The organism is Butyrivibrio sp. XPD2002 (assembly GCF_000423945.1).
GTDB lineage: Bacteria > Bacillota > Clostridia > Lachnospirales > Lachnospiraceae > Butyrivibrio.
Genome location: NZ_AUIY01000021.1, coordinates 1 through 57,671 on the forward strand (window position 1 = coordinate 1; position 57,671 = coordinate 57,671).

55 protein-coding genes are annotated in these 57,671 nt (G+C 43.9%); 38 read left to right on the forward strand and 17 right to left on the reverse strand.

Translation table 11 applies throughout. The features are described 5' to 3' along the window. Nucleotides 1-315: 315 nt before the first annotated feature. From G587_RS24505 to G587_RS22580, 9 genes are read right to left on the reverse strand one after another with little or no spacing between them, the layout of a single operon-like run. The gene (locus G587_RS24505) at nucleotides 316-1,800 is read right to left on the reverse strand and encodes a diguanylate cyclase (RefSeq protein ID WP_026492420.1); all 1,485 of its coding nucleotides are present in this window, start codon (nucleotides 1,798-1,800) and stop codon (nucleotides 316-318) included. Between the two features lie 49 nt (nucleotides 1,801-1,849). Next, on the reverse strand, nucleotides 1,850-2,266 hold the full coding sequence (locus G587_RS24510; protein WP_026492421.1) for a hypothetical protein: 417 nt from the start codon (nucleotides 2,264-2,266) through the stop codon (nucleotides 1,850-1,852). After that, on the reverse strand, nucleotides 2,256-2,843 hold the full coding sequence (locus G587_RS22570) for a hypothetical protein (protein WP_035786547.1): 588 nt from the start codon (nucleotides 2,841-2,843) through the stop codon (nucleotides 2,256-2,258). The genes G587_RS24510 and G587_RS22570 overlap by 11 nt, the downstream gene beginning before the upstream one ends. Before the next feature lie 9 nt (nucleotides 2,844-2,852). Then, entirely contained in the window at nucleotides 2,853-3,341 is a 489-nt protein-coding gene (locus G587_RS0111875) for a DUF4860 domain-containing protein (protein ID WP_026492422.1), read from the reverse strand. Then, on the reverse strand, nucleotides 3,338-3,697 hold the full coding sequence (locus G587_RS0111880) for a hypothetical protein (RefSeq protein WP_051200995.1): 360 nt from the start codon (nucleotides 3,695-3,697) through the stop codon (nucleotides 3,338-3,340). The genes G587_RS0111875 and G587_RS0111880 overlap by 4 nt, the downstream gene beginning before the upstream one ends. A gap of 7 nt (nucleotides 3,698-3,704) precedes the next feature. Continuing rightward, a complete protein-coding gene (locus G587_RS0111885) occupies nucleotides 3,705-4,757 on the reverse strand; it encodes a type II secretion system F family protein (RefSeq protein WP_026492424.1) in 1,053 nt (350 codons plus the stop codon). A gap of 16 nt (nucleotides 4,758-4,773) precedes the next feature. Next, nucleotides 4,774-5,928: a transglutaminase domain-containing protein gene (locus G587_RS22575; protein ID WP_051200996.1), complete on the reverse strand. Its 1,155-nt coding sequence runs from the start codon at nucleotides 5,926-5,928 to the stop codon at nucleotides 4,774-4,776. Next, the gene (locus G587_RS0111895; RefSeq protein ID WP_026492425.1) at nucleotides 5,925-6,413 is read right to left on the reverse strand and encodes an RNA polymerase sigma factor; all 489 of its coding nucleotides are present in this window, start codon (nucleotides 6,411-6,413) and stop codon (nucleotides 5,925-5,927) included. The genes G587_RS22575 and G587_RS0111895 overlap by 4 nt, the downstream gene beginning before the upstream one ends. 11 nt (nucleotides 6,414-6,424) lie before the next feature. Next, nucleotides 6,425-7,147 carry a GGDEF domain-containing protein gene (locus G587_RS22580; protein ID WP_035786548.1) on the reverse strand — a complete coding sequence of 241 codons (723 nt, stop codon included), beginning with the start codon at nucleotides 7,145-7,147 and terminating at the stop codon, nucleotides 6,425-6,427. A gap of 185 nt (nucleotides 7,148-7,332) precedes the next feature. Between G587_RS22580 and G587_RS0111905 the strand changes: the two genes are divergently transcribed. Next, complete coding sequence (locus G587_RS0111905; protein ID WP_026492426.1) at nucleotides 7,333-7,575, forward strand: hypothetical protein; 243 nt, start codon at nucleotides 7,333-7,335, stop codon at nucleotides 7,573-7,575. Nucleotides 7,576-7,578: 3 nt separating this feature from the next. Here G587_RS0111905 and G587_RS0111910 read toward each other — a convergent pair whose 3' ends face one another. From G587_RS0111910 to G587_RS0111920, 3 genes are all read right to left on the reverse strand, one after another. After that, nucleotides 7,579-8,409, reverse strand: a complete 831-nt coding sequence (locus G587_RS0111910; protein WP_026492427.1) for a histidinol-phosphatase HisJ family protein — start codon at nucleotides 8,407-8,409, stop codon at nucleotides 7,579-7,581. 143 nt (nucleotides 8,410-8,552) lie between these two features. Then, complete coding sequence (locus G587_RS0111915) at nucleotides 8,553-10,559, reverse strand: methyl-accepting chemotaxis protein (RefSeq protein ID WP_026492428.1); 2,007 nt, start codon at nucleotides 10,557-10,559, stop codon at nucleotides 8,553-8,555. A gap of 41 nt (nucleotides 10,560-10,600) precedes the next feature. Further along, a complete protein-coding gene (locus tag G587_RS0111920; RefSeq protein WP_026492429.1) occupies nucleotides 10,601-12,658 on the reverse strand; it encodes a methyl-accepting chemotaxis protein in 2,058 nt (685 codons plus the stop codon). A 362-nt stretch (nucleotides 12,659-13,020) separates the two neighbouring features. Between G587_RS0111920 and gap the strand changes: the two genes are divergently transcribed. The 5 genes from gap to tpiA (G587_RS0111945) all read left to right on the forward strand — a co-directional run bounded on the left by gap (nucleotide 13,021) and on the right by tpiA (G587_RS0111945) (nucleotide 17,692). Beyond that, complete coding sequence (gene gap / locus G587_RS0111925; RefSeq protein ID WP_026492430.1) at nucleotides 13,021-14,046, forward strand: type I glyceraldehyde-3-phosphate dehydrogenase; 1,026 nt, start codon at nucleotides 13,021-13,023, stop codon at nucleotides 14,044-14,046. A gap of 155 nt (nucleotides 14,047-14,201) precedes the next feature. Then, nucleotides 14,202-15,437 carry a phosphoglycerate kinase gene (locus tag G587_RS0111930; protein ID WP_026492431.1) on the forward strand — a complete coding sequence of 412 codons (1,236 nt, stop codon included), beginning with the start codon at nucleotides 14,202-14,204 and terminating at the stop codon, nucleotides 15,435-15,437. A 157-nt stretch (nucleotides 15,438-15,594) separates the two neighbouring features. After that, nucleotides 15,595-16,341 (forward strand): triose-phosphate isomerase, encoded by a 747-nt coding sequence (tpiA, locus tag G587_RS0111935; RefSeq protein WP_026492432.1) that lies wholly within the window; start codon nucleotides 15,595-15,597, stop codon nucleotides 16,339-16,341. A gap of 84 nt (nucleotides 16,342-16,425) precedes the next feature. Continuing rightward, nucleotides 16,426-16,941, forward strand: a complete 516-nt coding sequence (locus tag G587_RS0111940; RefSeq protein WP_026492433.1) for a shikimate kinase — start codon at nucleotides 16,426-16,428, stop codon at nucleotides 16,939-16,941. A gap of 1 nt (nucleotide 16,942) precedes the next feature. Continuing rightward, the gene (gene tpiA, locus G587_RS0111945; protein WP_026492434.1) at nucleotides 16,943-17,692 is read left to right on the forward strand and encodes a triose-phosphate isomerase; all 750 of its coding nucleotides are present in this window, start codon (nucleotides 16,943-16,945) and stop codon (nucleotides 17,690-17,692) included. A 94-nt stretch (nucleotides 17,693-17,786) separates the two neighbouring features. On the opposite strand, the gene G587_RS0111950 is transcribed toward tpiA (G587_RS0111945), so the two are convergent. After that, nucleotides 17,787-19,061: a sensor domain-containing diguanylate cyclase gene (locus tag G587_RS0111950; protein WP_026492435.1), complete on the reverse strand. Its 1,275-nt coding sequence runs from the start codon at nucleotides 19,059-19,061 to the stop codon at nucleotides 17,787-17,789. Between the two features lie 141 nt (nucleotides 19,062-19,202). Then, nucleotides 19,203-20,084 carry a LysR family transcriptional regulator gene (locus G587_RS0111955; RefSeq protein WP_026492436.1) on the reverse strand — a complete coding sequence of 294 codons (882 nt, stop codon included), beginning with the start codon at nucleotides 20,082-20,084 and terminating at the stop codon, nucleotides 19,203-19,205. Nucleotides 20,085-20,409: 325 nt separating this feature from the next. Here G587_RS0111955 and prdC point away from each other — a divergent pair, with 325 nt between their 5' ends. From prdC to G587_RS0112045, 18 genes are all read left to right on the forward strand, one after another. Continuing rightward, the gene (gene prdC, locus G587_RS0111960; RefSeq protein WP_026492437.1) at nucleotides 20,410-21,723 is read left to right on the forward strand and encodes a proline reductase-associated electron transfer protein PrdC; all 1,314 of its coding nucleotides are present in this window, start codon (nucleotides 20,410-20,412) and stop codon (nucleotides 21,721-21,723) included. 17 nt (nucleotides 21,724-21,740) lie between these two features. Further along, complete coding sequence (gene prdA / locus G587_RS0111965) at nucleotides 21,741-23,543, forward strand: D-proline reductase (dithiol) proprotein PrdA (protein ID WP_026492438.1); 1,803 nt, start codon at nucleotides 21,741-21,743, stop codon at nucleotides 23,541-23,543. Nucleotides 23,544-23,556: 13 nt separating this feature from the next. Continuing rightward, entirely contained in the window at nucleotides 23,557-24,003 is a 447-nt protein-coding gene (locus tag G587_RS26260; RefSeq protein WP_026492439.1) for a CBO2463/CBO2479 domain-containing protein, read from the forward strand. An 87-nt stretch (nucleotides 24,004-24,090) separates the two neighbouring features. Then, nucleotides 24,091-24,816, forward strand: coding sequence for a D-proline reductase (dithiol) protein PrdB (prdB, locus tag G587_RS0111975; RefSeq protein WP_026492440.1), 726 nt, complete (start codon nucleotides 24,091-24,093; stop codon nucleotides 24,814-24,816). 214 nt (nucleotides 24,817-25,030) lie between these two features. Continuing rightward, nucleotides 25,031-25,972: an ABC transporter substrate-binding protein gene (locus G587_RS0111980; RefSeq protein WP_026492441.1), complete on the forward strand. Its 942-nt coding sequence runs from the start codon at nucleotides 25,031-25,033 to the stop codon at nucleotides 25,970-25,972. A 30-nt stretch (nucleotides 25,973-26,002) separates the two neighbouring features. Beyond that, a complete protein-coding gene (locus tag G587_RS0111985) occupies nucleotides 26,003-26,668 on the forward strand; it encodes an amino acid ABC transporter permease (RefSeq protein WP_026492442.1) in 666 nt (221 codons plus the stop codon). 13 nt (nucleotides 26,669-26,681) lie between these two features. Then, a complete protein-coding gene (locus G587_RS22585) occupies nucleotides 26,682-27,506 on the forward strand; it encodes an amino acid ABC transporter ATP-binding protein (protein ID WP_051200998.1) in 825 nt (274 codons plus the stop codon). Then, nucleotides 27,475-28,068, forward strand: a complete 594-nt coding sequence (locus G587_RS0111995; protein WP_026492443.1) for a cytidylate kinase-like family protein — start codon at nucleotides 27,475-27,477, stop codon at nucleotides 28,066-28,068. Before G587_RS22585 ends, G587_RS0111995 begins: the two co-directional genes overlap by 32 nt. A gap of 4 nt (nucleotides 28,069-28,072) precedes the next feature. Beyond that, nucleotides 28,073-29,164, forward strand: a complete 1,092-nt coding sequence (locus G587_RS0112000) for a proline racemase family protein (protein WP_026492444.1) — start codon at nucleotides 28,073-28,075, stop codon at nucleotides 29,162-29,164. 19 nt (nucleotides 29,165-29,183) lie between these two features. Continuing rightward, nucleotides 29,184-30,335 (forward strand): iron-containing alcohol dehydrogenase, encoded by a 1,152-nt coding sequence (locus G587_RS0112005; protein WP_026492445.1) that lies wholly within the window; start codon nucleotides 29,184-29,186, stop codon nucleotides 30,333-30,335. Between the two features lie 98 nt (nucleotides 30,336-30,433). Beyond that, nucleotides 30,434-31,099, forward strand: coding sequence for an L-serine ammonia-lyase, iron-sulfur-dependent subunit beta (sdaAB, locus tag G587_RS0112010; RefSeq protein WP_026492446.1), 666 nt, complete (start codon nucleotides 30,434-30,436; stop codon nucleotides 31,097-31,099). 3 nt (nucleotides 31,100-31,102) lie between these two features. Next, nucleotides 31,103-31,981 (forward strand): L-serine ammonia-lyase, iron-sulfur-dependent, subunit alpha, encoded by an 879-nt coding sequence (gene sdaAA, locus G587_RS0112015; protein WP_026492447.1) that lies wholly within the window; start codon nucleotides 31,103-31,105, stop codon nucleotides 31,979-31,981. Between the two features lie 95 nt (nucleotides 31,982-32,076). Next, a complete protein-coding gene (locus G587_RS0112020) occupies nucleotides 32,077-33,273 on the forward strand; it encodes a PucR family transcriptional regulator (RefSeq protein WP_035786551.1) in 1,197 nt (398 codons plus the stop codon). A 241-nt stretch (nucleotides 33,274-33,514) separates the two neighbouring features. Beyond that, nucleotides 33,515-34,435: a transporter substrate-binding domain-containing protein gene (locus tag G587_RS0112025; protein WP_026492449.1), complete on the forward strand. Its 921-nt coding sequence runs from the start codon at nucleotides 33,515-33,517 to the stop codon at nucleotides 34,433-34,435. A gap of 25 nt (nucleotides 34,436-34,460) precedes the next feature. Then, on the forward strand, nucleotides 34,461-35,228 hold the full coding sequence (locus tag G587_RS0112030) for an amino acid ABC transporter permease (protein WP_242830079.1): 768 nt from the start codon (nucleotides 34,461-34,463) through the stop codon (nucleotides 35,226-35,228). An 11-nt stretch (nucleotides 35,229-35,239) separates the two neighbouring features. Beyond that, on the forward strand, nucleotides 35,240-35,980 hold the full coding sequence (locus tag G587_RS0112035) for an amino acid ABC transporter ATP-binding protein (protein WP_026492451.1): 741 nt from the start codon (nucleotides 35,240-35,242) through the stop codon (nucleotides 35,978-35,980). Nucleotides 35,981-35,999: 19 nt separating this feature from the next. Beyond that, complete coding sequence (locus G587_RS22590) at nucleotides 36,000-36,686, forward strand: cytidylate kinase-like family protein (RefSeq protein WP_051201000.1); 687 nt, start codon at nucleotides 36,000-36,002, stop codon at nucleotides 36,684-36,686. A 37-nt stretch (nucleotides 36,687-36,723) separates the two neighbouring features. Next, the gene (locus G587_RS0112045) at nucleotides 36,724-37,950 is read left to right on the forward strand and encodes an aspartate aminotransferase family protein (RefSeq protein ID WP_026492452.1); all 1,227 of its coding nucleotides are present in this window, start codon (nucleotides 36,724-36,726) and stop codon (nucleotides 37,948-37,950) included. A 95-nt stretch (nucleotides 37,951-38,045) separates the two neighbouring features. On the opposite strand, the gene G587_RS0112050 is transcribed toward G587_RS0112045, so the two are convergent. Then, a complete protein-coding gene (locus G587_RS0112050; RefSeq protein ID WP_026492453.1) occupies nucleotides 38,046-40,055 on the reverse strand; it encodes a methyl-accepting chemotaxis protein in 2,010 nt (669 codons plus the stop codon). Between the two features lie 329 nt (nucleotides 40,056-40,384). Here G587_RS0112050 and G587_RS0112055 point away from each other — a divergent pair, with 329 nt between their 5' ends. After that, complete coding sequence (locus G587_RS0112055; protein ID WP_330364469.1) at nucleotides 40,385-41,740, forward strand: NCS2 family permease; 1,356 nt, start codon at nucleotides 40,385-40,387, stop codon at nucleotides 41,738-41,740. 115 nt (nucleotides 41,741-41,855) lie between these two features. On the opposite strand, the gene G587_RS0112060 is transcribed toward G587_RS0112055, so the two are convergent. Further along, complete coding sequence (locus G587_RS0112060; protein WP_026492455.1) at nucleotides 41,856-42,614, reverse strand: hypothetical protein; 759 nt, start codon at nucleotides 42,612-42,614, stop codon at nucleotides 41,856-41,858. Between the two features lie 247 nt (nucleotides 42,615-42,861). Here G587_RS0112060 and G587_RS0112065 point away from each other — a divergent pair, with 247 nt between their 5' ends. The 8 genes from G587_RS0112065 (at nucleotide 42,862) to G587_RS0112100 (ending at nucleotide 50,002) form a co-directional block, all read left to right on the forward strand. After that, nucleotides 42,862-43,413 (forward strand): TetR/AcrR family transcriptional regulator, encoded by a 552-nt coding sequence (locus G587_RS0112065; RefSeq protein WP_026492456.1) that lies wholly within the window; start codon nucleotides 42,862-42,864, stop codon nucleotides 43,411-43,413. Between the two features lie 21 nt (nucleotides 43,414-43,434). Next, nucleotides 43,435-44,703, forward strand: a complete 1,269-nt coding sequence (locus tag G587_RS0112070) for an NAD(P)/FAD-dependent oxidoreductase (protein WP_026492457.1) — start codon at nucleotides 43,435-43,437, stop codon at nucleotides 44,701-44,703. A 74-nt stretch (nucleotides 44,704-44,777) separates the two neighbouring features. Further along, a complete protein-coding gene (gene cmk / locus G587_RS0112075) occupies nucleotides 44,778-45,440 on the forward strand; it encodes a (d)CMP kinase (RefSeq protein ID WP_026492458.1) in 663 nt (220 codons plus the stop codon). Nucleotides 45,441-45,443: 3 nt separating this feature from the next. Continuing rightward, the gene (gene ispH / locus G587_RS0112080; RefSeq protein ID WP_026492459.1) at nucleotides 45,444-46,298 is read left to right on the forward strand and encodes a 4-hydroxy-3-methylbut-2-enyl diphosphate reductase; all 855 of its coding nucleotides are present in this window, start codon (nucleotides 45,444-45,446) and stop codon (nucleotides 46,296-46,298) included. Beyond that, on the forward strand, nucleotides 46,279-47,412 hold the full coding sequence (gene rpsA / locus G587_RS0112085; protein WP_026492460.1) for a 30S ribosomal protein S1: 1,134 nt from the start codon (nucleotides 46,279-46,281) through the stop codon (nucleotides 47,410-47,412). Before ispH ends, rpsA begins: the two co-directional genes overlap by 20 nt. Before the next feature lie 209 nt (nucleotides 47,413-47,621). Beyond that, a complete protein-coding gene (locus tag G587_RS0112090) occupies nucleotides 47,622-48,401 on the forward strand; it encodes a CheR family methyltransferase (protein WP_026492461.1) in 780 nt (259 codons plus the stop codon). A 90-nt stretch (nucleotides 48,402-48,491) separates the two neighbouring features. After that, complete coding sequence (locus G587_RS0112095) at nucleotides 48,492-49,472, forward strand: phage tail tip lysozyme (protein WP_026492462.1); 981 nt, start codon at nucleotides 48,492-48,494, stop codon at nucleotides 49,470-49,472. A 44-nt stretch (nucleotides 49,473-49,516) separates the two neighbouring features. Beyond that, nucleotides 49,517-50,002, forward strand: a complete 486-nt coding sequence (locus G587_RS0112100; protein ID WP_026492463.1) for a hypothetical protein — start codon at nucleotides 49,517-49,519, stop codon at nucleotides 50,000-50,002. 54 nt (nucleotides 50,003-50,056) lie between these two features. Here the strand turns inward: G587_RS0112100 and G587_RS0112105 are convergent, their stop codons facing one another. Beyond that, the gene (locus G587_RS0112105; protein WP_026492464.1) at nucleotides 50,057-50,320 is read right to left on the reverse strand and encodes a hypothetical protein; all 264 of its coding nucleotides are present in this window, start codon (nucleotides 50,318-50,320) and stop codon (nucleotides 50,057-50,059) included. Between the two features lie 204 nt (nucleotides 50,321-50,524). On the opposite strand from G587_RS0112105, the gene G587_RS0112110 reads away from it, so the two are divergent. The 5 genes from G587_RS0112110 to G587_RS0112130 all read left to right on the forward strand — a co-directional run bounded on the left by G587_RS0112110 (nucleotide 50,525) and on the right by G587_RS0112130 (nucleotide 57,528). Continuing rightward, nucleotides 50,525-51,847 (forward strand): glycoside hydrolase family 27 protein, encoded by a 1,323-nt coding sequence (locus G587_RS0112110; protein WP_026492465.1) that lies wholly within the window; start codon nucleotides 50,525-50,527, stop codon nucleotides 51,845-51,847. A gap of 23 nt (nucleotides 51,848-51,870) precedes the next feature. Next, nucleotides 51,871-53,553 (forward strand): extracellular solute-binding protein, encoded by a 1,683-nt coding sequence (locus G587_RS0112115; protein ID WP_026492466.1) that lies wholly within the window; start codon nucleotides 51,871-51,873, stop codon nucleotides 53,551-53,553. 169 nt (nucleotides 53,554-53,722) lie between these two features. Further along, nucleotides 53,723-54,865, forward strand: a complete 1,143-nt coding sequence (locus tag G587_RS0112120) for a glucose-1-phosphate adenylyltransferase (RefSeq protein WP_026492467.1) — start codon at nucleotides 53,723-53,725, stop codon at nucleotides 54,863-54,865. Between the two features lies 1 nt (nucleotide 54,866). Continuing rightward, nucleotides 54,867-55,985: a glucose-1-phosphate adenylyltransferase subunit GlgD gene (gene glgD / locus G587_RS0112125; protein WP_026492468.1), complete on the forward strand. Its 1,119-nt coding sequence runs from the start codon at nucleotides 54,867-54,869 to the stop codon at nucleotides 55,983-55,985. A gap of 121 nt (nucleotides 55,986-56,106) precedes the next feature. Continuing rightward, the gene (locus tag G587_RS0112130; protein WP_026492469.1) at nucleotides 56,107-57,528 is read left to right on the forward strand and encodes an amidophosphoribosyltransferase; all 1,422 of its coding nucleotides are present in this window, start codon (nucleotides 56,107-56,109) and stop codon (nucleotides 57,526-57,528) included. Nucleotides 57,529-57,671 lie beyond the last annotated feature (143 nt).

Consider the following 57,671-nt stretch of genomic DNA (forward strand, 5'->3'; position numbering starts at 1 on the left):
AAGATATTTGTATAAGGGGACGAAGAATGTTCTTGCACAAAGCGTGTTGCTTGCAATCGGATTCGATATCAATAAACTGCATCACAAGATCATGGCCGGCCGAACAGGAACTCATCTTTTTGAGCTAAAGAAAACGGCATAATTTTTGATCCTTAAAAATCAAACTCCTGTATCTGATCCGAAGATATCTTCGGACTATTAAGTTACTCTAAAAATATGAGATATGAGCAGAAAGCAGATATAAGTACCGATTTTTAGGCCTGAAAAAAGGCCATCGCCTAGATGATTTAATCATCTAATGCGACAGCCCCATTTTTATTTAATCAGTTCATCAATTGCAGCCTTGAAGGAGGCTGAATTTTCTGTTTCAAAGAAGACTCTGTCCGCGCCGCATTCACGGGCTTCCATGAAGGATTCTTCTTCGGAAGCAACGGCGATAACAGGGATGTGATTGAAGCCGGCACGTTCCTTTATATATTGTACAACCTGGTTGCCGGAGAGTTTTTCAAGATCAAGATCTACAATCACAAGGCGTATGGTTTCGCGATACTGACTGAGGTTAGACAGGGCAACGTCACCGCTGTGAACTTCGATTACATCGAATTTAACAGAGGCAGCTTCAACAAAAGGCTTGGAGCGAGGGTGATTCTCAGGGCAGGCCAGCAGAATCAGAGGCTTTTCAAAGGTGCGGGATTCGGGGATGATCCAGGAGCTCACACTGTTTTTGCCCATAACCTTGGACTGATAGAGGGCATCGTCAGCCATGCGGAATACTTCGCCCATGGGGTGGTCACCGGTGTCGATGATGGCTCCTATACTAAGCGTGAACTTTGTTCCTGTTCCAAGGTCCAGATCCATAAGCATCATCTGCAGACTCCTGCAGCGCATTTCCACAAGATCAAGGCGTGCTATGCCCGGCATAAAGACCATGAATTCGTCGCCACCGAATCTTCCGATATAGTCAGAGGAACGGAAATTTTTTCTTAAGAGATCTCCGAGGTTTGACAGGAGAAGGTCACCGACGTTGTGACCAAAATTGTCATTTACCTGCTTGAAATTATCCACGTCAATTACGCACATTCCGCAGGGCTCGCCTGGCTTTCTGCGATCGAAGAAATTGTTTATCGAGGAAAGAAGAGCACCCTTATTAAGAAGGAAGGTAAGCTTATCTATAGTGCTTATCTTGGTGAGCTCCGCAATGGCAAGACCCTCCTTGGCACGGGATACCAGGATGATCTGGGCGCAGAGCATGGAAGGAATGTAGGAAGCAAAGGCGACATAAACATCCCTGAGGAAGACGTTGTAGGGCTTACAGTAATAGGATGCGGTGCAGAAAATCGCAACGAGCAAAATACCAAAAAGCCCGTATTTATACATCCTTGCAATGTATACAGTAGGAAATACCATCAGAAACAGAGGGAACCAGATAGACTGATTTCCGGGATCAGAGGTCATGTCCCTGAAAATAAAGATAATAAACAGCATGAAATAAAAGGACAGACAGATAATATCGCTGACAGTGGTAGATTTAATGGCCTTATTCCTGTTGTAAAGATTTATCAGATAATATAAGCCAAGGAATGGACAGAGCAGAAGATGAGCGAGGCTTATTCTGAAGTCGGGAACAACCAGTTTGGCGATAAATATCATGGCAATAGTGACCATGGATATATACATGCATGCTTTGCGGAGAGAGTATTTGTTACTCTCTCTGATAGAGTGTGCACACTTATCGAAATACTCAAGGATAAGCTTATATTCTTTTTTTAGGCTGAAGTATCTTAATTCCGAATCAGACATATTCATACCTCAAAAAAGATCAGCAGTACATTTAAATCACAGGGCTGTGTTAACGCTTGAGCACAGGAAGGGTTTCATCCAGAATCAGATTCTCGTCATGGGTTACAACCTTCCACTGGGCTATCCTGTATGTGGAGTCGTCATCTTCATGGGCGGGCGTTATCGCAACATCCAGGGTCTGGAATTCACTTAAGGTAAAGCTCTTTTCAATGAGCTTTTCATCAGCTTTTTCCTCATCAAAACTTACATTTCTAAGTGCAGGTTCGTGCTCTGCTATGAATCCGTTTGCCTCATGACAGGCCCTGTAGTAGGCAATCGAGCGCTCCTGCATCTTCTGACTCAACACGTAGTCCGCCCTGGAATTAACTAAAGTCAGAGCGGCGAAGGATATAAGACTTAACACCAGGAAAATGAGTAATACTGATGCCGCGCCGATATGGGTGCTGTAAACAGGATTACGTTTCATCAGCATTGACCTCCATTGTTCCTATGTAATAATCAGTAAATCTGTCAGAGATAACATCCTGATCAGCGTCCTTGGAGATGCGATCGATAATAAGGCTGTTTTCCATCTTGATCAGGGCTATCTCACCCACAAGAGCGTTGCCGTCCATACGTCCGGTGTCGGCAGCAGTATCTGCATAAACTTCAGCAGCAGGGAGCTCTGAGATGCAAAGAAGAAGCTCATACTTTGCATTTTCAAGAGCACCGTTTTCTGTAGGAAAACGTATCAGCTCAAAGTTTTCATCAAAAAACATAACCAGAGTTCCGACCTCTGGATTGTCCTCGTAGGAGACCAGAACTATGGAGCTGTCGGAGTAAAAATCCGCTATGGAGCGAAGATTCCCCTTTAGTCCATGGAACACCTCCGATATATTCTGGGTCCAAAGCACAGAGTTGTTCATCTCGACAGAGGTCTCGGAGAGTGTGTGAGCCCTTACAAAAAGCTGGACACAGATTGCTCCCGAAATTGAAAAGAACAGAATCGCTATGATGAGCTCCATAAGGAATAGGCTCGTTTTACTGTGTATTGCTCTGTCCATCTAAGATCCTCATTCGCTTGAACGTTTGGCGGTAATAAAGGTCAGGTCCTCACCATCCTCCAAAGTGATGGTTATTTCCAGCATTCCGTTTCCCTTTGAATTTATGACAAGACCCTGGATGTTCATTATCTTCTGACCGGATTCAGGAGGAAGATCCCCCGCATCGGCTCTTGCATAGAGCTCCATCAGAGCACCGTCATAATCGTAAAGGTACGTTACGTAAGGCGTATCGCCTATCTGACTGTCTATTCGGATCGCACCGGACTTGTTAAAAATGTCCGTGCTGATACTTCCTTCTTCATCGCACTGCCTCAGCTTTTCAGTGATATAAGCGTAAGCCGTGCGCTTGTCATAGCTTTTCGTAAGAGTGTCCACACCACGCTTATATATGCTTGAGCCAAGGGCAATCAGCATCAGCGCTCCCATCGCAAAGAGAAACAGGAGTGCGATAACGAAAAGCATATCCACGGTATGTCTGCTGTCCATATTTCTTTTCATGGATTATTACCTACGAAACTCTTTTCTGTGCGCAAAATCGTCACATCCGGATAAATATTGGATGCGATGGGTCTGTAGTCTACAAAAAATATGTCCTTGTCATAGACAAGAGCATAGTGCTCCTCCAGATACTCAAGGCTCGGAGGGTAGATGCCCTCGATGGAGTAGCACTGCACAATATCCCTCGCAATTGCGGTGTGGAGGCTCTCCTCCTGTTTATTGATGGTGCTTTGACTTATCTGAGCTACACCTGTGAAAAACACACCTACAACTACGACAAGGATAATGGTCGGAATTATGAATCCCAGGATTCCGGATATTAAGTTCTCTTTTTTCTTTAAAGTAATTTCTTCCATAAAACCATCATCCTATCGATGACATAATTCCCATTAGAGGCAGTATTACTGATAGCAGTATCAGTCCGACGATAAGTGACAAAATGATAACCAGAGTGGGCTCCAATATGGAAATGAAATTGTACATTTTTCTCTGGGTCTCATCGGAATATTTTCTTGCAATCTGCTTCATTACTGTGTCCATGGAACCTGACTGAAAACCGATTGCCACCATTCTCGAGTAGAATCTGTTGAAGATTCCCGCCTCCTGAAGGGCTTCCGGGAAGCTGTCACCGGATGCGATAAGAGAGCGGCAGGTGTCGATTTTTGCAGCCATTTCCTTATATTCGACGAGCTTACTTACGAGCCTCAGGCCTTCGTAGGTGTCCATTCCACTTGACAGTGTAAGCACCATTCCGTTGGCAAATCTGGCTGTTGAAATCTCGCTGTATATCTTTCTTATGGGCGGAATATGCATTCCGATGGATCTGAATAGCGTGCGTCCCTTGGTGGTTTTTACAAAGAAAATGCATGCTCCTGAAAAGATCACCATGATGATTATGAAAAGCACGGAGTAGTTATTCAGGGCATTTCCAATGGACATAAGAGACCTTGAAAAGCTGTTCATGCTGGTTCCGAGCTGTGCAAATACCTGTCCGAAAATGGGCAGAACCTGGGTTATCAAAACGATGATAACGACGATCATCATGCCTATCATGATAAGAGGATAGGAGATGGCACTGCTGATGTTGTTCCTGATGGTATCCTCCTGCTCGTAGTAGTCAGCCAGCGAATCCATTACAAGGTCAAGATTACCGGATTCCTCACCGATGGTGACCATATGGATCACGTAGCCCGGAAAAGCCCCTGTCATCTGAAGGGCTATATGGAATTTTTCACCCGAGCTTAGTATCTGCGAAATGGTGCGCAGCGTGGAGTCATCATCCTCGAACTTGAAGTCCTGGAGCATGATCTCAATTCCCTCTAAAGGCGCTATTCCGGCCTTGATAAGAAGGGCCATCTGTCTGCAAAAAACAGAAATCTCATAATCGGTTAAGACCTTTTTTACCCGTGATTTCATCCGGTTTCTCCTGTTTTCAGTAAATGTATTTTCTCTGATAGTTCTTGCCGTCTCCGATGAAGTTTGCAAGCTTTTCAGTATCTGTCGTTGAAGCGAAGGTCGGATCCATAAGTGACCATTCCTTGCCGTCGAACTTTATCATTCCGTTAACCCAGCCAATATCGGTTATGTATGTGCTTATCCATGCGTGGTAGGCGCTTCCCGCGTAGCCCACCTCCATTCTTGTGGGTATCCTCTGGGAGCGGAGCATGGCCGTCATCAAAACTGCATAATCAAGGCATATTCCTTTTCCTGTGGTCAGCACCTCATCCACATCAGGGATGTATCCGCTCTGAACGGTCTCTGCTTCCTCGTAGTCGTAGGTGAGGCTGCTTATCAGCGCGTTGTAAACGGAGGATACCACGTCTAAGTCGCTGTTTGCGGTGTAGGAGAGATACTCGCTGTAGGCTATGGCCTGATTGCCCTCGTTAAAATCCACGTACTGATTAGGATAGAGGAAGGGCAAAAACTTATCGTTTATAGTTACGGTCACCTTCTGAGAAAATGCTGTCACATACTGGGTTGCAGCAAGATTCTCGTATACACATATCAGGTATTCGCCGTCTCCTGCCTGAAGCGGGAAAACCTCCTCTTTTCCGCCGTCCACAGCAAGGTTATAGGTATAGACGATCTCGTCAGGACCTGTTATACGGAGCTTAACCTTACCTGAATCTCCGGTGTACTGAACGATGATGTAACCGTCTGCTGCATTGGTTATATCAACCATGGTTATGTCATTTTTTAGTACTTCCTTTCTTCCGGGAGTCGGTCTTAAGCAAAGGGGAGTGTTGTCCCGCTTGCCCTTAACAAGGCCTGTCACATCATAGCTTTCTCTGTTTGCCATTGCTTTGGCAGCCAGAGCCCTGTCCTCATCTATCACAGGACCGGTAGGAAGAATAAGAAGGAGCACCGGTGAAAACAGCGTCAGCACGATCATCACAAGGCATGCAAAAATGTTTATTGTCACTGATGAGATAAAATGGTTTTCATCGTCTCTGTTTTTTTCCACAGTTTCAGTATCTGATAGAAAATCAATTTCCTTGCCGCTTTCGTGAATGATATCTACCAGTATCTTAGAAGCATCATCATCGCTTATATGAAATTTGTTAGAGCGATTTCTTTCGTATTTCATGGTGTTATTGACAGCTTCCTTAGTTCGAGCATGTGATCCCGCGCCAGTGAAAGAGTGCGGTTAACATGACTTTTTCGTATGTGAAGAGCGCCTGCAATTTCTTTGTCCGTAAGACCTGTAAAATCGTGAAGGAAGAATATCTCTTTCTCGAAAAACGGCAGGGACATAAGCTCCTCCGGATGTAGCAGAGAGTACAGGTCTGTCCTTGTGTCTGCCACATTTTTCTCATAACATACATCGAAGGCTATGCGCCTTAGCCACGCAGGGAAAAGTGACGGGTCCTTCAGCTTTAAAATATTTTTCCTTGCAATGGTATAGATTTCAGATACCGCTTCCAGGCTTTCCTTTTCATCGTCCAGAATTATTCTACAGTAGTTGTAGGTGTCATCCACGGTGAGGCAGTAGAGCTGTGCAAAGCTTTCCGTATCATCATTCCATGCCCCAAGGACAAGTCTTCTGATTTTTGCGGTGTTATCTGTCAGCATGCTTTTTACCTCTATACAAGGGCCTTGGGATTATCCTCAAAGCTCTGGTAAGCATTTGTTATCAGCGTATAAAAATGGTCGGCGCTAACTTCATCCTCCAAAGTACTTGAATACTCAAGCTCTATAGGTGAATCGGGAGAGATGGCATTGTGGTTGTGAATGCGTCTTCCCAGCTCGCCCATAAATAATTCCACAGAGTTCTGATCACAGTTTTCAAGAATGACGAGAAACTCATTTCCGCTGTTTCTTCCGATAAGTCCGTACTGGGTTCCTACGGATTCAAGGATTGAACAAAAATCGGAGATCACCTTGTCTCCGGCGGCCCGGCCCTTGTCCTCATTTATCTCCTTGATGTTTTTGATTGCGATTAGGATACAGCCAAGGTGCATCAGCTTTTCAGGTGAATCGTACTTTTGCGAGATACGGTCGATGCTGTATCTGTTTGGCAGACCGGTAAGCTTATCAAGGAAGGAGAGATCGTTTAAATCCCTTGCCACCTCGGCATTCTTTTTTAATAAAAGAAAATCCATAAACATACTCACAAAACCTGTCAGAATGCTCAGCCAGGTGATCGCAAAGGTGGCAAGAAAAAGCTTGTCCGACATTATCGTGCTGCGAAAATCCTTACTAAAGAGGATGATCGCAAAGTACAAACAGGCAAGTACTATGAGTACGGTCATGAATATGGTTTTTGTCAGTTTCAATTTTTTTGCAAGGCTTTTTTTGTAAGGCATCAAAACTCTCCAACAGTTGTTTTTCAGCATTTTAGTACCGTTTGATTGCATAAAATCCTCAATAACATTATAGAATACAAAAATGCATTAACCATAAACTGTGGATAAAGTTAGGGTAAAGAATTCGGAAAATCACACATTCGCAAAATACTATTTAGTATAATTTTTTTAACGAGGTATTGATCATGAAAATTATCATTTTTGCGGTTGTTCTGATTCTTATAATATTAGCGGTGGTTCTGGGGTATCTGTATCTTGAAGAATGCTCCCGGCTGAGAAAAAGACTTATAAAAATGGGAGTAAGTAAAGAAGAAGTGATGCCTTTTCCAAAGAGAATATCAGTGATGTACCTCAGAGATATTCTCTATGAAAAGGAAACAGAACTGGCAGAAGAGTGCTTCCTGACAGTTGAAAAGGATTCATATTAAAAGTCAGAGCTTTACGAATTTAGCTTTGCGGTTTGAAAAGAGTGCATAGTGCTTAAAGCCACAGGCTTTTGCCATTTCCACGGCGGTATCAAAACCGAGGGCTACGTTCTCCGCCTTGTGGGCATCGGAGCCAAAGGTTATTATTTCGCCGCCAAGCTCGCGGAAGCGGGCGAGTATATCCTTTGAGGGATTAAGGTCTCCTAAGGACGGCTCAGAATAAAGGGCTTTGGTGTTTACATCAAGGCCTTTTCCTTTGCTTATAAGTGTCTTTAAAATCTCATCAATAATATCGCTGTAGTCCTTGTATCTGTAATCCCTGTTGAGATTTGGAGCGTAGCGGACAAGATAATCAAGGTGACCCAGTACGTCAAAATCATCAAAGAGCTGAATGTTCTCAAGGGTGGACTCAAAGAACTCCATGAAGGCTTCATGCTCGGTTCGTCCCTCGTAGAAGGAGGAGTAGTAGGGGTCCTTTTTGTGAACCAGATGGTTTGATCCGATTACAAAATCAAAGGGATATTTATTTATATAGTCAGCGTTTATCTTAACTATCTGAGGCTGAAGACCAAGCTCTATTCCAAAATAAATATCGATTATTCCCTTGTATTTTTCCTTGTAAAGAAACAGCTCATCCTGATATTCATCGGTGTTGACCTCGAATTTTCCGGCGGGATCTGTTTCGCAAATTATATAATCCATATCCATATGCTCTGTTATACAGATTGCAGGAAGCTTTTTTTCAAGGGCCTGCTTAATAACCATCTCCATGGGAGTATCGCAGTCTCCGGAGTGGTGTGTGTGCATATGAAAATCTGCAGGTAATCTATGTGACATAATCGTTTTCTCCATTTGTCATATTTTGAGCCTTCATTTTAGCACTTTAAAGGTAAGTTTCCAAATAAAAAGAATATGACCACGAATTTACTGCAATAAAAAGGCGGCAGCCCTTTGAGCTACCGCCTGAATGATCAATATATTTATGATTTGAAGAATGCCATTTCTTCGTTGAGCTTTTCAGCAACTTCCTTAAGAGCATCAGCGGAGGAAGCAAGGGTGGTAACAGTAGCTGAGAGCTCCTGCATGGAGGCACCTGTTTCCTCGGAGGATGCTGCATTCTCCTCGGAGATAGCTGAGAGGGCACTCATGGTGTCAACAACTGCGTTCTTTGAGGAATCGCAGGTATCTGCACCCTGGGAGATGATACTTACGCCGCCGACAGTGCTGCTGATATCTTCAAGCATACCGTTTACGGCATCAAGAGTTTCACCGAGAGCGATCTGCTGATCCATATTACCCTGCTTGACATCAGCGGCTGCTGATACGGCTGCATTACTCTGCTCAAGAAGGACATCCATTTCACGTCTGATGTCGTCAGCCATCTGCTTGGAATCATCAGCCAGCTTGCCGATTTCCTCTGCAACAACTGCGAAGCCTTTTCCAGCTTCACCGGCTCTTGCTGCCTCGATGGAAGCGTTAAGTGAAAGGAGGTTGGTCTGGGTTGCGATAGAAGCGATGCCCTCAACCTTTTCATTAATATTGGTAACGGCTTCCTGAGTAGCGGAAATGGTATTGGAAATATCATCAATCTTATTGGTCATATCGGAGGAGGATTCCTGCAGGGATGCAAGGGATCTGCTGGATACCTCGGAGGCTTCCTTCATCTTCTGAGTGATGCTTGAAAGGTTGCCTGTGGAGTTTTGCACATCCATGACTGCATCGCCGATTCTTCCGACATTTTCAGATGCACTCTGGATTTCATCAGCCTGCTGGGTTGCACCGGATGCGATTTCCTGAACTGCATTTGATACATCCTCAGCTGTCTGTGATATCTGATTTGCTGTATCGGAGAGCTCCTCTGAGGAGGAACCTACGGTCTTTGCGGATTCCTTAATATTGGTAACGATGTGGTCGAGCTTTTCAATAACATCGTTGGTGTTGTGGATCATCTCGCCGAATTCGTCTTTTCTGTTTGCAAACTTATCAACCTTTGCAAAGCGTCCGTCTGCCAGAAGTGAAAGAGAATCATTAACTGCCTTGACAGGATTTGTGAAGGACAGTGCCATTCTGACGGAGATAACAATAGCGATGATAAGCATTACTATTCCTATGCCGATGACTATGAGAGCAGAGGAGCGGGCAGATGCATTAACCTTTGCTTTGTCTACTACTACGCAGATAGTCCATCCGGATGAAGAATTCTTTACATAGTTTACAATGGCGTTGAAATCCTCTTCTGTGGAGGTTTCATAATAGCCTTCTTCCTTAGTTGCTGTCATGAACTGAGACTGACTGCGGTCCTCTTCGGTATCAGGAGTGATCTTGACCTGGGAGTGGGCACCTACATTACCGGTATTATCAGCGATAAAGGCATTCTCACTTTCCTTGGCGAGAATGTCATGGAAAGAGTTGAGGTCATAGTTTCTCTGGACGATTCCAAGTACCGTTCCATCACTGGATTTTACAGGACAGGAAAAGGTAACCTGACGTGTTCCGGTAGCGGCGGAAGTGATGACATCAGAGATATCTGCTTTTCCGCCCATGGCATTTTTAAAGTAATCTCTCTTTGAGACATCTACGGGATCCTTGCCATCAGTTCTGAGAACCTGTATTCCATCAGGTCCGGTAAGAACTGTGATGGAATCATCAGCCATCATTGTATCGACATTTACAAGAAACTGGCTTTCAGTAGCCCGGAGTTCTTCATTATCTGTGGCTTCCATGAAGGCGATGGTAGACGGGGCAAGAGCGACCGACTGGATGGCCTTCTGGTTTTTATCAATAACTCTCTGCCACTCTGAGTCAAGGTACCAGGTTTCCCAGTTCATGGATTTCAGGGCATCAGTCAAAGCCTTGTCGGTTGATGTCTTATAGCTGACCGCACTTGAAATGATGAGCGGAATAGCGCATACAAGCAGCATGCTGACTATAAGCTTGGTTTTGATGCTGTTTTTTAAACTGATATTGCTTTTTGTTTTGTCATTCATAAGAGACCTCCATTATTGGTATGACTGATGGACATAGTTCTTTATTTCTCGATGATGAATTTACTCAGCTCATCGTTAATAGACAAAGCGGAATCGGATACGGAATTGGCGACATCCTCAACACCCTTGGACTCATTGGCAATATCCTGGGCACTCTGTGCAAGGGAGGTAACTGTAGCTGTAACCTCCTCGGAGCTTGCCGACTGCTCTTCGGAAATAGCAGCAACGCTCGATGCGATATCATTGACATTGCCCATCATGCTGATCATATCCTTCATGGTAGCAGCAGTACTGTTGAGGTCTTCATAAATCTTGTTGAAGCTGTCTCCTGCCTTGGCAACGGCTTCGCTGTTACTGTTGATGGCCTCCATGTTGGCCTGTGACTTTTCGGCAAGATTACGGATAAGACTGGTGATCTCAGTGATGATGGCACTGATTTCCTTGGTTGCATCCTGAGAATTTTGAGCCAGCTTACCGATTTCATCAGCAACGACTGCAAATCCTTTTCCTGCTTCGCCTGCTCTTGCAGCCTCGATTGAAGCGTTGAGGGAGAGGAGATTGGTCTGCTGTGAAATAGATTCGATCATTTCAACAATCTCGGTAATCTTATCAGCGGATTCTCCGACTGTTGTAACTACGCTGTTCATTTCATTCATGGATGCTGTGATGGTCTCCATGTTCTGCTGAACCGTATTCATATCATGCTGACCGACATCGGCCTGATCTACGAGCTCCAGCATGACTTCATTTGTTCTTGTTCCACTGTCGGTAAGGTCTGCCACTGCACCTGCAAGCTGGGTTGCGTTATTTGCCAGCTCACTTACCGCGTTTGCGATATCATCCATGGTGGTCTGGATCTGACCCATGGAAATGGACTGCTCGTTTGCACCTTCCGTCATCTTGCCGGAGGCATCCAGGGAAGTTGAGGAGTCGTTTTTTAGCTGTTCAGCCTTGGTCTGGATGGAAGTGATGGTGCTGTTCATTGTTCGCACATAGTTATCCATTTCTTTACTGATAAGACCAATCTCGTCGCCCTTATCCTGAGGCATCTTTGCAGTGAAATCACCGCCTGAGATCTTGAGAATGCTCTCGGAAAGGCCATGCACGGGCTTTGTGATGACTCTGTTGATTGTGATAATGATAACTGCTGCGATAACAATGATAAGCAGAATCATTGCTATCATTGCAATGTTCATGAACTTGTTTGCAGTTGCCTCTACATCGGCAACAGTTATGGATGATACAAGAGTCCAGTTTGTTCCCTGAATAGGAGAGCAGGCAACATACATTTTTGTAGCTGTGCCTTCCTGAGTAAGGGTGATAATATCGGTAGAACCGCTGTCAATATGCGCTTTAAGCTCTTTCAAATAATTATTGCCTGACTCGGAGATCTTGGTTCCGTTAAGTGAAGGATCAAAGAAGGAAATGATATAGTCACCGTCAAGAACGAGTGAACCTCCTGTTTTCATAGGGGTGAGCTGGTTTACACGCTCCTGAAGATCATCAAGGAATACGTCGGTAGCGCATACTCCGAGTTCTCCGTTGTAAAAATCGTTCTGGCGTACAAATGTAACACAGAGGCTGTTTGTTGTTGTGTCTACATAGGGCTCTGTCTCAACAAAGGTCTCATGACCAAGACCTTCCTTATACCAATCACGCTGTGTGGGTCTCCAGTCTGCGGGCATTTCCGAATGGTTCGCAAAAATGTAGCTGTCATCCGAAAAACCGATATATATACCGGAATTCTTGATAGCGCTATAACTTGCTGAGGGCTCGATGTATTTAAGGAGAGCATCGTGATCTTCGAAAGGAACCTGCTCCATGGTGTCGCAGTATTCGCCGAACTTTGCGGTCAGCATTCTAAAGGATGTGCCAAGCTCTAAGGCATTGGCATTGGTCTCAGCCTGCAGATCCATAAGTGAAACATCAGTAATTGTCTGCTTGGCATTTAAAGTAAGGAAAATGATTATTGCCACAACGCCGATAATGATGATCGGCATCAGGCTAAGCAGAAGAGTTTTACTGATACTTCGTTTAACCTTTTTGGAACCTGAAGACTTTACATTACTTGCATTGGAACCTTCATTATTTACTGACATTTTTAGACCTCCATATTTTAATGGCATAAAGCCGGGATATTGACATCCTAAAAATTATTGTAAACGAAATAACATATAAATAAATGGAGTTTATAGAATTGTTAGCGTTTTTAGAATTATTTAACTTATATCAATTAAGGGAAAGAAAAAAACAGAAAAAAATGAATCATTTCTATTATATGTTTACGGTTTTGTGTTTTGATGTGTTTTTATTGTGATTATTTTATGTTTTTGCCCAAGATTACTTGAAAAAATATGAGAAGTCAGATAAAATAATTTTGCTGTCAAATTTTTGACAATCACGTTGTAAAGAATTAGTAACAGCAAATAAATTATTTTTAATCATTTTAGGAGGACTTAAAATGGCAGTAAAGGTAGCAATTAATGGTTTTGGCCGTATCGGTCGTCTTGCATTCAGACAGATGTTCGAGCACGAGGGAACAGAGATCGTAGCAATCAACGATCTTACAGATCCTAAGATGCTTGCACACCTTCTCAAGTATGATTCTTCTCAGGGTAAGTATAAGTACGCTGACAAGGTATCATTCAGCGATCACTCTATCACAGTAAACGGTAAAGAGATCGAGATCTACAAGGAGGCTGATGCTAATAACCTTCCTTGGGGCAAAATCGGTGTAGACGTTGTTCTTGAGTGCACAGGTTTCTACACATCTAAGGATAAGGCTCAGGCACACATCAACGCTGGTGCTAAGAAGGTTGTTATTTCTGCTCCTGCAGGAAATGATCTTCCTACTATCGTATATAACGTTAACCACGAGACACTTACAGCAGATGACAACATCATCTCTGCAGCTTCTTGTACAACAAACTGCCTTGCACCTATGGCAAAGGCTCTTAACGACTACGCACCTATCCAGTCTGGTATCATGGCAACAATCCATGCTTACACAGGTGATCAGATGATCCTCGATGGTCCTCAGAGAAAGGGTGACCTTAGAAGAGCACGTGCAGGCGCTGTTAACATCGTTCCTAACAGCACAGGTGCTGCAAAGGCTATCGGCCTTGTTATTCCTGAACTCAACGGCAAGCTCATCGGCGCTGCTCAGAGAGTACCGGTTCCGACAGGTTCAACAACACTTCTCTTCGCTGTAGTTAAGAGCAGCACAGAGGTTACAAAGGATAGCATCAACGCAGCTATGAAGAAGGCTTCAGATCCTGAGACATTCGGTTACAACGAGGATGAGATCGTATCTTCTGATATCGTTGGAATGACATATGGTTCACTCTTCGATGCTACACAGACAATGGTTACAAAGATTGGCGACGATCTTTACGAAGTTCAGGTTGTTTCATGGTATGACAACGAGAACTCATACACATCTCAGATGGTTCGTACAATCAAGTACTTCGAGAAGTTCGTTAAGTAAGCACCGCGCGAGGTACTCGCGAGCGCTTGGTGCGCACTTAGTTCGATCGAGCGATAGCGAGAGTCGAACTTCCTTGTAAAACTTGGAATCATTAAGGAGGGTCCGGTCCGTTTGGACCTGACCCTCTTATTTTTTATTTTAGGAGGAATAAAATAATGGCACTTAATAAGAAATCAGTTGACGATTTCAGCGCAAAGGGCAGAAGAGTACTTGTTCGTTGTGACTTCAACGTACCTCTTAAGAACGGCGAGATCACAGACGAGACACGTATCAACGCTGCACTTCCTACAATCAAAAAGCTTATCGCAGATGGCGGCAAGGTAATCCTTTGCTCACATCTTGGTAAGGTTAAGAACGGTCCCAACGACGGCGAGTCTCTTGCTCCTGTAGCAAAGAGCCTTTCTGCTAAGCTTGGCAAGGACGTTAAATTCATCGCAGACTTCAACGTAACAGGTGCAGATGCAACTGCTGCAGTTGAGGCTATGGGCGAGGGTGATGTAGTTCTTCTTCAGAATACACGTTTCCGTGGCAAGGAAGAGACAAAGCCTTCAGATGCTGGCGAAGCTTTTGCAAAAGAGCTTGCTGATCTTTGCGATGACTATGTATGCGACGCTTTCGGATCTGCTCACAGAGCACACGCTTCCGTAGCTGTTGTTACAAAGTATGTTCGTGAAAAGGGTGGCAACTGTGCAGTTGGTTACCTTATGCAGAAGGAGATCGACTTCCTCGGCAACGCCGTTGAGAATCCGGTTCGTCCTTTCGTAGCAATCCTTGGTGGTGCTAAGGTTGCTGATAAGCTTAACGTTATCAATAACCTCCTTGAGAAGTGCGATACACTTATCATCGGTGGTGGTATGGCTTACACATTCCTTAAGGCTAAGGGATATGAAGTTGGTCTTTCACTTGTTGATAACGAGAAGATCGATTATTGTAAGGAAATGATGGAGAAGGCTGAGAAGAACGGCAAGAAGCTGCTTCTTCCTGTCGATACAGTTGTATCTGGTGGTTTCCCGGATCCTATCGACAATCCTGATATCGAGACAGCTATCGTTGAGTCAAGCTCAATCCCTGCTGACAAGGAAGGTCTTGATATCGGCGTTAAGACAAGAGAGCTCTTCGCAGACGCTGTAAAGAGCGCAAAGACTGTTGTTTGGAACGGACCTATGGGTGTATTCGAGAACCCTGTACTTGCTGAAGGTACAAAGGCTGTTGCTAAGGCTCTTGCTGAGACAGATGCTACAACAATCATCGGTGGTGGTGATAGTGCAGCTGCTGTTAACCAGCTCGGCTTCGCTGATAAGATGAGCCACATTTCAACAGGTGGCGGAGCTTCCCTCGAGTTCCTTGAAGGTAAGGAACTTCCTGGCGTAGTTGCTGCTGATGATAAGTAATCTGCGCGAATAGGCAGAGTCAGATGAAAAGCAAGCAGCAGTATGCTGGCATACAATGCTGCTTGCTTTGAAATATGACGAGCAACGCGAACGAGGAAATACGAAGTATTTTCGAGTCTGCGTATGAGCGAAAAAGAATAAAAGGAGACATTTTAAAATGGCACGTAGAAGAATAATTGCCGGCAACTGGAAGATGAACAAAACTCCCAGCGAGGCTGTAGCTCTTTGTGCAGAGCTTAAAGATCTTGTAAAGAACGATGATGTAGACGTAGTTTACTGCGTTCCTGCTATCGATATCGTACCTGTAGTAGAGGCTGTTAAGGGCACAAACGTACACGTTGGTGCTGAGAACTTCTACATCGTTGATAGCGGCGCTTTCACAGGCGAGATTTCAGCTCCTATGCTTAAGGATGCTGGTGTTGAGTACGTTATCATCGGTCACTCAGAGAGAAGAGATATCTTCGGTGAGAACGATATCCTTATCAACCAGAAGGTTAAGAAGGCATTCGCTTCTGGTCTTACACCTATCCTTTGCTGTGGTGAGTCACTTGCACTTCGTAAGGCTGACACATACAAGGAGTGGATCGAGAGACAGATCACATGGGATCTCGATGGCGTAACAGCTGACCAGGTTAAGAAGCTTGTTATCGCTTACGAGCCAATCTGGGCTATCGGAACAGGTGAGACAGCTACAGCTGATCAGGCTGAGGAAGTTTGCGGACTTATCCGTGAGCTCATCGCTAAGCTTTATGATCAGGCTACAGCTGATGAAGTTCGCATCCAGTACGGCGGATCAATGAACGCTGGCAACGCTGCTGAGCTTCTTTCAAAGCCCAACATCGATGGTGGTCTTATCGGTGGCGCTTCACTTAAGCCTGACTTTGGCAAGATTGTAAACGCTTAATAAGATAACCTAATAAGATTTTTAGAAACGGATTCAATTTGGAGATTAATCCAATTGAATCCGTTTTTTTCACCGGAGAATATTATGAAAAAAGATAACATTGTCTTAATTGGTATGCCGGCATCAGGAAAGAGTACAGTCGGCGTTATACTTGCCAAGATCCTTGGTTATAATTTTGTAGATTCAGATATTGTGATTCAGGAAAAAGAAGGCCGTAAGCTTTCCGAGATTATTGAAACGGAAGGTATCGATGGCTTTATTGATATTGAGAATAGAATAAATGCTGGTATCGAGGTTCAGAAAACCGTAGTAGCAACCGGAGGTAGCGTTGTCTACGGAAGCGAAGCGATGCAGCATTTTAAGAATATCGGCACAATAGTGTACATGAAGGTAGACATGGAGGTTCTCACAGAGCGCTTAAACGATGTTAAGCAGAGAGGCGTTGTCATGAGGGAAGGCCAGTCACTGGTGTCCCTTTATAATGAGCGCAGCAAGCTCTACGAGAAATATGCAGATATTATCATAGATGAGAAGCACAACACCATGGAAGAGGTGCTTGCAGATGTTCTTGCAAAGCTGCATGAACAGGGAGGAATTTAAAATGGAAAGAAAAAAGATAGTAGCCGGCAACTGGAAAATGAATATGACACCGGCAAAGACAGTAGAACTTATTGCTACTCTTAAGCCTCTGGTAGAATCCATTGACGTAGATGTAGTATTTTGCGTACCTGCAATAGACATCGTTCCGGCTATCACAGCAACACGCGGAACCAATATTGCAATAGGCGCTGAGAATATGTACTTTGAAGAGAGCGGTGCATACACCGGCGAGATTTCACCTGAGATGCTCGTAGATGCAGGTGTTAAGTATGTAATCCTTGGACACTCAGAGAGACGTGAGTATTTCCACGAGACAGACGAGGAGCTTAACAAGAAGGTTAAGAAGGCATTTGAGCATAGCCTTACACCTATCCTTTGCTGCGGTGAGACTTTGGAGCAGAGAGAGATGGGTATCACCCTTGACTGGATCAGAATGCAGATTAAATCTGTCCTTGTTGACGTACCTGCATCAGATGTTGCAAAGATGGTTATCGCCTACGAGCCTATCTGGGCTATCGGCACAGGCGTAACTGCCACATCAGAGCAGGCAGAGGAAGTCTGCAAGGCTATCCGTGAGTGCATCGCTGAAATCTACGACGAGGATACAGCAAAGAGCGTTCGTATCCAGTACGGCGGATCTGTTAATGCAGGCAATGCAAAAGAGCTTTTCTCTCAGCCCAACATCGATGGCGGTCTTGTAGGAGGCGCATCACTTAAGCCTGAATTTGGCAAGATTGTAAATTATAAGTAATTCATACAATATACATTAAAAACCACCGGCATTTGTCGGTGGTTTTTCTATATTTAATAGGATGGATGAGCCCTGTGCAGTATAGGCTAGGTCGTCAGCTCTTTTTGAGCTCATTCTTATTTTCATACATGAGCTTGTCAGCCCGCATAAATACAGACGCTACATCCTCATCGTTATCACTAAAACTTGACATACCAAAGGCTATTACCATTCCTCCGGTACGCTTGGCGTCTTTATTATTTTCTGACATAAAGAACAATATTTCATCGATATTCTCACAGTCCTCTCCCTCAGAAATAGTAACGAACTCATCACCACCTATGCGGAAAACCGGACTATGTCTGAATTTCGTGCATATATATTTACATGCATTGCGTATATATTCATCACCTGCCTGGTGTCCAAGAGTATCATTGATCTTTTTAAGATCATTCACGTCGAAAACAGTAATAGCAAACTTATCCTGGATGCCCTTTTTGATCCGGTCGTTTATTTCCTGTTCCAATTCATTATATGCATATTTATTCCTGATTCCGGTAAGTGCATCAATTTGAGCCTGATCATTGGCGTGGGCCAGCTTTTCACCATATTCTTTTTTAATCTGCATCGCTTCTGTGATATCCTGGCACAAACCAAGAAGACACTCTTTTCCGGTTGTATCAACAAATTTAAGCTTAGTCGTCTGGAATCTGCGGGGATTACCTGCTGCATCAGGTACATCCTCATAGAAAATGTATGGCTTATCCATAGCCAGTGCCTTCTTATCGTCCTCGATAAAATGAAGTGCCGTATCTTCATCAAATATCTCAAAATCTGTAAGACCAACAACCCCATCAGGTGTTTCTTTATGCGCATAGTCTGCGAAAGCCTGATTACAAGCAAGATATTTTCTGGTTAGCACATCCTTTGAAAAAGTCATTGCAGGCATGTTAGTAAGAAGAGCTGTAACGGATTGGGCAAGATCTATAATCTTCTGATTTACGTCTGTACTCTCATCCATGTACCAGACGTGAGCCAATACCACACCATTATCCATGTGCATAAACTTAGTCTCGGAACGCAGCAATTTATTTGGGGTTCCATCCTTTTGGTTCGAACGGTAAATGACCTCATATCTGCCTTCCTCTGTTAAAAAGCGTCTCATTTCTGTTTTGATTCTGTTTACATCATCAGGATGCACAATCGTAAAGCTATCATTTTCCATGTCCTTATAAGCCTGCTCAAAATCCGCATAGCCAAAGAGCTCACAAAAGCCCCGGGATACAACTACTGTTTTTACCCCTTCTTCTGTGACATGGAAAATTGCAATAGGATGTAGCAATTGCTCATATGCAGTTTGAATATCTTTGTCAAAAGTGAAGTTTTCCATAGCTTATTCTCATTTGAAGACAGAACAATACCTCATTTTTAATATTACGATATTCAGTTTGATAAATATATTAAATTGCAATAAAAAAAATAATAAATGGTTATAATCTGACGGTAAATATAGCGGCAGCCTTTTCTTTTGTTATCTAAGTGGATTACTACTGATAATAGTCGTAGCAAGCTTTATGAATTTCTTTGCGGCAGGAGACAGGGCTTCCCTTGATTTGAGTGCGATTCCAAGAGTCCTTGAATAATATGGATTTATTGCATAGCATGAGACCTGATTCTCAAAGCCTTTCACAACGAGACCGGGGAGAATGCTGACGCCCAGCGCATTAGAGACCATGGATATAATAGCGTGATCATCCTTGGATGAAAAAATAGCATTGGGCGTTACATTAGATGTAGTGAGTGCTTTGTGCACATCATAATCTGTGCCCATTGAGGTCATGATAAATGGTTTGTCCTGGAAGAATTCAATGTTAATAGCACCACTTTCAGGCAGCTCTGAATCCTTAGGCATAATAGCAAGTAACGGATCCTCAGCCAATGTGATCCACTCAAGATTCTTAGTATTTTCATGGCTCAAAAAGCCAAAGTCTGCAATATCATTTTCTACCCAGCTGACAATATCATCAGTTCCACCTTCTAGAAGTTCAATATTTATGGACGGATACTTTTCCTTGAATTCATGAATGATTTTTGGGAGATAATGAATAGATATACTCGAAAATGTGGCGATTGTAAGTGAACCCTTTTCAATACCATGTATCTCGTTGACGGTTTGAGTAAGGTTCTCATACTTACTTAGAAGTGACCTGACCGCTGGAAGGATTCCCAGACCACTATCTGTCAGCTTTACTCCCTGCTTGGAACGTATGAACAAAGTAAAGCCAAGCTCATCCTCCAGTGATTTGAGCATGTGGCTTACACCTGACTGGGTGTAGCCAAGCTTATCACCACTTTTGGTGAAATTCTGTGTGTTTGCAACGTCTTCAAAAAGTATAAGCTTTCTTATATCCATAGAATGCTCCCAAATATCAAATAATTCAATAAGACAAAAAGTTACGCAAAATCTGTGCTTTATAGGTAATCCAAAGGATTATCTATAAGAAAAAAGGCGCCGGAAGAATAATCTTCTGACGCCTTTGCCATTTTATATATGAAAATTTTTCATGAATAAATAATATGGTACCAAATATAATACATCGATCCAAATAGGTCAATGATTTTATTTAATGGGATAGTAAGATGAGATTTTTTAATGACAGTTTGAAATTTGTTCATTTTACAAGATAAATAGCAGGTGCTTATAATCTAGGCAAGTCGAAGGAAGCGAGGTACAGGATATGAGACAGATGTACTGTTTTCCTCTTATACAGGGTATCGGAGCGAAAGCTGCCCCTACAGTTGTCAAGGGTGACAACATATGTAGAGGGCAGCTTCTTGCATATATAGAGGAGGGCAAAATGGGCTGCCCTATATATTCAAGCGTTTCTGGAATTGTAAAAGAGGTAAGTGAAAACAAGATAGTGATTGACGCTGATGAAAAGCAGGAAGCCACTTACATTAAGCTTACTGAAACAGAACCGTTAAAGCTTATACAAAAGGCAGGAATCATCGGTCTTGGCGGAGCGGGATTTCCTACATACGTAAAGCTTTCGGGAAAGTTTCAGGGTGAAGGAACAGTAATCATAAATGCAGCTGAATGTGAACCAATCCTGGAACATAACATCAGAGCCATTGAAGAAAATCCGAAGCAGCTTTTAAGGGGACTTGAGATTGCAATGGATATCACAGGCGCAAAGAGAGGAATCATAGCAATAAAAGAGATTCATGAAAAAGCAATCACCAAGCTAAAGGAAGCACTCGGGGAATCAGAGCAAAAAGAGAAGATAAGGGTCACCCTTCTTCCAAACATGTATCCCATGGGTGAGGAAAGAGCGCTTATAAGAGAAACACTTGGAAAGCTTTTACCGGTTACTTCGCTACCTCTTGAAGCAGATGCAATTGTCATAAACGCTGAGACAGCCTGCAGAATTCAGGAAGCAGTCGACCTTAAAAAACCGCTCATCGATAAGAACATGACGGTAGCGGGGAAGATAAACGGCTGTGAAAAAGAAAATATCATTAAAGTTCTCATGGATGTGCCAATAGGAAAAAGCGTTGGAAGTATCCTGGATGAACAGGGCGGCTGCAGAGAAGGCTACGGCGAAATAATAATGGGCGGCCCCTTTACAGGTAAAAGAACAGAGCCAGATAAGCCGGTAGTTAAAACCACAGGAGGACTTATAGTAACTGAATGTTTTCCTAAGGGACCTGAAAAAATAGGACTTCTTGTTTGTGCATGCGGAGCTGATGAAAAGAGACTACGGGAAATTGCAGAAAGCCTTGGAAGCAGTGTTGTAGGAGTAGAATCCTGTAAACAGGCTATTCCCGTTAAGAACACTTTAAAGTGCGAGAACCCGGGGAAATGTCCGGGACAGGTTCAAAAGATAATGAAGCTTAAAAAAGCAGGAGCACAGGCAGTACTGATAAGCAATTGCACAGATTGCTCCAACACAGTTATGAGCTGTGCGCCAAAGCTTGGGTTACCGGTTTATCACTGCACTGATCAGGCCAACAGAGCCGTAAATATAAAACTAATCAGAAAAATACATTAAGGATAGGGAGGAAAGGTATGTCAATAACAAAGGAAACATTACAGATGCATTTAAAGGATCCTGCAATCTTTTGTTGCAGAAGGCAGAAGGGACTTGTGATATCAGAAGCGGACTTAGAGGATCCGGCACTTTTTGAAGACATGATTGAAGCGGGATTACTTGAACTTAGTAGCGACGGACTCAGGATTGAGCAGGTGCTTGGAAGTACTCTTACCGCTAATGTGGAGGCACTTACTCCTATCACCAGAGAGGTTCTTGATAAGGTAAATGACATAGATGAAAAGCCGGAAAAACCAGAAGAAACATGCATTAAAGAGAAGGAGAGACCTACTACAAAAACAGGAAGGGGAAATAACATGATACATATTGAAATTGGTAAGGCTAAGAATCTTGAACAGTTTTCACTTGATATTCCAATTGCGGCTTTTGAGCACGGTGACACTATAAAATGTGAAGAGCCCTGTGGCGGAGAGATAGAAACTAAGAAGAAAGAAGCACCTAAAACCAAGAGGGTTTTCAACACTCTTAAAAAGCAGCACATCAGAATTAATGAGGTTGAGATTGGCTCTGAGACATCCATAAAGGATGGCAGGATTACGATTGATTCAGCGATCACAAAAAGGGCAGTAAAGGAAGATCCGCTGTGCAAGAGCATAGAGCTTGATGTTATTTACCCGGATAAGAGACATGTGTATACAGACACAATTATGGATGTATGTCCGATAGCAACAAAGGTTGAGGGAGAGCTTGGACATGGTGTTACGAAGGTTGCTGAAGGCGTTGTATTTATGCTGACAGGTGTAGATGAGGATGGTGTACAGATCCATGAGTTTGGATCCTCTGAAGGATACCTTGATGAAAAGATGTACTTTGGACATCCGGGATGCGCAGATGAAAAGGATATCATTATCCGCTGCCATGTAGTTATTGAGAGACTTTCAGGTATGACAAGACCAGGTCCCTTCGCAGCTCACAAGTGTCAGGACTATATCATTCAGGCCATAAGAGATGAGCTTAAGAAATATGACGGCGAAGTGATCCGCGAGGAAATCTGCGAGGATGTAAGAAGACCAGGAAATCCCAGAGTTGTGCTCGTTAAGGAAATCATGGGACAGGGAGCCATGCACGACAATGTTATCTGTCCTACTGAGCCCTGCGGAATACTTGGAGGCCAGAAAAACGTAGACTGCGGTAACGTTCCGATAATGCTTACACCTAACCAGGTTAGAGACGGTTCCATCCATGCACTTACATGTATCGGACCTGCAACCAAGGAGATGACAAGACATTACATCCGCGAGCCCCTTGTTGAGGGCCTGGCTGCAGATGAGGAGATGGATCTTATCGGTGTTATCTTTGTCGGATCACCTCAGGTCAATGATGAAAAGCTCTGGGTTTCAGAGAGGCTTGGATCCCTTCTTGAATCCCTTGATGTGGATGGCTGTATCATCACAACCGAGGGCTTTGGTAACAACCATATTGATTTCATACAGCACATTGAGCAGGCAGGAAAACGAGGAATACCTGTTGTTGGAGTATCCTTCTGTGCATATCAGGGACAACTCGTAGTGGGCAATAAATATGCCACAGCAATGGTTGAAGAAAACATGGATAAGGGTGGATTTGAAAACAATATTGCAGGCTGCTCCTGTGTAACAAAGGAGGTAGCTACAAGAGCTATCGCAATGCTAAAGAACAAAATGAGCGGTGTTGAGATTCTTCCTGCTCCCAAGAAGTGGAATAACGATGTTATCAATGCTAACAACAAACTCCTTGGCCTTAAAGAGACAGAGCTTGTTGAAAGTGGCACTCTTCATTAAAAAGGTAAAGCCTATGGAAAAACTGGATTATATTATAAATCCCATCCTTATGGGAGGACTTGTTAAAGAGATAAACGAAGATATGGTAAAGGTGCATTTGCATGGAAGACTTGGCGTTATAACGATTCCTGAAAAAATCATTTTATCAGAAATTGAACTGGAGCCTGGCGTGGAGCTGGAATTCCATTTCAGCTATCTCAAGGTAGAGGATGCGGGCTATGACTATGATGACAGCTCTATAAGGGATAACCTGTTTACACCATGTCTTGTGGGAGGACAAATCGTAGAGGTCAATGATACGGCTGTTAAGGTGGAGACTATGGATGACCTTGGAACGGTGGCAGTACCCAGAAGATGGGTGTTTACGGATATGCCACTTGAATGCGGCCAGATGGTGGAGTTTTACCTAAGCCCCATGAGAGCTGTTGGAAAGCGCGATATTCCTGCAAGAATAATCTAGATTTTAGTGACAAATGCTTAATGGAAAAAACTAAAACCAAAAAAGACCATGATGAATCCTTAAAAAGAATAGAAAGAGGTGACAGATATGAGATTAACAACAATTAGTGGATTACAGTCAGAAATATTTGTACCGGTAACTCCAAGACCGGTTTTCACAGAATTAAAAAAGCCCTTAAGTGAATGTAAGGTGGCATTTATCACTGCGGGTGGAATACATAAAAAGAGCCAGACACCCTTTAATACATCAGGAGATTTTTCTTATCGTACAATCGAGTTTGATACTCCCTCATCTGAGCTCATGGTTACTCACGGCGGCTTTGACAACTCTGACATCAACAAGGACGTAAATGCCATGTTCCCCATCGACAGACTTCACGAACTGGTAGAGGAGGGGTTCATCGGATCGCTTTCAAAGGAGACCTACACCTTCATGGGAGGCGGCGGAAACGTTGAGAAGTTCAAGAACGAAACAGGCCCCGAGATTGCAAGAAAGCTTAAGGAACAGGGAGTGGATATTGTTCTTTGTACAGGTGGCTGCGGAACCTGTCACAGGTCAGCAACAATTGTTACAAGATGCTGTGAAGCTGAAGGAATGAGCTGCGTTGTGATAGCAGCCCTCCCGCCCATTGCAAGGCAGCAGGGTGCTCCAAGAATTACAGCGCCTCATGTTCCAATCGGATCAAACGCAGGTGAGCCAAACAATATTCCCATGCAGACAGCTATCATAAAGGAGTCCCTTGAGTGGGTAAAGGACTGCCCCAGCTACAACCAGACAAAGGTACTTCCCTATGAGTACAGACACAATGTATGATCCGTCATTAAGATTTGTAATGACAGACATGAGAAACTCTTAGTTTACAAACTAAATAGTCTATGTAAAAATACATGATAATTCAATGAGAACAGCAGACAATGGCGTTTATGTTGCTTATGTCTGCTGTTTTTTTATACCCTGGAAAACCCCGGGGATAAGAAAACGACAGGATGCTCTTATTGAAAAAGCAAAGGAAATGGAGGAGAAAATTATGAAAAAAAAGGTTCTATCAATGCTACTGGTGACATCAATGCTTGCAGGTGTGGTGACAGGATGCGGATCATCCGGTGAAGCTTCGGGGACATCGGAAGCTACGGAATCTGTTGATGAAGTAAAAGAAACTGAAACAGAAGAAACCACTAAAGAGGCTGAGACAGAAACGGAAGAGACTACTGAAGAAACAGCTACAGCTTCTGATTCAGATAAGCCTGAGTGCTTTGGATCATTGGAAGGCGTAACTCTTACAATCGGAACATCCGGCACCTATGCACCTTTCTCTTATTTTGCTGAGGATGGCACAACCCTTCAGGGCTATGATGTGGATTTCCTATATGCACTTAAGGATGTACTTGGTTTTGAAATAGCTGATGAGACTATTCAGGATATGGATTACAGTCCCCTTGGAACATCACTTAGCCAGGGCATGCTCGATGTAGGAGCCGCTGCACTCTGCGCTACTGATGAAAGAAAGAAGACCATGAACTTCTCCAAGACCTACTATGATGCAGGAATTGTAGTTGTTGTAAGCCCTGACAACGAGACAATCAAATCTGTCGAGGACTTAACAAGCGGTGATTACACAGTAGCTCTTCAGAGCGGAACAATCGCTTACGAATACGGCGTTGCAAATCTTCCTGAGAGCTGCATCCAGTCCTATGATTCCCAGGCTCTTGCTTATAAGGCAGTTGAAGACGGGCAGGCTGATGCAACAATCTACGATCTTCCAGGAACAGCTTATTCAATTAAGACAGGCGAGATAAAGCTTAAAACTGTAGGAGATGAGTTCTACACAGGTCAGGCACCCTACGCAGTTGCACTTTCCATGAGTGCATGTGACGAGTATCCCGACCTTATAAAGGATTTTGATGAAGCCATTGATTATCTCTCTGAGACAGGAGTTCTTGATGAGATCAAGGCAAAATGGTGTGAATAACTAAAAAGTCTTACTTGAGGAGTGATGATTATGAGTTTTGAGTTTTTACAGGCAATCATGCCGATGCTGTTTCGGGGTCTGCAGATTACCATGATGATTGCAATAATCGGTATCCTGCTTGGATTTATTCTGGGGGCTGTCAGTGGATATGCGCTTTCTTGTCAGAACAAAATAGCCAGAGGAATAGCAAATGTATACGTGTGGATCATAAGAGGAACACCTTTGGTTGTTCAGGCGCTGTATGTATACTTTGCAGTTCCGGCCATCATAACAGGGATAACCCATAAGAAATTCGTGCTGGATTCTGTGGTAGCAGGAATCACTGTTATTACCCTAAATGCCGGAGCTTTTATATCTGCGATCGTAAAGGGAGCCCTTGAAAGTGTTGAACTTGGACAAAAAGAAGCAGGAGAGGCCCTTGGACTTACAAAGGGCCAGATCCTTACTCACATAATCATCCCTCCTGCTTTTAAGGCCATGATTCCGGGGCTGTTTAACCAGTTCATCATTTCCGTAAAGGACACAGCGCTCTTATCGGTAATCTCAGTTAATGACATTACAAGACAGACACAGAACTATGTTGCAAGAACCTACAATACTCTTCCTGCTTACACTGCCTGCGCATTGTTCTATCTGGTCCTGTTATCGATACTGATGATTCTTCAAAGGATGGTTGAGAATATTACTAAAAAGTGATGGAGGTATTTTTATGAGTGAGAGTTTGATATCTGTAAGACATCTTGCAAAGTCCTTTGGAGACCTGGAGGTACTAAGGGACATCAATGTAGAAATAAAAAGAGGCGAAGTTGTCTGCATCATAGGTCCCTCCGGTTCAGGGAAAAGCACTTTTTTAAGATGCATCAATCAGCTGGAGAAGCCCACCTCCGGAGAAATCATCTATAAGGGAGACAACATCCTTGATAAGAATGCAGATATAAGAAAATTCAGGGAAGAGGTAGGAATGGTCTTTCAGAGATTCAATCTTTTCCCGCTTAAAACCGTTCTTGCAAATGTGACCATGGCACCTGTTCTGACAGGGCATATGAACAAGGCTGAAGCAAAGGAAAAAGCCCTGGAACTTCTTGCAAAGGTTGGACTTGAAAAAAAAACAGAGGCTAAGCCCTTCATGCTTTCAGGCGGACAACAGCAAAGAGTCGCTATTGCAAGGGCATTGGCTATGGAACCGGAGGCGCTGCTTTTTGATGAGCCTACAAGCGCTCTGGATCCGGAGCTGGTTGGGGAGGTTTTAAACGTTATGACCGAGCTGGCGAAAGAGGGAATGACAATGATCGTGGTGACCCATGAGATGGACTTTGCCCTTGACGTTGCTGATCACATCATTTTTATGGACGAGGGGTATGTGGTTGAAGAAGGAAGCCCCAGGGAGGTACTTGGTAATCCCAAGCAGGAGAGAACAAGAGCATTTTTATCAAGATTCCTTTTACATAGCGGTGATGGTAATGACAGCTCGATAAAAAATATTTCTGAAAAGAGGAATGGCCATGAAAAGGTTTGTTGTGACAATAACTCGTGAATTTGGAAGTCTGGGAAGACCAATAGCCAAAAGGCTTTCAGAGCTTCTGGAGGTTGAGTTCTATGACAGGGACATTGTTGAAGCCACAGCGAAGCAGATGAACATGCCGGTTTCAACACTTAGTGATTCTGAGGAAAAGAAAACATCATTCTGGAATATGCTATTTCCTTTGGGGACAGATTCACTGGAGCAACAAAAGAAGATATTTGAATGCCAGAGTCAGATTATTTCAAGAATGGCAGGAAGAGGCTCCTGCATCATTGTAGGACGCTGCGCTGACTACATTCTTGAGGATGACCCGGACGCAATACATGTTTATATATATGCTTCTTACGCTGACAGGCTCGCCAATTGTGTAGGGAGTCTTGGTATGAAAAAGGAAGACGCCAAGAAAATGATAAATGAGGTTGATAAGGCGAGGCTGAATTACCACAAGTATTTTGCAGGGTACGCACCTTCTGATCCGAAGCATAAGCACATAATAATCAACAGTGCACTTTTGGAAGTGGAAGGAACTGCACAGGCACTGGCGGCAATTGTAAAGAAAAAATACGGGGACTGATCATATGAAACCAAGTCTTGGGAAATATGCATATAAAATAAAAACCATAGATTCTCACACCATGGGAGAGTCCACAAGGATAGTCTACGAAGGATTTCCAAAGCTTGTTGGCGACACCATGATGGAAAAGAAAAATTATGTGATAGAGCATTACGATTTTCTAAGAAAAGCCCTTATGCTCGAGCCAAGAGGTCACAGGGACATGTTTGGAGCCCTTCTTACCGAGCCTGTGCACAAGAACGCTGATGTGGGAGTGATTTTTATGGACAGCGCTTCATACCTGAATATGTGTGGTCACGGAAGTATAGGTACAGCCACCATGCTGGTTGAGACCGGGATGGTTGAAGCGGTAGAACCATATACTGATGTGGTTCTTGATGCACCCTCGGGAATCATTAAGACAAGGGTGCATGTAGAGGATGGAAAGCCTGTGGGAGCAAGCATACTTAATGTGCCGTCTTTCCTGTATTTGGAGGACCAGGTGCTTTACTTCGAGGACTGGGGCGAGATCACCTACGACATTTCCTTTGGAGGATCCTTCTTTGCTCTTGTGGATGCGGAGAAAATCGGCATAAGGCTTGAGATGAGTAACATTGATCAGATAACAGAGCTTGGAATGAGAATCAGGGAAGCTATAAACAGAACCGTTGAAATAAAGCATCCCTACCTTGATATCACAAGTGTTGACCTGGTGGAATTCTATGCACACACAAAGAATCCAAAGGCAGATATGAAAAACTGTGTGATTTTCGGAGATGCCCAGGCTGACAGGTCACCCTGCGGAACAGGAACCAGTGCCAAGCTGGCAGCCCTCTATGCAAAGGGGCTCCTTAGACTTAACGAAGTATTTACCTACGAGAGTATAACAGGAGCGATTTTCAAGGGAGTAGCAACCACAGCAGTGGATGTGGGAGGAAAACACGGAATAATTCCAAAGATAATGGGAAGTGCCTATATAACAGGACTTAATGAGTGGGTAATCGATGAGGACGATCCGTTAAAATACGGATTCCTTCTTGGAAAGGATAAAAAGGATCATCCCATGGAGAACGATGATCATCTTGGAATACGTTACAGAAATAAAAGATTAGCATAAAAAGTGGAGGTTATTTAACATGGAATCATTTTCTTTTTCAATACCTCAGAATATCGTTTTTGGTGCAGGGAGCCTTAAGAGGCTCCCTGAGCTTGGTAAGAGGATTGGTGGTAAAAAGGCGTATATTATATCGGGTCCGCACCTTAACAAGATAGGTATGGTTGATAAATGCGCTGATGCACTTAGAAGTGAGGGAATAGAGAGCGAAGCCTTTACAGAGACAGAGGGCAATCCCTGCACAGACACTGTGAAGAAGGCAGCAAAGGGATATATGGAAAGCGGTGCTGACTTCATAGTAGCCTTTGGAGGCGGATCACCCTTAGACGTTGCCAAGGCTGTGGCTGTAGTTGTTTCAAACGGAGGCGATATAACAGAATACGAGGGAGTTGGCAAGGTTAAGGAGATCACAGCTGACATAATTGCGATTCCGACAACTGCCGGAACAGGCTCAGAGGTCACAGCCTTTGCTGTTATCACGGATCATAGCAGAAATTACAAGCTTACTGTGGGAAGTGAGCACATTATCCCTAAGTATGCAATCCTCGATCCTGAGCTCATTTACAGCGTGCCTGAAAAGACTGCAGCAGCCTGCGGCGTTGACGCTCTGGTCCATGCGCTGGAGGCGTATCTTTCTCTTGCAGCGTCACCCTTTTCAGATATGTTTGCCATTAAGGCACTTGAACTTATCGGGAAAAATATCTGCCCCTACGTTGCTGACAGATCCAATGTAAAGGCAGCCGAAGCTATGCTCCTTGGTTCACTTTTTGCCGGCATAGCTTTTTCACATGCAAGGCTTGGCAATGTTCATGCCATGAGCCATCCTGTAAGTGCATATTTTGATGTGCCCCACGGGGTTGCAAATGCAATTCTTCTTCCCACGATAGTAGAGTTCAATGCTCTGTCAGATGAAGGAAAATACTACGATATTTACAGGGCTGTAAGCGGGAAAAATATTGACAGTAAGGACTTTTCATCAGGTATGCTCTCAGATTTTCTGTCTAAGCTAAATGAGTCACTGGGAATTCCTGCAGGGCTTAAAACAGTTGGTGTAAGCAAGGATAAATTTGATGTCATGGCAGATGATGCAATGAAGAGCGGTAACATACTGGTAAATCCCAGAAAGACCACAAAAGCAGATATACTTAATCTCTACAGCAAGGCCTATATCTGACAATGGACATTTCTAATTATTCCGTGACCTTTAATGACAGGTGGCGTTATAATTAATTTTGTACTATAAATCATGTCATATATTTGGCAGGAGGCATAATGAACATCTTTGACATAGTAGGTCCTGTTATGGTAGGCCCTTCAAGCTCTCACACAGCGGGAGCGGTGAAAATAGGATTCGTTTCAAGAAAGCTTATGGGAGAAGAAATCGCTGAGGCTGAGATTTTGTTATACGGATCATTCCTTGCTACTGGTAACGGGCATGGAACGAAATACGCCCTCGTGGCAGGCCTTCTTGGCATGGAGCCTGACGATGAAAATATACCAAACAGCTTTGATATAGCAGCTCAAAAGGGAATGAAGCTTTTCTTTGGGGTAGCAAAATTAAAAGAAGCCCATCCTAATTCCGTTCTTATGAAGCTTGTGGGAAAGAGCGGTAAGAAGCTGGAGGTTGTGGGTGAATCTCTTGGAGGCTCACTTATAAATATAGCTAAGGTGGACGGTCTTTCTGCTAACTTTTCAGGAGAACATCCAACACTTATCGTACATAATCAGGATCAGCCGGGACACGTAGCAGAGGTGACCAGCATGCTTGCACATAAGTCTGTAAATGTGGCTACGCTGCAGCTTTACAGAGAGTCCAGAGGCGGTCATGCGGTTATGGTACTTGAGTGTGATCAGGAGATACCGGCAGAAGCCTTAAGGTGGCTTGAACATCTGGAAGGTATAGAGAAGGTCACATACTATTCTCTTTTGGAGGGCTGAGCAATGGCATTTAAGAAACTTGCTGAAATTATAGAAATTGCAAATGAAAAAAATACGCCCATGTGGAAGGTTGTCCAGGAGGAAGACTGCAGAGAGGAGAGCATTTCTGCAGAGGAGTCCTATAAGAAAATGCAGGATATACTTTCTGCCATGAGAGATGCTGATAAAAACTACAATGCAAAGCTAACTTCAAAAAGCGGAATGGCAGGCGGCGACGGCGAAAAGGTCAGGGAGTTTAATGCATCAGGCTCAGCGCTTGTAGGTGACTTTATTTCAACAGTCATAGAGAAGGCAGTTAAGATGGGCGAGTCCAATGCCTGCATGAGACGTATAGTTGCGGCGCCCACTGCGGGAGCCTGCGGCGTAATTCCCGCGGTGCTTTTAACCTATGAAGAGGAGAAAAAGGCTGAGGAAGAAAAGATAATAGAGGCTCTGTATGTGGCAGCTGGAATAGGAGAAGTTCTTGCAGAGAGTGCCAGTATTGCAGGTGCTGAGGGCGGCTGTCAGGCGGAAATTGGAAGCGCTGCAGCCATGGCAGCAGGCGCGCTTACATATCTCGAAGGCGGAGATAATGAGATGATTCTCAATTCCGTTGCCCTTTGCATAAAGAGTATTCTTGGTCTTACCTGCGACCCTGTGGCCGGGCTTGTGGAAGTGCCCTGCATCAAGAGGAATGCCTACGGCGGAGTGAACGCAGTTGTTTCAGCTCACCTTGCAATGGCAGGAGTTAAGAGCAGAATCCCTGTGGATGAAGTTATAGATGCCATGGGAAGAATCGGACACCTCATTCCGGCATGCCTGCGGGAGACCGGTCAGGAGGGACTTGCGACTACCCAGACTGCTCAGGATTTTTGTGAAAAGCAGATGCAGGAAATAGGCTGATTACTACTTGGTTAAAAAGTGTATTTGCGGTTAGTAGAGGCTAACCCAAAATGGCATAAAAAATTACTAAAAAGCATAAGTACTGAGGAAGAAAAATGGTTACATGTAGAGATATACTTAATTTGAAGCTGGATGGAGTTGAGCTTGTTTCCGGGGAGGCGGGACTTGACCGCATGGTTTCCTGGACGTATCTCGTTCAGACGAAGCCCTATGATGAACACATGAACAGAGGGAATTATGCCCTCCTTGTTGTGGACTACGAAAGATATAAACCTGAGGATATCCTTGCTGTCATGGAGGAGCTTAATGACCTTGGAATATCCGGACTTGCGGTATCCATTGTTGAGGACAGGGAGGAACTGTCACCTGAAGTAATTACCAGAGCGGAAGAATTATCACTTCCGCTTTTTTACGTGAGGTGGAAGGGTGCATCCTTTGTCGACATCGACCAGAGTGTTGGAAAGCTCATAATGGAGGATAGTCTTCAAAACAAGAGAGAAGGGGATTTCCTTTATAACCTTCTGTTTGGCTACGATATCAGCGATAAGTACATTGAGAAAATCTCAAGCCAGTTCGGAATAGAATTCACAGAGCCCTACCGCGTGGGAATAATAATCGTGGACCGCAAATACGGAATAAATCATGAGCAGGATGAGCACACCTACGAGTACTACGGTAACGTCCTTAGTCGTGAGGTCACAGGCATGGAAGGAAGGCCCATGTTCATGAGGTTCCTTAATAAGTTTGTTCTCTTGTTTGAGGCAAGGAAGGATAAACAGATAGAGCATGAGCTTGAAAAAATCCTGAGAAGAATTGATTCAAGCGACAGCTTTAAGGGAAAGATTTCAGGCACCTGCATTTTAGGAGCGCCCTACACTGATCCCAGGGATTTTGGACAGAGCTATCAGCAGGCAAAGAGCCTTATTCCCAAGATCGATATGCTCCCTAATCCCAAGAAGAAAAAGGTACTAAGTGCCAGCGCAATGGGCATCTACAAGTATATGTTCAACGCCGGGAACCAGCGTGAGATTCTGGATTACTGCAATAAAAATCTGGAAAAGCTTGAGGAGTATGATCACGCAAACGGAACCTTCCTTGTTGATACTTTGCTTGCCTATTACATGAATGGTTTTAATACTGCAAACACAGCCAAAGAACTATATGTACACAGGAATTCTTTGCAGTACAGACTTAATAAGATTCAGGAACTTTTGGATTTCGAACTGGACGATTACATCAAATATCTTGATCTTGTTAATTGTATTCTGGTAAAAAGACTTATGTTTTTATGACCTATATAATGATGCTCAGCCCACTATTTATCTACATGTTGTGGGCTGGGTATTTTTTTCGTTTGTGCAAATGACAATATTATGACTGTGCATTGTGCACATTGATGGAGAATATCACTCTGAATAATATATACACATACAGCAAGGGCGCCGTAGAAGTTCAAAACTTCGAACGGCGCCTTTTTATTTACAAAAATAAGCAATGCTGAATTATCAATTTAGATCTAGGAGGAGAAACGTTATGAAAAAGAGACTTGCAGCAACTTTATTATCAGGAATGATGCTTATGACAGCAATCGCAGGATGCGGATCAGCTGCAGCGAAAACTGAGGAACCCGTTTCAGAGGATATCGCTGATGAGGCAGCTCCTAAGGCAGATGAATCATCAGACAGAGCAGTTCTTCGTGTTGGTATGGAATGTGCATATGCTCCATTTAACTGGACTCAGGATTCAGACACAACTCCTGATGGAAGCAAGGCAGTTCCGATTTATGACTCAAGCTACTTCGCTTATGGATATGACGTAGCAGTTGCACAGATGATCGCCGATGAACTTGATATGGAACTTGAGATCCACAAGGTGGAGTGGTCATCAATCGGAATTTCAATGGACGCAGGTGACTATGACTGTATCATCGCAGGAATGGGAAGAACTGCAGAGAGACAGCTTGCTTACAACTTTACAGAACCTTACTACTACAGAGATAACTGCATCGTTGTTAAGAAGGATGGCCCTTATGCAGATGTCAAAGGCCTTTCAGAATTAAATGGTACTGGATGTGTACTTACAACTCAGCTTGGATGCGGATGGATTCCTCTTCTTGATCAGGTCGAAGGTGCAGTTACAGGAACCAACTTCGAGACAACATCTGAGTGCTTCATGGCAGTAGCAAATGGTGTGGCAGACGTATTTATCGTAGACGTTCCCACAGCACAGTCAGCACTTCTTACAAATGACGACCTACTGATGATCAGACTTGATGAAAACGACACCTTCACAGGTGATGAGGAAATGGTAAATGTCTGCATCGCAACAAGAAAGGATGACACAGAGCTCTGCGACAAGATCCAGGGTGCTATGGATGCAATCGGCTGGAACGACAAGGCAAAGATGGATGAGCTTATGGATAAGGTTCTGACACAGCAGCCTGCAGCAAACTAAAAAGATTATGTAAAGAGGTGGCGCTATGATTATGAGTTTATTATCGGGAGAACCAACCAACTCTCTGGAGTGGACAATATTTCTGGCAGGAAAATATTCCGCCATGTTTTTACAGGGTACATACCTTACACTTTACACTGCAGTCATCGGAACAATAGTGGGATTCGTCCTTGGATACCTGATAGGTGTTATTCAGGACATGACCATAAATCCCGGAGACAACGTGGTTAAGAAAATACTTGTAAGAGTCCTTAAGTGGATCAGCAGCGTGTATGTGGAAGTTTTCAGAGATACACCGATGATCGTTCAGGCGATGATCATCTACTACGGCTTAAGACAGGCTAATGTCGAGATGACTCCTGTATTTGCAGGTATTCTCGTAACAGTCTTAAACACCGGAGCTTACATGGCTGAAACAGTAAGAGCAGGTATCGGATCCATTGACATAGGCCAGAGAGAAGGCGCATTTGCAATGGGAATGTCCCCGATGAAAACAATGTTTTACGTAGTGCTGCCTCAGGCCTTTAAAAACATCATCCCTGAGATGGCAAACACTTTTCTTACTAACCTCAAGATGACATCAGTACTTAATGTTATCGCAGTTCAGGAGCTGTTCATGGCAGCAAAGACCGCTGGCGGTAACTACTACAAATATTTTGAATCATATCTGGTTATAGCTCTTATCTATTTTGTACTGTGCTTCGTATTCAATAAGCTATTCATTCTTATTGAGAAGCGCATGCAGGGCAGCGAAGACTACGCTTTGGCAGTTGAGTACATGGACAACCAGTAAGGAGGCAGACTATGAGTGAAAAAATTCTTTCCATTAAGGATCTTGGTAAAAGCTTCGGGAATCACGAGGTTTTGAGAAGGATAGATATCGAAGTTAATAAGGGAGAGGTTATCTGCATAGTCGGTTCCTCAGGCTCAGGAAAATCAACACTCCTTCGCTGTATCAACAGACTTGAAAAGCAGACCAGAGGACAGATTTTCTATCACGATAAGGAAGTAAGGGACGTCCAGAAGGAAATCAATGACTACCGCTCAAAGGTGGGAATGGTGTTCCAGTCCTTCAACCTTTTCAACAACATGACAGTGCTTGAAAACTGCATGCTCTGCACCAGAAAGGTGCTCCACATTTCAAAGGAGGAAGCCTTCGACAGAGCTATTACACACCTTAAGGAAGTTGGAATGGCGCCCTACATAAATGCAAAGCCCTCAATGCTTTCAGGCGGACAGAAGCAGAGAGTTGCCATCGCAAGAGCACTTTGCATGAATCCTGAGATACTTCTTTTTGATGAACCTACTTCAGCTCTTGATCCCGAGATGGTGGGCGAGGTTCTCGCAGTAATGAAGGAACTTGCGACTACAGGACTTACAATGATCATCGTTACCCATGAGATGGCCTTTGCAAGAGATGTTTCTACCAGAACTATTTTCATGGACAACGGATATGTGGCTGAGGATGCAGCTCCGGAAATACTGTTCTCAAATCCGAAGAATGCAAGAACAAGAGAATTCCTGTCACGATATCTTGCAGGCTGACAGGAGAGAGGAGAGATTTATGAGAAACTTTGTTGTGACCTTCGCAAGAGGGTTTGGTAGCGGGGGCAAAGCGATAGCATCCACACTTGCCAGGGAACTCGGAATACATTGCTATGAAAACAGAATCCTCACTCTGGCAAGTCAGATGAGCGGACTGGATGAGAAGCTTTTTCAGGAGGTAAATGAAAAGCTCAGCAAAAGCAGCGGATTTTCAAGCTTCCTTCAGGGACTTCCAAGATCCAAAAGCTATATTGCAAGGAATGAAAAATTCGTATCTGATGACAGACTTTTCGAGTATCAGTGCAAGATTATAAAAAATCTGGCAGACACAGAGCCCTGCGTTATCGTCGGAAAATGTGCAGATTACGTACTTCGCGGAAGAGACAACGTCGTGAGTATCTATATAGAAGCTCCACGTTCATTCTGCGTGGAGCGAACCATGGAAAACATGGGCGTGTCCGAAAAGGTGGCACACTCCACAATAGAGAAAACGGACAAGTACAGGGCAGATTACTACAAGTACTACACAGGTGGCAACTATTGGACAAATCCTGTTAACTACGACATGACCCTAAACAGTGAGAGGGTAGGAATAGACCACTGCGTTGACATCATTGAGCAGTACCTCATCATAAAGGGCTTCATCACTGAGAGTCAGATCAAAAAGGACAGACATTCAGACAAGGGATTAAAGCTTGTTCAATAAGGCTTTAAATATATGAAAAGAAGAGGAGAAGAAGGTTATGAAATTAAAGGATACAGAATATACAGCAGAAGAGATTAAGGAAATGGCCGACAAGTACATGATATCGACTTTTGAGAGATTTGACTTCCTTGCAGAGAGTGGCAAGGAGCAGTACTTATATGATGAGAAGGGTGAAAAGTATCTGGATTTCTATGCAGGTATCGCCGTTAACTCAGCAGGTAACTGTAACGAGAGAGTAGTTGATGCAGTAGTTCAGCAGGCAAAGACATTGATGCAGACCTTCAACTATCCCTACACAATTCCTCAGGCACTTCTTGCAAAGAAGGTTTGTGAGACCATCGGAATGGATAAGATTTTCTATCAGAACTCCGGAACAGAGGCTAACGAAGCCATGATCAAGATGGCAAGAAAATATGGTATTGAGAAGTACGGTCCCAACAAGTATCACATCGTTACCGCTAAGATGGGCTTCCACGGCAGAACCTTCGGTGCCATGTCAGCAACAGGTCAGCCTGGAAACGGCTGCCAGATTGGCTTTGGACCTATGACTTACGGCTTTTCCTATGCTCCCTATAATGACCTTCAGGCATTCAAGGATGCATGCACAGAGAACACAATCGCAATCATGGTTGAGCCTGTACAGGGCGAGGGCGGTGTACATCCTGCAACCAGGGAATTCCTTGTGGGACTTCGTGAATTCTGCGATGAAAAGGGAATGCTTCTCCTCCTCGATGAGGTTCAGACAGGCTGGTGCAGAACCGGTGAGGTTATGAGCTACATGCACTATGGAATAAAGCCCGATATCGTATCCATGGCTAAGGCTCTTGGCGGCGGAATGCCTATCGGTGCTATCTGCGCTACCAGGGAGGTTGCAAAGGCATTTTCTGAAGGCTCCCACGGAACAACCTTCGGTGGACATCCCGTATGCTGCGCAGCTGCTCTTGCAGAAGTTAATGAGCTCCTTGAGAGAGATCTTGCAGGAAATGCAGCACAGATGGGAGATTACTTCTCTGAGAAGCTTAAGACAATCCCTCACGTTAAGGATGTTCGTCACCAGGGACTTCTGGTTGGCGTAGAGTTCGATGAGACTGTAAATGCTGTAGATGTAAAGCACGGCTGCATCGACAGACATCTCCTTGTTACAGCCATCGGCAGCAGCATTATAAGAATGGTACCTCCGCTTATCATTGATGAAAAGGACTGCGACACAGCTGTTGATATCATCAGAGATACAGTAAAGTGTCTCAGTGCAGAGGTTGCATAAAACTTATACATTATAGTAAGAAAATAAAAACTACAAAAAGGGTGCCTGTCACTTGATCGTGGCAGGCACCATATTTTTATATATCGTGATATCTATTATGATTTAAAGAATTTCATCTCTTCGTTAAGCTGCTCGGCAATCTGCTTCAGGCTGTCTGCTGATCCTGCAAGGGTTGTAACCGTAGCGGAAAGCTCCTGCATGGATGCGCCTGTTTCTTCTGAAGAAGCTGCGTTCTCTTCGGAGATAGCGGAGAGCGCGCTCATGGTATCAACCACTGCGTTCTTGGAGGATTCGCAGGTATCTGCACCCTGGGAGATGAGCTGAACGCCGCCTACGGTGCTTCCGATATCCTCAAGCATTCCGTTAACTGCATCCAAGGTTTCGCCGATGGCTATCTGCTGGTCGTTGTTACCCTGCTTAACATCCTCAGCTGCTGCAACGGCTGCTTTACTCTGTTGAAGAAGTGTTCCCATTTCCTTCATGATATCATCAGCCATCTGCTTGGAATCCTCAGCCAGCTTTCCGATTTCCTCAGCAACAACGGCGAAGCCTTTTCCTGCTTCTCCGGCTCTTGCTGCCTCGATAGAAGCATTGAGGGAGAGAAGATTGGTCTGGGTTGCGATGGAAGTGATTCCTTCAACCTTTTCACTGATGTTATCAACTGCTTCCTGGGTTGCCTGAATGGTTCTGGAGATATCATCAATCTTGGCTGTCATTTCAGCGGAGGAATCCTGGAGAGATGACAGGGACTTGCTGGATATCTCGGATGCTTCCTTCATCTTGCCTGCGAGAGTTGAGAGACTTCCTGTGGAGGTCTGAACATCACCGACAGCGTCTCCGATGAGACCGACATTTTCAGAAGCACTCTGAATTTCATCTGCCTGCTGGGTTGCACCGGATGCAATCTCCTGAACGGCATTTGAAACATCCTCTGCAGTCTGGGAAATCTGATTTGCCATGTCTGAGAGCTCCTCGGATGATGAGCCTACATTGGCAGCAGATTCCTTTATATGGGTAACTATTTCATCGAGAGTTTCTATTACGGAATTGGTATCTCTTGCTATTTCTCCAAACTCGTCCTTTCTGGCAGCGGCTGCTCCAATTTTCTCGAAGCGTCCATCAGCGAGCGCTTTAAGGGCATCTCCAACTATCTGGATAGGCTTTGTGAAGCTGCTTGCCATGACGAAGGAAATGATGATTGCAACAATCAAAAGTACAGCACCGACAATAATGACGATAATTGCTGAACGTCTTGCTGATGAAAGGATCTTATTGGAATCAGTTGCTGCACAAACTGTGAACTGGGACTTGGGTTCTTTTACGTATGCAACGTATGCGTTATAGCCTTTTCCTGTATCAACATAGTAGAAGCCCTTATCTAATCCGGATGTCATGAACTCTGACTGCGCACGGCTTTCTTCTTCATGAGCTCCTTCACCGATTTCATATTGTGAGTGAGCTGCAATCATTCCTTCTCTGTCAACAAGGAAAGCATCCTCTGCCTCAGCAGCCAGCATTTTATGGAAATTGTTCAGATCGTAGTTTCTGTGAACGATACCTATTACTGTATCTCCATCCTTAACAGGGCAGGCGAATGTGATCATTCTTCTTCCGGATGTTTTACTTATCTGAATGTTGGATACATAGATAGTTCCGGATATGGCTTTCTGGAAATATTCTCTATCAGATACGTTTATGAAATCACCCTTTGTTCTGGCAACCTGCATACCGTCAAGACCGGCAATGGCTGTGGTATCGCCGTCATCAAGAATTGAGTCACACTCTGCAAGAGTAGACTGAACAGCGTCATAGGGGATGCCTGCTTCGCCCTTTACAAAGTTAATGATAGTGGGGTTGCCGGCGATACTTCGTATCATGTTCATATTGGCGTCGAGGATATTTCCGAACTTACGCTCAATATAGTTAGCCTGCCACTCCAACGACTCCTGCGCATCTTCCATGGCCTTCTGAGTGGACGTGTTGTAGCTTACGATGATTGCCACAAGGAGCGGCAATGCAGCTGCGAGGATCATGACAGAAATAAGCTTTGTTTTAATACTGTTATTAAAACTTACTTTGCCTTCAGTATTTGCGTTCTTAGCCATAATGTGCCTCCGAGATGAAATATAAAAACAAAAATAATAAAGGAACCTTCTATTCTGAATTATACCTCTATAAAGTGCGGATAAATGCGATTTTGTGAACATTTAATCGATTTTTAATATGCAGTTTATTTTAAATGAAATTGCATTGTTAGATTTAAGGGCTTTTAGATCTGGATGTATACAATAAGAACATAAAGGAGTGATCTTTTTTATGAAAAATTGTTTATTAATATGTAAGGAGAGACTTTTCGGTCTCTCCTTTTTATGCTATATTTTTTATGTTTGGGCAAAGGGTCCAAACCGGAAGACATTGTGTGGAGGAATGAAACATGTTGGAGAAAGTTTTCAAATTAAAGGAGCACAATACTACGGTAAAAACCGAGATTATTGCCGGTCTTACCACGTTCCTTTCTATGGCGTATATTCTCGCCGTTAACCCCAGTATTCTGGGCACTGTAATGGATGCAGGTGGAGTATTTGTAGCTACTGCGGTAGCATCAGCAATTGCGACATTCTGCATGGCTATCTTTGCAAATTACCCGATCGCTCTTTCAGCAGGACTTGGTCTTAACGCATACTTTGCTTATACAGTATGTCTTGGCGAGCTTGCAGCTGAGGGTGAGAACGCTTTCAGAATTTGCTTAACAGCCGTATTTGTAGAAGGTGTTATTTTCCTTCTTATGTCACTTGTAAAATTCCGCGAGAAGATTATAAACAGCATACCCCAGAACCTTAAGTTCGGTATTTCAGCAGGTATTGGTCTTTTCATCGCGTTCATTGGTCTTAGAGGCGCTAACGTAATCATTCCCGATGAGTCAACAACAGTTGCTCTCGGTGATTTTGCTGATGCAGACGTTGTTCTTTGCCTTGCTGGTCTGATCATAATAGTAGTTCTTGAGCACTTCAAGGTAACTGGTTCAGTGCTTATCGGTATCCTTGCTACATGGATCCTTGGTATGATCGCTGAGACTACAGGCTGGTACACAGCAGGTCACGTATTCCCTGATTTTTCACAGGGACTTAACCAGATCAGCGGTATTTCCAAGACTGCATTCCAGTTTGACTTTGGATGGGCTGCATCACACTTCGTACAGTTTATTGCGATTGTATTCAGTTTCCTTTACGTTGATATCTTTGATACCGTAGGAACGGTAGTAGGTGTTGCTGATAAGGCAGACCTTCTTGATGAAAACGGTAACCTTCCTAAGGTTGGTGCTGTATTTATGTCAGACGCTGTTGGTACTGTAACAGGTTCTTGCCTTGGTACTTCTACAGTAACAAGCTTCGTAGAGTCAAGTGCAGGTGTTGCAGCAGGTGGACGTACAGGTCTTACAGCACTTACAACAGCTGTTATGTTCCTTATTTCACTTGTACTTAGCCCGGTATTCCTTGCTATTCCTTCTTTTGCAACAGCTCCGGCTCTTATCTATGTAGGAATGCTTATGGTTTCAAGTGCAAAGAACATCACATTTGATGGTGACCTTGCTGATACACTTGGTGCATATTTCGCACTTGTTATGATGCCTCTTTCATACTCAATTGCAACAGGTATCATGTTCGCAGTTCTTGGCTGGGTTCTTGTTAAGATATTCATCGGCAAGATCAAGGACATCTCACCCGTTATGTGGATCGTATTCATAATGTTCGCTGTACGTATCGCTGCACTTGTTACTGACTTCCAGTAATTACATGTCAGCATAGCCGTATATAATATGACATCAAAAAGCTCACAGGCTGAAAAAGATTTCAGCACTGTGAGCTTTTTTTAGGGTAATCTATGATGTTTCTGTAACATACTTTTTATGTCAGCAGCTCTGCGGCATCAAGCATTGCCATTCGCTGTTCTGCCCTCATATTGTCATTGGAGTAGTCGGAGAAAGCATTCTCGATAGAGGAGCCGCTTATTTCTGCCTGACGTTCATTCTCCATAACTCTGACGATTCCTTCATTGAATATCTTTTCATTCCTGGTCTCGTCTGCGTTTTCCTTTCCTTTTTCAGTTCTGCCTTCCATCTCATGATCGTAATCATATCGTGTGATATCACCGTTTATGTACATCTGCTGTAGCTGAGCATCGGAATAGGAATTATAATTGTGAGTCTTTGCCTTATTGGAAGCCTCTCTGGCCTCTGCCTGCGTGTGAAGATTGGGCTTCTCGGAGAGATCAGCCTGAGTGTTTTTCAGGCGCTCCTGGCGCTCTAAGGTTTCCTTCATCCGCTCAGCGGGAGAGGGCTTATCCTGTTGCTTCTTCATGATCTCATCAAGGAGCTTCATTGCAGCCGAGGGCTCATGGTCATCCTTTTTATCAGGCATCTTTTTGACATCGCCGATTTCCTCTGAATCCTTTAAAAGGTCCTGGCTTTTCTTACTGGCCTGGGCGGTGTCGCCATCCTTGGATTTGGCTATAACATCCTCAAGGACTTCCTTTACATGTTCTTTCCTCGAGCTTTCTTCCTTTATCTGTTCTTTTAACTGATCAGCAGCTTTGGTCTGATCGGTAGTAGTGGTGAGCTGTACACGTTCGGTACCACCAACAGCTGAAATATTAAGATCTGCCATGGCAACCTCCAGTCCACCCATGTCGGGTAAAACGGAATATAAATACCTATAATGATTATATCATTTTTGAAACTATCTGACAACTACTGAAATAGTCAGAAAATAATATTCGTAATACTGATATTTTTTCGAATTTTTATTTCAAATTACTATGCAAAATCCATGTTGACACCGACAGGTCGAAACACTAAAATAATAACACATGATACGATAAACAATTCATAATATGATAACGGAGGATTAGGATATGTCCAGGAAAGCCACTATTACACAGGAAGAAATTGTAAATGCGGCATTTAAGATAACCAAGAAGGAAGGCTTTGACAAGGTCACCTCAAGAAGACTGGCAGCTGCAGCAGGCTGTTCTACACAGCCGATTTTCAGAATTTATGACAACATGGATGAGCTTAAGAAGGACGTTGTAGCCAAGGCAGTGGCATACTTTGAGGATTTCTGCAGAGGAATCGCAACCAGGCATGAGACACCCTTCGTGGATCTTGGACTGAGCTATATCACATTCGCTCAGAAGAATCCTAATCTTTTCAAGCTTCTCTTTGTATCAGAGGCCAATGAGGGCGCCAGCATGTATGACGTTGTTAACGGTTCTGATGAGAACGTTGTACGTGAGGTTTCCAAGGCTAAGAGTCAGGGCGTTCCTGATGCTGAACAGCTTTTCATGAAGATGTGGATATTCATTCACGGCGCAGGCTGCATGGCTGTTACAGGAGACTATGATCTTGAAGAGGCTGATTCCGTTAGCATGCTTGAGTCAGCATATGAAGCTTTCAGGCTTTCATAATTTTGGAGTAATTGGAGTTTTATGAAGCAGGTTGCTGTAATTGGCTGCGGTGCAGCCGGAATGATGGCGGCTATTTCCGCGGCGATGAGCGGAGCAGCCGTCACTATTTTTGAGAAAAATGAGAAGCCCGGTAAGAAGATATACATTACCGGCAAGGGCAGATGTAATGTGACAAATGCCTGTGATATTTCAGAGTACTTTGACAAGATACCTCACGGTTCCAAGTTCCTGTACAGTGCGCTGTATGGATACGATAACACCCAGGTTATGCGTCTTTTCGAGGAGAACGGATGTAAGCTTAAGACTGAGCGCGGAGACCGCGTTTTTCCTGTGTCCGACCACTCCTCAGATATTATCAGTACTCTTGTGAGAATATTAAAAAAGCTCAAGGTGGACATCCGCTATCAGGACGAGGTTCGCTGGATCCAGGTGTCTGAGGACGGCCATGTAAAGGGCATTGTGTCCGAGGATTCCGGAATCTCCGAGTTCGACTCCGTCATAGTCTGCACAGGAGGCTTATCCTATCCCTCCACAGGCTCAACCGGAGACGGCCTCAAATTCGCCAAGGAGCTGGGACATAAGGTTACGAAGACCACACCGTCGCTGGTTCCATTTGAGGTGGCGCAGAAGTGGTGCACAGAGCTTCAGGGACTGGCGCTCAAAAATGTTGCCATTAAGCTTGAGCAGATACCTGCATCGGGCCCCGGTAAGAAAAAGAAGTACGTGTATGATGGCTTTGGAGAGATGCTTTTCACTCACTTTGGTGTGAGCGGTCCTTTGATTTTGACCTCGAGCTGTTATTACGAGGAGGCAGATAAAAAGGGCGAGAAATATTCCTATGTGATTCACCTCGACCTCAAGCCCGCTCTCACAGAGGAACAGCTTGATAAGAGAATTCAGAGAGAATTTGAAAATGCTAAGAACAAGCAATTCAAAAACAGCCTGAATGCACTTTTTCCTTCAAAGATGATACCTATAATGGTTGAACTTTCCGGTATAGATCCGGAGAAGCAGGTAAATGCCATAACAAGAGGTGAGAGACTTGAATTTGTAAGTCTTATAAAGAACATCAAGATGGATGTAACCGGCCTTCGAGGATTCCCCGAGGCAATCATTACCAGAGGCGGCGTCGCAACCAGCGACATTAACCCCTCAACTATGGAATCAAAGAAAATTAAGGGCTTATACTTTGCAGGAGAGGTCATTGATGTAGACGCTCAAACCGGCGGCTTTAATCTCCAGATCGCATGGTCTACCGGCCACCTGGCAGGAGAGTGTGCTGCAGAATAAAGCCTTCGCCCTTAGGGAGAAGGTGGCACGAAGTGCCGGATGAGGGGCATAACAAACAAAGGAGAATAATTAAAATGGGAAGTAGTATAGCAATAGATGGACCTGCAGGAGCAGGCAAGAGTACAATTGCAAAGATAGTTTCAAAGAAGCTTGGTTTTATTTATATTGATACAGGCGCTATGTATCGCGCTATGGCTGTTCATATGATAAGAAATGGCGTATCAGGAGAGGACAGTGCGGAGATCGAGAAGAACATCGACAGCGCAGACATCTCTATCGGCCATGAGAATGGTGAGCAGGTTGTTTACTTGAACGGAGAGAATGTAAATTCACAGCTTAGAACCGAGCAGGTAAGCGCAATGGCTTCAAAGACCAGTGCAAATGCAAAGGTAAGAGCCAAGCTTGTAGAGCTTCAGCAGAAAATGGCAAAGACAACTAATGTTGTTATGGACGGAAGAGACATCGGAACCGTGGTTCTTCCTGATTCAGAGCTTAAGGTATACCTCACTGCAGGAACAAGAGTCCGCGCAGAGAGAAGATATAAGGAGCTTATCGAGAAGGGCGAGACCTGCAATATCGATGAGATAGAAGAGGATATCAAGGAGCGCGACCACAGGGATATGACAAGAGAGAACTCACCTCTTAAGAAGGCAGATGACGCTGTGGAGATCGACTCCTCCTACATGACAATTGATGAGGTTGCGGATAAAATAATCGAGCTTTATAAAGGAAATTGATTTATGGAAGTTATTTTAGCTGAGCACGCTGGTTTTTGCTTTGGCGTCACAAGAGCAGTAGACGTTGTTTACGATCAGATAAAAAAGAATACTGATAAAAAGATCTACACCTATGGTCCTATCATTCACAACGAGACAGTTGTAGCTGACCTTGAAAAACAGGGCGTCAGCGTGATAGAGGGTGAGGAAGAGCTCAAAAGTCTCACCGAGGGAATTCTTATCATAAGATCTCACGGAATCAGAAAAGAGATTTATGAGATCATGAAGGAGCGTGGAATCGAGTATATCGATGCTACCTGCCCCTTTGTAAAAAGAATTCACAACATAGTTGAGAAGGAGAGTGCCGAGGGTAAGACAATAGTTGTTGTCGGAAGTGCGAAACACCCCGAAGTAGATGGAATTGTGAGCTATGCATCAGGTCCTGTCTATGTTGTTGAGAGCCCTGATGAAGCTCTGGATCTCGACATTCCGGAGGGAACTGATATATGTATCGTTTCCCAAACAACATTTAACACAAATAAATTTCAAGAAACCGTTGATAAATTTTCTAATACGCGCTACAATGTTAATGTTGTGAACACTATTTGTAGTGCAACTGAAGAAAGGCAGACCGAAGCAGAGCGTATTGCCGGCCAGGTTGATGCTATGATAGTGATAGGCGGAGCGCACAGTTCTAATTCAAGGAAACTGTATGAGATATGCAGTAAGAAGTGTGCAAATACATATTTTATTCAAACACTGGATGACTTGCATTTAGAACTTCCTAAAGCGGTTAAACTAGTGGGAATAACCGCCGGGGCGTCCACCCCAAAGAACATTATCGAGGAGGTTCAGAATCATGTCAGAACAATCTTTTGAACAAATGCTCAATGAGTCGTTCAAAACAATTCATACGGGGGAGGTCGTTGAAGGCACTGTTATATCTGTCAAGCCTGATGAGATTATTCTTAACATTGGCTACAAGTCAGATGGTGTACTTACAAAGAACGAGTACAGCAATGATAACAGTATCGATCTGACTCAGGTGGTTAAGGAAGGTGACACAATGGATGTCAAAGTCCTTAAGACCAACGACGCAGACGGTCAGGTTATCCTGTCATATAAGCGCCTTGCCCTCGACAGAGGTAATAAGCGCATTGAAGAAGCTTATAACAACCAGGAAGTACTTACAGCTAAGGTTGTACAGGTACTTGATGGTGGACTTACAGTAGTAGTTGATGAAGTTCGTATCTTCATCCCTGCAAGTCTTGTATCAGATACTTATGAGAAGGATCTTTCCAAGTACGAAGGACAGGAGATCCAGTTCGTAGTAACTGAGTATAATCCGAAGCGTAGAAGATACATCGGTAACCGTAAGATGCTTATCACTGCTGAGAAGGCTGAGCAGGCTAAGAAGCTCTTCGAGACAATCGGTGTTGGCGATATCGTTGAAGGTACAGTTAAGAACGTTACAGATTTCGGTGCGTTCATTGACCTCGGCGGAGCAGACGGACTCCTTCACATCTCTGAGATGTCATGGGGCCGCGTTGAGAATCCTAAGAAGACCTTCAAGGTTGGCGATACAGTTAAGGTTCAGATCAAGGGTATCGACGGCAGCAAGATCGCTCTTTCAAGAAAGTTTGATGATGAGAACCCTTGGAAGGATGCAGATTCTAAGTATGCAGTTGGTAACGAGGTAACTGGTAAGGTTGCCAGAATGACTGACTTCGGTGCATTCATCGAGCTTGAGCCCGGCATCGATGCACTTCTTCATGTATCTCAGATCGCTAGAGAGCACATTGAGAAGCCTTCAGATGTACTTAGCATCGGACAGGAAGTTACAGCTAGAATCGTAGACTTCAATGAAGCAGATCGCAAGATCAGCCTTAGCATCAAGGCTCTTACAGCTCCTGAGAAGGAAGATGCTGAAGAGGATGGCGATGTAGTATCAGTTGATATTGAGAAGGCTATCGCTGAGCAGGATGCTGAATAATAATTAGTTCATTCCGGACTGTCGCATTAATGGTGCGGCAGTCCTTTTTCTTTACGAAATAACGTTTTGATATATAAACTTAATATTGTTTATGTTTATTTTATTTTACATAAATATAGCGCTTGGTTATACTTAAACCATAAGTAACTATGCAATTCTATAAGGAATGCATTTCTGATTAAGTGATCAATTCACGAGGGGGTCTGGAAATGGCAGTTGATTATGAGTGGTTTAAGGGCGAAGTTTATAAGCTGACTAAGATTGATCTTAATGCGTATAAAGAGAAACAGATGAAGCGCAGGATCGATACGCTTATTGGTAAGACAGAGTGTAAGGGATACGATCAGTATATGGATCTTATCAAAAAGGATCAGACTGCTCGTGAGACCTTTATTACGTATCTTACAATTAACGTATCTGAGTTCTTCAGAAATATCGACCAGTGGAATCTTATGGATAAGAACATGGTTCCCGAGCTTATCAAGAAGTTCGGTAAGAACCTGAAGATCTGGAGCGCTGCATGTTCTACAGGAGATGAGCCGTATACCATAGTTATGCTGCTGTCTAACCATATTCCGCTGAATCAGATTAATATCACAGCGTGGGACATTGATACAGTTGCCCTTGCAAAAGCAAGAGCAGGTGTCTATGATGCCAAGGAAGTATCAGCGGTTCCGGCAGAGCTTAAGAAGAAATTCCTCACACAGGAAGGCGACAAGTGGCGTGTTTGCGATGACGTTAAAAAGCGTGTAAACTTTAAGCAGGCAGACCTTTTAAGAGAGCCTTATCCGAAGGATTATCATCTTATCGTATGCCGTAACGTGCTTATATATTTCACTGAGGAAGCAAAGGATGAGATTTTCAGAAAGTATTACGATTCTCTTGCTCCCGGTGGTGTGCTCTTTATTGGTAGCACAGAGCAGATTATAAATTATAAGGAAATAGGATTTATAAGAAAGAGCTCTTTCTACTACGAAAAGCCGATGTAAAAGTGAGATAGGAAATCTTCGATTTCCGTTATCGAACTTTGCTCTGGCGAACGAAGTGAGAGCAGAGCTACATTTTAAAGGAGAATTGGTATGAAAAAAGGGGTTAAATTTGGGGCAAAGGTATTATTAGGTATAGCGTTTATTATAGGATGCAGTCTGGTTACACCGCGGTGCAGTGTTAAGGCTGCATCTTTAAATGGAAAAAACAATGAGGAAAAGATATTCTATTTCCTCAGGCAGGAGATGGGCTTCAACAATGCTGCGGGCTCAGGAGTCCTGGCTAACATCGAGAAGGAATCCTCCTTCAGGACAGAGGCTACAAGTGATGGCGGAACAAGCTACGGAATCTGTCAGTGGCATGCAGAGAGAATGTCCAGAATGAGAGCATGGTGTGATGACCATGGCTATGACTGGTCAGACTTAGAGGGTCAGCTCAACTATCTGCAGTATGAGCTTAATACCTACTATCCCAATACACTTTCCATGGTTAAGGGTGTGAAGAATTCCGCAAACGGTGCCTATAATGCTGGGCATGACTGGTGCTATTATTTCGAGGTTCCTTCAGACAGAGACTACAGGGCTAAGGAAAGAGGCGACCTTGCAAAGAACAAGTACTGGCCTAAGTACAAGAACGTAAAGGCTAAGCTTAAAAAGGGAAAGGTCTATGTGACAGAGCTCGGAACATTCAAGGCTACAGGCGATTTTGAGGTGGCATTTAAGGGAATGGCTAATCCGGACGCTATAAGCCTTGATATACCCAACAGAGTTAAGATTGGCAATATAAATGCCAAGGTTACTTCCATAGCTGTAAGAGCCTGCAAGGGCAACGAGAAGCTTGAAGAGGTGACAATCGGTGCCAACGTAACCAAGATTGGTAAAAGCGCTTTTTATGGCTGCAGCAACTTAAATGATATAACAATCAAATCCAAAAAGGTTAAGACCTTCTCCAAGGGCTGCTTTAAGAATATCGGCGAGGGTGCAACCTTCTATGTGAAGGGCGGTGTAAAGAAGGACTACGCAAAGAAGCTTAAGAAGGTAGCACCTGAGGATATAAGTGTTAAAAAGGAATGATACCTTTGGTATTGATAAGTTTTGTTTTATGAGGCGGGGCTTATATGGGACATAACAAGATTTATTTGATCTATTCACTTGCGATATTTCTTGTAGGAATGGGCTTTTTCATAGTGGGAGAATTTAACAGGCCGCCGAAGCCTGAACTCAAGGATCCCAGCCTGATAGGTCATGAGGACGAGGAAGAGGGCGATGGTGATGGCACCGAGCCGGGTGTTGCTGAGATATCCGGTGAGGATATCCAGATGCCCGTTCCCGAGCCTGAAGAGCCGTCGATTGAGAACATTGCCTTTGAAAATGAAACCGGTGGAACTGAGGAAGAACAGGAGAATTCCGAGGAGACCTCCGAAGAGGAGGAAGAGGAGCCTGAGCCTCCGATCTACGACGGACACGAAGAGGAAAGAATAGAACTGATAAAAGAGAATTACGTCCTTCAGGAGGCTTACGACAGTGCCCGCACCACCACCTTTATAGGCTTTGCATTCTGGGCTATGGCTTTAGTCTGTGCAATCCTGTACTTTAGATCTTAAGAATGAAAAATGCCCGGTTGTAGAATTTACTACAATCGGGCTCTTTTAATTCTGTTAAGAAGTAAGACTGGGCTTCCAGGTGATCTCGTAGATGCTCTCCATGATCTTGCGGAGTTCTTCCTTCATGGACTGGCAGGCGCTGTTCTCGTCTGTGAAACTCATGAGTCCTATCTTTTCCTTGTGCTCAAAGAAATATACTTCCCAGACTCCCTTGTGCTCGGTGAGGCATATTCTGCCATCACGATGTTTACCGATTTTGTAGAGCTTGGATGGTACCAGATGCTCTTTGAAAAAATGCTTTAATTCCTTTGCTGTCATACCTGCCTCCAATTGCTAAAAATATGCAAGTGATATAAATAACTCTCACATGTAGTTTTAAAAACTACATACAGAATAGCACAAAATTTTTCCAATTTCAAGAAAAGGCTTGATACAGTTTTTTAATGAAAATATAATAACCATTATCGTGATTATGTGACATAATTAAACTATATATGACATACAACGGGGAGAGGAAAAGGTATGAATAAGAATGATTTTGCACGACGTGCTCCAATGGGGTGGAATAGCTATGACTACTACGACACCAAGGTAACAGAGGCCGAGATCAAGGCCAACACAGACTTCATGGCAAACTATCTTAAGGAGTTTGGATATGAATACATAGTTGTTGATATTGAGTGGTATTCAAATGATGCCGGAAGCAGAAGACAGGACTATCAGTACATTCCCTTTGGGGATGATGAGATGGATGAATTCGGAAGGCTTTTGCCCTCACCTAACAGATTTCCTTCATCTGCGGACGGAAGCGGCTTTAAGAAGCTGGCAGAATACGTTCACTCCAAGGGCCTGAAATTCGGTATCCACATCATGAGAGGAATACCGAGACAGGCAGCACATAACAGATGTAAGATCCACGGAAGTGAGTACACAGCTGATATAGCAGCAGATGCATGGTCAATCTGCGGCTGGAACCCTGATATGTACGGCGTTAGAAATAACGAGGCAGGACAGGCATACTACGATGATCTCATTCAAATGTATGCAGACTGGGGCGTTGATTTTATCAAGTGCGATGATATCTGCGACAGCTTCCTCTATCCTGATGGAGGCCGCATCAGATTCAGCGGCTATGAAGAAACAAAGATGATTCACAGAGCAATTGAGAAGACCGGAAGAAGCATCGTTCTTTCACTTTCACCGGGACCTGCTCACGTGGACAGAGCATTTTTCTATGAGGAAAATGCCAATATGTGGCGTATTACCGATGACTTCTGGGATGACTGGAGACTCTTAAAGGAGATGTTCTACAGATGCGAATCCTGGAACAAGAGAACATCAAGGGGCAACTACCCTGACTGTGACATGCTTCCCATCGGATGGCTTGGCTACGGCTTTGGCAATGAGAGAAGATCCAACTTTAACGGTGATGAGCTCCGCACAATGATGAGTCTCTGGTGCATGTTCGGTTCACCCCTCATGATAGGCGGTGAGCTCACCAAGATGACAGCTGAGGATCTGCAGTACCTCATCAACAAGGATCTTTTAAAGCTCATGGACGGCCGTCATTACGGTGAACAGGTACTCAGAACAGATGACGAAGCAATCTGGAAAAACTGCGACGAGAGTAAGACAGAATGTTATATCGCTCTTTTCAATACCAGTGATGAGGAGAGAGAGATCAGCGCAGATTTAGAGGATATATCCGAGACAGAGATACTTGATAAATCCACCAGCGTTACTGACGTATGGAATGGAAATACCTCGGATTTCTCATTTGAGGATTGCAGGACACTTAAAGCAACAATAACTCCACACGGAGTTAAGGTTTATAGAATTGGCTGACGATTAGCGCTAGAGGTGTGCCTATGAAAAAGAGGGTACTGGCAACTTTATTATGCTTCATAATGATTGTGGGCGGAGCAGGCTGCAAAAAGCCTGCGCCCAAAGACACTGCCCATAATACAAATGAGGGCGGCTTTGTGGCTTCGGAGGATATTCTTAATTCCTCGGAAACAATTATTTCACAGGGAAATGATGAAGAGGCCGGCTTTGATACCTCCGGCATAGACACATCTGAGCACGTAGTCATAAATTACCTTACGATTGGTGATAAGCCTACAGGAAAAGCATCTGAGAGGCTCAGGGAGACAATCGCCGAATTAAATGAAATCCTTGGCGATGAATTAAACGCAGAGCTCAGTATTAAATTTGTAGGCTGGGATAATTACCTGGAAAAATACAATAAAGAGATAGGACTTATGGACGGTAGCGTTGATCTTATAGGCGCTTCCACGGACTGGCTTGACGGCTGGGCAAATGTGAAAAAAGGAGTTTTTCTTCCACTGTCAGATGTGATACTAAGAACCTATGCTCCCAAGACCTACGAATCCGTTTCACCGGAGCACTGGGAAATGTGCAAATATAATGACCAGATATACTTTATGCCAGAGGATAACTACACCCAGTGGACCAATCATGGCTTTATCTACCGCAAGGATTTTGCTAAGGAAGCGGGACTGAAAAAGGGCGTAAAGAGCTGGGATGACATGACAACGTACTTTGAGTATGTAAGGGGAAATCATCCCGAGCTGAACTGTCCCTGGGATGCGAATTCCACCATGTATATCAATATGGCGGAAGGATGGATAACCTCCCATTCCGAGTTTGTGCCTATAGACAGCCTTGGCAATGAGAAGCTCTGGGGAGGCACCAGGGAAGATCCCTACACGATTTATGTTCCTGCAATGGACGATACGGATATGCTGGTTGCGTATGCCGAGCTTATGAAAAAATGGGATAGGATGGGAGTTTGGACCTCCCACGTCATGGATGAGCCTAAAAGTGATAACAGGCTTGAGTACAGGAGAGGACTTGTTGCGGCAGAACAGCATCACACCCAGACCTTCGTAAATCTCTGCTCTAAAAATGAAGAGAACGTGTTATATAAAGATAACCCAAATGCGGAGTCCGGCTTCTTCTACTTTGGAGAGGAGAATGACAACCTTGTTTCCGGAACAATAACCCACGGTGCCATGGCCATCTCTGCAGCGTCAGAGAATCCTGAGAGAGCCCTTATGGTTTATGATATGCTTCGTAACAATGAAACCTGCTACAGGCTTATCTGCTATGGAATAGAGGGCATATCCTACATCATAAACGAAGAGGGCTTAAGAGCAAAACCGGAGGGATACGACCCTGAAAGTGATAACATCTATGATATAACCGATTTCTGGTGGGGCAGAAATGACAATCTTGAGATCCGTGATGCCGACACCAACTGGGATGTAGTAGACGAATTATACACAGCCTATGACAAGAAAAAATATGACTATCCCTACGGACAGTTTGTTCCTGATGAGACAGAGATAGAGGCCAAAATAGAGAAGTGCAACAAAATCTATGAGACCTATATGAAGCAGATATCCTTTGGCAAATACAACGGCACGGCAGAGAGCATCGTTGAAGAGATGCAGAAGGAGCTGGCTCTTGAAGGAATTGATGATGTGACAGCTGCTCTTCAGGAGCAGATCGACACACTGTACAGATGACAATTTTTGCAGCGAAACCTCCCCTTTCATTTTATGAGATGGGGAGGTTATTTTATTAAAAAAATATAACCTCCATTTTATCTGAAATCCCCTAATTTTTATTGAAATTATTGTGCATACCGCTTAAAATTATTGTATCTACAATTATGAAAAAAGAGGGGGGTTTGTTATGGCTCAAACTAACATGCTTGCTATGATACTTGCCGGTGGAAGAGGAAGCCGTCTTCACGAGCTTACCAACAAAGTCGCTAAGCCGGCTGTTGCCTTCGGTGGAAAATACCGTATCATAGATTTTCCGCTTAGTAACTGTGCTAACAGTGGTATAGATATTGTCGGAGTACTTACACAGTATGAGTCAGTCCTTCTGAACAGCTATGTGGCTGCAGGCGGACGCTGGGGCCTTGATACCAAGGACAGCGGTGTATTCGTTCTGACACCCAGAGAAAAAGCTGATTCAGGATTTGACGTTTATCGCGGAACGGCTGATGCCATTTCTCAGAACATCGATTTTATCGATGCCTACGATCCGGAGTATTTACTTGTTCTTTCCGGAGATCACATTTACAAAATGAATTATGATAAGATGCTCAGATTCCACAAGGAGCATAATGCAGACGCAACTATTGCCGTTATAGGCGTTCCCATGAAGGAAGCAAGCCGTTTCGGTATTATGAATACTGCAAATGACGGACGTATTGTGGAGTTCGAGGAAAAGCCCCCGAAGCCGAAGAGCAACCTTGCATCCATGGGTATTTATATCTTCAACTGGAAGACCATGCGCAAGATGCTTATCGAGGATATGAAGAATCCGGATTCAAGCCATGATTTCGGTAAGGACTTCATCCCTGTAATGCTCGACGAAGGCAAGGCTCTCTATGCCTATGAATTCAAGGGCTACTGGAAGGATGTAGGAACAATCGATTCTCTCTGGGAGGCCAATATGGACCTTCTGGACAGCGAGAACGAGCTTAACCTTGCTGATACATCCTGGAAGATCTATACAGAGGATACAGGTATGACACCTGCGTACATCGCAGAGAGTGCCAAGATCGACAGAGCATACATCAACCAGGGCTCTGCCATCGGCGGTGAGGTTAAGAACTCAGTTATCTTCTCGGGAGTTAAGATTGGCCCCGGAGCTAAGGTTACAGATTCCGTGCTTATGCCGGGAGCAGTTGTCCTTGAGGGCGCTACAGTCACAAGATGCCTCGTAGCTGACCATGTCCGTATAGGCAGAAATGTAACTGTTGGAAACAAGAAGAGTGAAGAAATCCTCCTTGTTGCAAAAAGTATAAAGGGGGAGGATAAGTGATATGGCAAGCAGAGCATTTGGCGTGATAAATTCCGCTTCTAATTTTATTCGAGTTGAGGGACTTCACGATTACAGACCTATCGGAGCATTTTCATTCCTTGGAAGATTCCGTGTTATCGATTTTCCTATTTCGAACATGAGTAACAGCGGCTTCGAGAGAATCCAGGTATGCCTTAACTCAAGACCACGTTCCATTGTAGAGCATATCGGATCCGGTCGCCATTACAACATCAACTCCAAGCGCGGAGCTATTCAGATGTTCTTCACACAGAACAACGGTGCAAGCTCCATTTATAATACTGATATCAACGCTTATCTTGAAAATATTGAGCAGATTGAGCGTATGCCCCAGGAGTACGTTGTCATAGCACCCAGCTACATGATCTACAAACAGGATTATGAGGCACTTCTGGATGCGCATATTGAATCCGGAACAGATATTACACTGCTTTACCATAAAGTAGATCAGGCTAAGGAATATTTCAGAGGCTGCAATATAGTTACTCTGAATAAGCAGAAGGGTGTAGAGTCACTTGAGCGCAACATGGGTACCGCCAAGGAGAGAAATATCAGCATGGACACCTATGTTATGAGCAAGGAGATTTTCATAGACCTCATCAAGAAGTCAAGAAAGGAATCCTCAGCATATTCACTTGCTGATATGATAGCTCTTTCCTGCAAGGAGCTTGATGTAAGAGGATTCCAGCACAAGGGCTTCTTCGCAGCAATAACAAGCCTTGATGACTACTACAGAGCAAATATGGAACTCCTTGATTACAGTACTTCAATGGAGTTCTTCAGACCTGAGTGGCCTATCTACACCAGAACCACAGATGCGTGCCCTACACAGTACGTACATGGCGCCAAGGTTGTTAACTCACTTGTATGTAACGCAGGTCTCATTGAGGGAACAGTTGAGAATTCCATCATTGGACGTAATGTTCACATTGGTAAAAATACAGTTGTCAGGAATTCGATTATTCTTGCCTACAACGATATCGCTGATGGCGTTTATATCGAGAATGCCGTAATCGATAAGTGGGCACAGATAAGACATGTGAAAAAGGTGGTATCCGGATCTGTAACACCTGCTTACGTAAAGAGAAACGATAGACTCTAATCACCAAGCGTTAACAGAACTACATAAAATATTCAAAAATTAAAACCACACATGGAACCTTCTTTGTGTTATCATGTAGAGCGTATAGTTCAAATGATAATCATTATTCAGGGAGGTTTCCATGGGTGGTTTTTTTGGAGTAGCATCGCGTGAAGACGCAGTTTTTGATCTGTTTTACGGAACAGATTATCATTCACATCTCGGCACTCGCCGTGCAGGTCTTGCTGTATATGACAGGAAAAAAGGCTTCGACCGTTCCATTCACAATATAGAGAGATCATATTTCAGACCTAAATTCGAAGAGGATATGCTTAGAATGGAAGGTCATCTTGGTATCGGCTGTATTTCAGATTTCGAGCCGCAGCCCCTAATCGTACGCTCACATCATGGCACATACGCCATTACAACAGTGGGTAAGATCAACAACCTTGAGGAGATAACCAATAAGCTTTTTGCGGACAACAGATCCCACTTTCTCGAGATGAGTGGTGGAGATATCAACCCCACAGAGCTGGTAGCTTCCATCATCAACCAGAAGGTTACAATAGTTGAAGGAATACGTTATGCCCAGGAGATCATAAAGGGCTCAATGACAATGCTCATCATGACTACCGAGGGTATATATGCCGCCCGTGACAGATACGGAAGGACTCCCGTTCAGATAGGCCATAAGGAAGAGGGCTACTGCGTATGCTTTGAGAGCTTTTCCTACTTAAACCTCGGCTATGATCCCTACAGGGAGCTTGGCCCCGGAGAGATAGCATATATCACTCCTGAGAGTGTGGAGATCGTGGCACCTGCCTTTGACGAGATGCGCATCTGTACATTCCTCTGGATTTACTACGGATTCCCGGCATCCTGCTATGAAGGACTTAACGTCGAGAATATGAGATACGGCTGTGGTAAGAAGCTTGCCCAGCGTGATATGCAAAGAGGACTGCACCCCGATATCGTTGCAGGCGTTCCGGATTCCGGTGTGGCTCACGCTATCGGTTATTCCAACGCATCAGGAATTCCTTATTCCAGACCCTTTGTAAAATACACACCCACATGGCCGAGATCCTTTATGCCTACAGTTCAGTCAAGACGTGATCTCATCGCCAAGATGAAGCTTATTCCCGTTAATCAGCTCATAAATAACAAGAGTCTTCTTCTTATCGACGACTCTATCGTGCGCGGTACACAGCTTCGTGAGACCACAGAATTCCTGTATAAGAGCGGTGCTAAGGAGGTTCACATCAGACCTGCATGTCCTCCGCTTATATATGGATGTAAATACCTCAACTTCTCACGTTCCAACTCAGAGATGGAGCTTATCACCAGACGAGTTATCGAGAAGCTTGAAGGCTATCCGAAGCCGGGCGATGAGACAGTAAGAAAGTATACTGATCCCGATTCACCTCAGTACGAGGCTATGCTTGAGGAGATAAGAAAAGAGCTCAATTTCACATCACTTCATTATCACAGACTTGATGATATGGTTGAGGCTATTCCCATGGAGCCCTGCAAGCTTTGCACATACTGCTGGAGCGGCAAAGAATAATATACGAATCTACACACCACACCCTGAAAAATGGGTGTGGTTTTTTTATAAATTTTTTAGCAAATGTTTCGATTTGCAACTATAAAAAAGTTATCACCTCACGTTAGAATAAATGTATACGGGATAGTGTTTTCTTATGAGAG

Bases quoted from the DNA above. Each gene is read 5' to 3' on its own strand.
- G587_RS24505 (WP_026492420.1), bottom strand. From the start codon at position 1,800: ATGTCTGATTCGGAATTAAGATACTTCAGCCTAAAAAAAGAATATAAG.
- G587_RS24510 (WP_026492421.1), bottom strand. From the start codon at position 2,266: ATGAAACGTAATCCTGTTTACAGCACCCATATCGGCGCGGCATCAGTA.
- G587_RS22570 (WP_035786547.1), bottom strand. From the start codon at position 2,843: ATGGACAGAGCAATACACAGTAAAACGAGCCTATTCCTTATGGAGCTC.
- G587_RS0111875 (WP_026492422.1), bottom strand. From the start codon at position 3,341: ATGAAAAGAAATATGGACAGCAGACATACCGTGGATATGCTTTTCGTT.
- G587_RS0111880 (WP_051200995.1), bottom strand. From the start codon at position 3,697: ATGGAAGAAATTACTTTAAAGAAAAAAGAGAACTTAATATCCGGAATC.
- G587_RS0111885 (WP_026492424.1), bottom strand. From the start codon at position 4,757: ATGAAATCACGGGTAAAAAAGGTCTTAACCGATTATGAGATTTCTGTT.
- G587_RS22575 (WP_051200996.1), bottom strand. From the start codon at position 5,928: ATGAAATACGAAAGAAATCGCTCTAACAAATTTCATATAAGCGATGAT.
- G587_RS0111895 (WP_026492425.1), bottom strand. From the start codon at position 6,413: ATGCTGACAGATAACACCGCAAAAATCAGAAGACTTGTCCTTGGGGCA.
- G587_RS22580 (WP_035786548.1), bottom strand. From the start codon at position 7,147: ATGCCTTACAAAAAAAGCCTTGCAAAAAAATTGAAACTGACAAAAACC.
- G587_RS0111905 (WP_026492426.1), top strand. From the start codon at position 7,333: ATGAAAATTATCATTTTTGCGGTTGTTCTGATTCTTATAATATTAGCG.
- G587_RS0111910 (WP_026492427.1), bottom strand. From the start codon at position 8,409: ATGTCACATAGATTACCTGCAGATTTTCATATGCACACACACCACTCC.
- G587_RS0111915 (WP_026492428.1), bottom strand. From the start codon at position 10,559: ATGAATGACAAAACAAAAAGCAATATCAGTTTAAAAAACAGCATCAAA.
- G587_RS0111920 (WP_026492429.1), bottom strand. From the start codon at position 12,658: ATGTCAGTAAATAATGAAGGTTCCAATGCAAGTAATGTAAAGTCTTCA.
- gap (WP_026492430.1), top strand. From the start codon at position 13,021: ATGGCAGTAAAGGTAGCAATTAATGGTTTTGGCCGTATCGGTCGTCTT.
- G587_RS0111930 (WP_026492431.1), top strand. From the start codon at position 14,202: ATGGCACTTAATAAGAAATCAGTTGACGATTTCAGCGCAAAGGGCAGA.
- tpiA (WP_026492432.1), top strand. From the start codon at position 15,595: ATGGCACGTAGAAGAATAATTGCCGGCAACTGGAAGATGAACAAAACT.
- G587_RS0111940 (WP_026492433.1), top strand. From the start codon at position 16,426: ATGAAAAAAGATAACATTGTCTTAATTGGTATGCCGGCATCAGGAAAG.
- tpiA (WP_026492434.1), top strand. From the start codon at position 16,943: ATGGAAAGAAAAAAGATAGTAGCCGGCAACTGGAAAATGAATATGACA.
- G587_RS0111950 (WP_026492435.1), bottom strand. From the start codon at position 19,061: ATGGAAAACTTCACTTTTGACAAAGATATTCAAACTGCATATGAGCAA.
- G587_RS0111955 (WP_026492436.1), bottom strand. From the start codon at position 20,084: ATGGATATAAGAAAGCTTATACTTTTTGAAGACGTTGCAAACACACAG.
- prdC (WP_026492437.1), top strand. From the start codon at position 20,410: ATGAGACAGATGTACTGTTTTCCTCTTATACAGGGTATCGGAGCGAAA.
- prdA (WP_026492438.1), top strand. From the start codon at position 21,741: ATGTCAATAACAAAGGAAACATTACAGATGCATTTAAAGGATCCTGCA.
- G587_RS26260 (WP_026492439.1), top strand. From the start codon at position 23,557: ATGGAAAAACTGGATTATATTATAAATCCCATCCTTATGGGAGGACTT.
- prdB (WP_026492440.1), top strand. From the start codon at position 24,091: ATGAGATTAACAACAATTAGTGGATTACAGTCAGAAATATTTGTACCG.
- G587_RS0111980 (WP_026492441.1), top strand. From the start codon at position 25,031: ATGAAAAAAAAGGTTCTATCAATGCTACTGGTGACATCAATGCTTGCA.
- G587_RS0111985 (WP_026492442.1), top strand. From the start codon at position 26,003: ATGAGTTTTGAGTTTTTACAGGCAATCATGCCGATGCTGTTTCGGGGT.
- G587_RS22585 (WP_051200998.1), top strand. From the start codon at position 26,682: ATGAGTGAGAGTTTGATATCTGTAAGACATCTTGCAAAGTCCTTTGGA.
- G587_RS0111995 (WP_026492443.1), top strand. From the start codon at position 27,475: ATGAAAAGGTTTGTTGTGACAATAACTCGTGAATTTGGAAGTCTGGGA.
- G587_RS0112000 (WP_026492444.1), top strand. From the start codon at position 28,073: ATGAAACCAAGTCTTGGGAAATATGCATATAAAATAAAAACCATAGAT.
- G587_RS0112005 (WP_026492445.1), top strand. From the start codon at position 29,184: ATGGAATCATTTTCTTTTTCAATACCTCAGAATATCGTTTTTGGTGCA.
- sdaAB (WP_026492446.1), top strand. From the start codon at position 30,434: ATGAACATCTTTGACATAGTAGGTCCTGTTATGGTAGGCCCTTCAAGC.
- sdaAA (WP_026492447.1), top strand. From the start codon at position 31,103: ATGGCATTTAAGAAACTTGCTGAAATTATAGAAATTGCAAATGAAAAA.
- G587_RS0112020 (WP_035786551.1), top strand. From the start codon at position 32,077: ATGGTTACATGTAGAGATATACTTAATTTGAAGCTGGATGGAGTTGAG.
- G587_RS0112025 (WP_026492449.1), top strand. From the start codon at position 33,515: ATGAAAAAGAGACTTGCAGCAACTTTATTATCAGGAATGATGCTTATG.
- G587_RS0112030 (WP_242830079.1), top strand. From the start codon at position 34,461: ATGATTATGAGTTTATTATCGGGAGAACCAACCAACTCTCTGGAGTGG.
- G587_RS0112035 (WP_026492451.1), top strand. From the start codon at position 35,240: ATGAGTGAAAAAATTCTTTCCATTAAGGATCTTGGTAAAAGCTTCGGG.
- G587_RS22590 (WP_051201000.1), top strand. From the start codon at position 36,000: ATGAGAAACTTTGTTGTGACCTTCGCAAGAGGGTTTGGTAGCGGGGGC.
- G587_RS0112045 (WP_026492452.1), top strand. From the start codon at position 36,724: ATGAAATTAAAGGATACAGAATATACAGCAGAAGAGATTAAGGAAATG.
- G587_RS0112050 (WP_026492453.1), bottom strand. From the start codon at position 40,055: ATGGCTAAGAACGCAAATACTGAAGGCAAAGTAAGTTTTAATAACAGT.
- G587_RS0112055 (WP_330364469.1), top strand. From the start codon at position 40,385: ATGTTGGAGAAAGTTTTCAAATTAAAGGAGCACAATACTACGGTAAAA.
- G587_RS0112060 (WP_026492455.1), bottom strand. From the start codon at position 42,614: ATGGCAGATCTTAATATTTCAGCTGTTGGTGGTACCGAACGTGTACAG.
- G587_RS0112065 (WP_026492456.1), top strand. From the start codon at position 42,862: ATGTCCAGGAAAGCCACTATTACACAGGAAGAAATTGTAAATGCGGCA.
- G587_RS0112070 (WP_026492457.1), top strand. From the start codon at position 43,435: ATGAAGCAGGTTGCTGTAATTGGCTGCGGTGCAGCCGGAATGATGGCG.
- cmk (WP_026492458.1), top strand. From the start codon at position 44,778: ATGGGAAGTAGTATAGCAATAGATGGACCTGCAGGAGCAGGCAAGAGT.
- ispH (WP_026492459.1), top strand. From the start codon at position 45,444: ATGGAAGTTATTTTAGCTGAGCACGCTGGTTTTTGCTTTGGCGTCACA.
- rpsA (WP_026492460.1), top strand. From the start codon at position 46,279: ATGTCAGAACAATCTTTTGAACAAATGCTCAATGAGTCGTTCAAAACA.
- G587_RS0112090 (WP_026492461.1), top strand. From the start codon at position 47,622: ATGGCAGTTGATTATGAGTGGTTTAAGGGCGAAGTTTATAAGCTGACT.
- G587_RS0112095 (WP_026492462.1), top strand. From the start codon at position 48,492: ATGAAAAAAGGGGTTAAATTTGGGGCAAAGGTATTATTAGGTATAGCG.
- G587_RS0112100 (WP_026492463.1), top strand. From the start codon at position 49,517: ATGGGACATAACAAGATTTATTTGATCTATTCACTTGCGATATTTCTT.
- G587_RS0112105 (WP_026492464.1), bottom strand. From the start codon at position 50,320: ATGACAGCAAAGGAATTAAAGCATTTTTTCAAAGAGCATCTGGTACCA.
- G587_RS0112110 (WP_026492465.1), top strand. From the start codon at position 50,525: ATGAATAAGAATGATTTTGCACGACGTGCTCCAATGGGGTGGAATAGC.
- G587_RS0112115 (WP_026492466.1), top strand. From the start codon at position 51,871: ATGAAAAAGAGGGTACTGGCAACTTTATTATGCTTCATAATGATTGTG.
- G587_RS0112120 (WP_026492467.1), top strand. From the start codon at position 53,723: ATGGCTCAAACTAACATGCTTGCTATGATACTTGCCGGTGGAAGAGGA.
- glgD (WP_026492468.1), top strand. From the start codon at position 54,867: ATGGCAAGCAGAGCATTTGGCGTGATAAATTCCGCTTCTAATTTTATT.
- G587_RS0112130 (WP_026492469.1), top strand. From the start codon at position 56,107: ATGGGTGGTTTTTTTGGAGTAGCATCGCGTGAAGACGCAGTTTTTGAT.